Origin of the sequence: Selenomonas bovis DSM 23594, assembly GCF_000381005.1 — a bacterium.
GTDB lineage: Bacteria > Bacillota > Negativicutes > Selenomonadales > Selenomonadaceae > Selenomonas_C > Selenomonas_C bovis.
In genome coordinates, this window is the sequence record NZ_KB908381.1 from 1 (window position 1) to 57,671 (window position 57,671).

Annotated in this window: 43 protein-coding genes and 1 other annotated feature (1 of these 44 running past the window's edge); of the genes, 9 read left to right on the top strand and 34 right to left on the bottom strand. The window is 54.3% G+C overall.

Annotated elements, in window-relative coordinates; all coding sequences use genetic code 11:
• The first annotated feature begins 91 nt into the window (after nt 1-91).
• Entirely contained in the window at nt 92-538 is a 447-nt protein-coding gene (locus tag F599_RS0102645) for a DUF4231 domain-containing protein (protein WP_019541980.1), read from the top strand.
• Here F599_RS0102645 and F599_RS0102650 read toward each other — a convergent pair.
• A complete protein-coding gene (locus F599_RS0102650) occupies nt 517-711 on the bottom strand; it encodes a hypothetical protein (protein WP_019541981.1) in 195 nt (64 codons plus the stop codon). The two genes, F599_RS0102645 and F599_RS0102650, sit on opposite strands and share 22 nt — an antisense overlap.
• Nucleotides 712-806: 95 nt before the next feature.
• Here F599_RS0102650 and F599_RS0102655 point away from each other — a divergent pair, with 95 nt between their 5' ends.
• Entirely contained in the window at nt 807-1,202 is a 396-nt protein-coding gene (locus tag F599_RS0102655) for a TIR domain-containing protein (protein WP_019541982.1), read from the top strand.
• Between the two features lie 246 nt (nt 1,203-1,448).
• Entirely contained in the window at nt 1,449-2,480 is a 1,032-nt protein-coding gene (locus tag F599_RS0102660) for a tyrosine-type recombinase/integrase (RefSeq protein WP_019541983.1), read from the top strand.
• Between the two features lie 164 nt (nt 2,481-2,644).
• Here F599_RS0102660 and rpsI read toward each other — a convergent pair whose 3' ends face one another.
• The 7 genes from rpsI to ispE form a co-directional block, all read right to left on the bottom strand.
• Nucleotides 2,645-3,037: a 30S ribosomal protein S9 gene (rpsI, locus tag F599_RS0102665; RefSeq protein WP_019541984.1), complete on the bottom strand. Its 393-nt coding sequence runs from the start codon at nt 3,035-3,037 to the stop codon at nt 2,645-2,647.
• 24 nt (nt 3,038-3,061) lie between these two features.
• Entirely contained in the window at nt 3,062-3,502 is a 441-nt protein-coding gene (rplM, locus tag F599_RS0102670; RefSeq protein WP_019541985.1) for a 50S ribosomal protein L13, read from the bottom strand.
• Between the two features lie 215 nt (nt 3,503-3,717).
• Nucleotides 3,718-4,437, bottom strand: a complete 720-nt coding sequence (locus tag F599_RS0102675) for a Crp/Fnr family transcriptional regulator (protein WP_019541986.1) — start codon at nt 4,435-4,437, stop codon at nt 3,718-3,720.
• A 147-nt stretch (nt 4,438-4,584) separates the two neighbouring features.
• Nucleotides 4,585-5,532 (bottom strand): ribose-phosphate diphosphokinase, encoded by a 948-nt coding sequence (locus F599_RS0102680; RefSeq protein ID WP_026327759.1) that lies wholly within the window; start codon nt 5,530-5,532, stop codon nt 4,585-4,587.
• Between the two features lie 90 nt (nt 5,533-5,622).
• The gene (gene glmU, locus F599_RS0102685; protein WP_026327760.1) at nt 5,623-6,990 is read right to left on the bottom strand and encodes a bifunctional UDP-N-acetylglucosamine diphosphorylase/glucosamine-1-phosphate N-acetyltransferase GlmU; all 1,368 of its coding nucleotides are present in this window, start codon (nt 6,988-6,990) and stop codon (nt 5,623-5,625) included.
• Between the two features lie 26 nt (nt 6,991-7,016).
• A complete protein-coding gene (locus F599_RS0102690; protein WP_026327761.1) occupies nt 7,017-7,733 on the bottom strand; it encodes a GntR family transcriptional regulator in 717 nt (238 codons plus the stop codon).
• Nucleotides 7,734-7,746: 13 nt separating this feature from the next.
• Entirely contained in the window at nt 7,747-8,613 is an 867-nt protein-coding gene (ispE, locus tag F599_RS0102695) for a 4-(cytidine 5'-diphospho)-2-C-methyl-D-erythritol kinase (protein ID WP_019541990.1), read from the bottom strand.
• A gap of 143 nt (nt 8,614-8,756) precedes the next feature.
• On the opposite strand from ispE, the gene F599_RS14690 reads away from it, so the two are divergent.
• A complete protein-coding gene (locus F599_RS14690) occupies nt 8,757-9,962 on the top strand; it encodes an HAD family hydrolase (protein ID WP_169337804.1) in 1,206 nt (401 codons plus the stop codon).
• A 31-nt stretch (nt 9,963-9,993) separates the two neighbouring features.
• Here F599_RS14690 and F599_RS0102705 read toward each other — a convergent pair whose 3' ends face one another.
• From F599_RS0102705 to F599_RS0102715, 3 genes are all read right to left on the bottom strand, one after another.
• Entirely contained in the window at nt 9,994-11,703 is a 1,710-nt protein-coding gene (locus F599_RS0102705; protein ID WP_019541992.1) for a phosphoethanolamine transferase family protein, read from the bottom strand.
• A 166-nt stretch (nt 11,704-11,869) separates the two neighbouring features.
• Nucleotides 11,870-12,028: a rubredoxin gene (gene rd, locus F599_RS0102710; protein ID WP_019541993.1), complete on the bottom strand. Its 159-nt coding sequence runs from the start codon at nt 12,026-12,028 to the stop codon at nt 11,870-11,872.
• 19 nt (nt 12,029-12,047) lie between these two features.
• Nucleotides 12,048-13,259 carry an oxygen-binding di-iron domain-containing protein gene (locus F599_RS0102715; protein ID WP_019541994.1) on the bottom strand — a complete coding sequence of 404 codons (1,212 nt, stop codon included), beginning with the start codon at nt 13,257-13,259 and terminating at the stop codon, nt 12,048-12,050.
• Nucleotides 13,260-13,454: 195 nt separating this feature from the next.
• Here F599_RS0102715 and F599_RS0102720 point away from each other — a divergent pair, with 195 nt between their 5' ends.
• From F599_RS0102720 to F599_RS0102730, 3 genes are all read left to right on the top strand, one after another.
• Complete coding sequence (locus F599_RS0102720) at nt 13,455-14,162, top strand: hypothetical protein (protein WP_019541995.1); 708 nt, start codon at nt 13,455-13,457, stop codon at nt 14,160-14,162.
• Nucleotides 14,163-14,252: 90 nt separating this feature from the next.
• Nucleotides 14,253-14,467 (top strand) — a binding site (T-box leader).
• Between the two features lie 55 nt (nt 14,468-14,522).
• The gene (locus tag F599_RS0102725; RefSeq protein ID WP_019541996.1) at nt 14,523-15,002 is read left to right on the top strand and encodes an Lrp/AsnC family transcriptional regulator; all 480 of its coding nucleotides are present in this window, start codon (nt 14,523-14,525) and stop codon (nt 15,000-15,002) included.
• On the top strand, nt 15,002-16,189 hold the full coding sequence (locus F599_RS0102730) for a pyridoxal phosphate-dependent aminotransferase (protein WP_019541997.1): 1,188 nt from the start codon (nt 15,002-15,004) through the stop codon (nt 16,187-16,189). The genes F599_RS0102725 and F599_RS0102730 overlap by 1 nt, the downstream gene beginning before the upstream one ends.
• Nucleotides 16,190-16,450: 261 nt before the next feature.
• Here F599_RS0102730 and uvrB read toward each other — a convergent pair whose 3' ends face one another.
• From uvrB to ilvN, 23 genes are all read right to left on the bottom strand, one after another.
• Nucleotides 16,451-18,499, bottom strand: coding sequence for an excinuclease ABC subunit UvrB (uvrB, locus tag F599_RS0102735; protein WP_026327762.1), 2,049 nt, complete (start codon nt 18,497-18,499; stop codon nt 16,451-16,453).
• Nucleotides 18,500-18,655: 156 nt separating this feature from the next.
• Nucleotides 18,656-19,969: an ATP-binding protein gene (locus F599_RS0102740; protein WP_019541999.1), complete on the bottom strand. Its 1,314-nt coding sequence runs from the start codon at nt 19,967-19,969 to the stop codon at nt 18,656-18,658.
• 20 nt (nt 19,970-19,989) lie between these two features.
• A complete protein-coding gene (locus tag F599_RS0102745) occupies nt 19,990-20,274 on the bottom strand; it encodes a hypothetical protein (RefSeq protein ID WP_019542000.1) in 285 nt (94 codons plus the stop codon).
• A gap of 89 nt (nt 20,275-20,363) precedes the next feature.
• A complete protein-coding gene (gene addA / locus F599_RS0102750) occupies nt 20,364-24,083 on the bottom strand; it encodes a helicase-exonuclease AddAB subunit AddA (protein WP_019542001.1) in 3,720 nt (1,239 codons plus the stop codon).
• Complete coding sequence (gene addB, locus F599_RS0102755; protein WP_019542002.1) at nt 24,070-27,591, bottom strand: helicase-exonuclease AddAB subunit AddB; 3,522 nt, start codon at nt 27,589-27,591, stop codon at nt 24,070-24,072. Before addB ends, addA begins: the two co-directional genes overlap by 14 nt.
• 177 nt (nt 27,592-27,768) lie before the next feature.
• Complete coding sequence (locus tag F599_RS0102760) at nt 27,769-31,617, bottom strand: PolC-type DNA polymerase III (RefSeq protein ID WP_033368993.1); 3,849 nt, start codon at nt 31,615-31,617, stop codon at nt 27,769-27,771.
• 92 nt (nt 31,618-31,709) lie between these two features.
• Complete coding sequence (locus tag F599_RS13455; protein ID WP_019542005.1) at nt 31,710-32,360, bottom strand: lytic transglycosylase domain-containing protein; 651 nt, start codon at nt 32,358-32,360, stop codon at nt 31,710-31,712.
• A 75-nt stretch (nt 32,361-32,435) separates the two neighbouring features.
• On the bottom strand, nt 32,436-33,026 hold the full coding sequence (gene coaE / locus F599_RS15975) for a dephospho-CoA kinase (RefSeq protein ID WP_019542006.1): 591 nt from the start codon (nt 33,024-33,026) through the stop codon (nt 32,436-32,438).
• A gap of 15 nt (nt 33,027-33,041) precedes the next feature.
• Complete coding sequence (mutM, locus tag F599_RS15980; protein ID WP_019542007.1) at nt 33,042-33,866, bottom strand: DNA-formamidopyrimidine glycosylase; 825 nt, start codon at nt 33,864-33,866, stop codon at nt 33,042-33,044.
• Nucleotides 33,867-33,870: 4 nt separating this feature from the next.
• Nucleotides 33,871-36,474: a DNA polymerase I gene (gene polA / locus F599_RS0102780; RefSeq protein WP_019542008.1), complete on the bottom strand. Its 2,604-nt coding sequence runs from the start codon at nt 36,472-36,474 to the stop codon at nt 33,871-33,873.
• Nucleotides 36,475-36,588: 114 nt separating this feature from the next.
• Nucleotides 36,589-37,845, bottom strand: coding sequence for a L,D-transpeptidase family protein (locus F599_RS0102785; RefSeq protein ID WP_071592833.1), 1,257 nt, complete (start codon nt 37,843-37,845; stop codon nt 36,589-36,591).
• A gap of 103 nt (nt 37,846-37,948) precedes the next feature.
• Nucleotides 37,949-38,821 (bottom strand): NAD(P)/FAD-dependent oxidoreductase, encoded by an 873-nt coding sequence (locus tag F599_RS0102790; protein WP_019542010.1) that lies wholly within the window; start codon nt 38,819-38,821, stop codon nt 37,949-37,951.
• A gap of 108 nt (nt 38,822-38,929) precedes the next feature.
• Entirely contained in the window at nt 38,930-41,233 is a 2,304-nt protein-coding gene (pcrA, locus tag F599_RS0102795; protein WP_019542011.1) for a DNA helicase PcrA, read from the bottom strand.
• 89 nt (nt 41,234-41,322) lie between these two features.
• Complete coding sequence (locus F599_RS0102800) at nt 41,323-42,975, bottom strand: putative manganese-dependent inorganic diphosphatase (protein WP_019542012.1); 1,653 nt, start codon at nt 42,973-42,975, stop codon at nt 41,323-41,325.
• A 99-nt stretch (nt 42,976-43,074) separates the two neighbouring features.
• Entirely contained in the window at nt 43,075-43,995 is a 921-nt protein-coding gene (gene ftsY, locus F599_RS0102805; RefSeq protein WP_019542013.1) for a signal recognition particle-docking protein FtsY, read from the bottom strand.
• Between the two features lie 46 nt (nt 43,996-44,041).
• On the bottom strand, nt 44,042-47,593 hold the full coding sequence (gene smc, locus F599_RS0102810; RefSeq protein WP_019542014.1) for a chromosome segregation protein SMC: 3,552 nt from the start codon (nt 47,591-47,593) through the stop codon (nt 44,042-44,044).
• A gap of 25 nt (nt 47,594-47,618) precedes the next feature.
• Nucleotides 47,619-48,527: a LysR family transcriptional regulator gene (locus F599_RS0102815; RefSeq protein ID WP_019542015.1), complete on the bottom strand. Its 909-nt coding sequence runs from the start codon at nt 48,525-48,527 to the stop codon at nt 47,619-47,621.
• A 312-nt stretch (nt 48,528-48,839) separates the two neighbouring features.
• Nucleotides 48,840-50,501: a biosynthetic-type acetolactate synthase large subunit gene (gene ilvB / locus F599_RS0102820; RefSeq protein WP_019542016.1), complete on the bottom strand. Its 1,662-nt coding sequence runs from the start codon at nt 50,499-50,501 to the stop codon at nt 48,840-48,842.
• A gap of 326 nt (nt 50,502-50,827) precedes the next feature.
• Nucleotides 50,828-51,895 carry a 3-isopropylmalate dehydrogenase gene (gene leuB, locus F599_RS0102825; RefSeq protein ID WP_019542017.1) on the bottom strand — a complete coding sequence of 356 codons (1,068 nt, stop codon included), beginning with the start codon at nt 51,893-51,895 and terminating at the stop codon, nt 50,828-50,830.
• Nucleotides 51,896-51,910: 15 nt separating this feature from the next.
• Complete coding sequence (locus F599_RS0102830; protein WP_019542018.1) at nt 51,911-52,399, bottom strand: 3-isopropylmalate dehydratase small subunit; 489 nt, start codon at nt 52,397-52,399, stop codon at nt 51,911-51,913.
• A gap of 1 nt (nt 52,400) precedes the next feature.
• On the bottom strand, nt 52,401-53,663 hold the full coding sequence (gene leuC, locus F599_RS0102835; RefSeq protein WP_019542019.1) for a 3-isopropylmalate dehydratase large subunit: 1,263 nt from the start codon (nt 53,661-53,663) through the stop codon (nt 52,401-52,403).
• A gap of 250 nt (nt 53,664-53,913) precedes the next feature.
• Entirely contained in the window at nt 53,914-54,930 is a 1,017-nt protein-coding gene (ilvC, locus tag F599_RS0102840; RefSeq protein WP_019542020.1) for a ketol-acid reductoisomerase, read from the bottom strand.
• Nucleotides 54,911-55,441, bottom strand: a complete 531-nt coding sequence (gene ilvN / locus F599_RS0102845) for an acetolactate synthase small subunit (RefSeq protein WP_026327764.1) — start codon at nt 55,439-55,441, stop codon at nt 54,911-54,913. The genes ilvC and ilvN overlap by 20 nt, the downstream gene beginning before the upstream one ends.
• A 404-nt stretch (nt 55,442-55,845) precedes the next feature.
• Here ilvN and mutY point away from each other — a divergent pair, with 404 nt between their 5' ends.
• Both mutY and F599_RS0102855 read left to right on the top strand, forming a co-directional pair.
• Nucleotides 55,846-56,943: an A/G-specific adenine glycosylase gene (mutY, locus tag F599_RS0102850; RefSeq protein WP_019542022.1), complete on the top strand. Its 1,098-nt coding sequence runs from the start codon at nt 55,846-55,848 to the stop codon at nt 56,941-56,943.
• Nucleotides 56,944-57,109: 166 nt separating this feature from the next.
• On the top strand, nt 57,110-57,671 hold the 5' portion of the coding sequence (locus F599_RS0102855; protein ID WP_019542023.1) for a methyl-accepting chemotaxis protein. Its footprint extends 1,496 nt past the window's final position; 562 of the gene's 2,058 nt are visible here — the first part of the coding sequence; the start codon lies at nt 57,110-57,112; the stop codon falls past the right edge of the window.

Here is a 57,671-nt window from a genome sequence, read left to right on the forward strand (position 1 = left end):
GCTCAAGGGGATCGCGTGAGGCGGAATGGTACGACGTGGTACGACGTGGTACAAAAAAGCCGCCCGCAGGCGGCCAGGAAAGGAAGCCTAAATGTCACCTGACGAATATATCAGAAATCGCTTGGACGAACAGCAAAAATGGTTCAGCTGCAAAAGTACGGAAAACCAGCGCGAATATAAGCGTTTGCGGCGCTTAGAAACCGCATGCGTCCTCCTGCTTCCGGTTCTCGGAATGCTGCCGATTGCAGATCCTTGGCGCGACATTATACTCGTGTTACTCAGTGCCATAGCATCCTATCTCCGTTTCTTTGCTGGCCTGGACTCATGTCACGACTTATGGTTGCAGTATCGGGCAGCCAGCGAGGCCTTGAAGCGTGAAAAACTCCTGTACGAAACGCGCACAGGAGTTTACAGAGGAGATGACAGGGACACTGTTTTAGTGATGCGCGTCGAGAGCATCATTGCTTCCGTCAATGGAGATTGGATCCAGATCAAGCAAGACGAACCTCCGACACCTCATTCATCGACAGGTTCGTAGGTCTTGGCAAAAATATCCGGCTTGCAAGGATACTGCTCTCCTTTTACGCCGGTTATAATGTAATCCCCCACCGACGCATGATGGTCGCCTTCCAGTGTGTGGATAATCATCTCTCGGTCTGTCTGATAGGCCTCAACCACAACAGGCTTCTTCCGGTATTTCCTTACTTTCATCTCGCCCCACCTCTTTCACCGTGCTAAGTCGCGATAAAATGCCACTTCTTGCTATTTCATGTATATATTGTATCACAAGGGAAAGGATGATAGATATGCCTCGTACTTATAATCTTTTCATCAGCCATGCTTGGCAATACAACGATGACTACTCTACAGTTGTAAGGTGGCTATCACAAAGCTCTCTGGACTATCGGAATTACAGTGTACCTCAGCACGATCCACTTGATGTAAGGACAAATGCAGGACTAGAGAATGCGTTGACCAATCAGATAAGGCCCGCCAGTATCGTTATCATCATCGCGGGGATGTACGATGCCTACAGTAAGTGGATTGACTATGAGATTGACGAAGCTAATCGCATGGGAAAGACCATCATCGGCATCCGTCCCTGGGGACAGCAGCGCATTCCCTTGAAAGTCCAACAAGCCGCCACGGAGATGGTGGGCTGGAACTCGTCCTCTCTCATAGATGCTATCATGAGATATTAAGTCAGCGACATGCTCAAAAGTAGCCATTTTGGCGGCGCCGCCAAAATGCAAACAAAAATAGCCGCCCGCAGGCGGCACGATTTGCAGCAGCCGTTGACAAGACGGCCCTGAGTTGCCTCGTACGAGGCAGCTGGATAAGAAGGTGGTTGTCGGCCACCCCGCGCCGGACGCCCGTAGGCGTGCCGAGGCTTGTGGTTTCAGTATAACATATTCCCGTGGGACGCGCCACGGAGAAAGGAGCACATCATGAGACTGCCAAACGGATACGGTTCGATTACGAAACTCTCTGGCAAGCGCCGCAAGCCCTATGCCGTCAAAGTAACGAAAGAATGGACGGATGACGGGAAGCAAGTGCAGAAGTATCTTGGTTACTACGAAAGCCGGGCAAAAGCTATCAAAGCCCTTGCCGACTACAACGAGCACCCCTACGACATTGACGCTACCGCGGCCACCTTTGCCACCCTCTATGAGAAATGGAGCAAGCTCACATACACGGATCACGGCGAACCCGTTCCGAATACCTACATTGCCGCCTACAAGCGCCTCCCGCGCCTGCACGATATGCCGTTCGTCGACATCCGCGCCCGCCACATACAAGGCGAGCTTGACGCCTGCGAGCTTGGATACAGCACGCAGAAGATGATGAAGACCCTCTGCAACAAGCTCTTCGCGCTTGCCATCGACTGCGAGATCGTAACGGTCAACTATGCGAAGAACGTGAAGCTGCCGCCGAATGAGGTAAGCCGCAAGCACCAGCCATTCGATGACGACGAACTCGCGATCCTCTGGCGGCATACCGACGACTTTTCCGCCTGCCTTGCGCTCGTCCTCTGCTACACCGGGTTCCGTCCGACAGAGCTCCTGCGCATCAGAAAAGAAAACGTCCACCTCGACGACCGCGTCATGTTCGGTGGTATGAAAACAGCGGCTGGCAAAAACCGTGCCGTCCCCATCGCCAAGAAGATATTTCCAATCATCGAGCGCTGGATGCAGACGGGCGGCGAGTATCTCGTCATGGACCCACGCGACGGAAAGCCTGTCCTGACCTACGACCGCCTGCGCGGTCGCATCTGGGAACCGTCGGATCCTCTCAAGCTCCTCCCGCGCCAGCACCTCCCGCACGATGGCCGCCACACCTGCGCCACCCGCCTAGACGATGCAGGCGTCAACATCAAGGTCACGCAGCTCATCCTCGGCCATCGCGCCTCCGACATCACACGCAAGGTCTACACGCACAAAACCTACGCTCAACTAATCGAAGCCATTGACCAAATATAGCGGCTCTCTTTTGTAACTTGTGTGTAACTTTTATGTAACTTGTGCGCCGGTTTTGATACGCTATTTGATACACTGAGACGTCTTTCCAAAAATAAAGAGAACTGAAAAAGCCCGCCAGCATTGAGCTGACGGGCTTTTTGTAACTTGCATTGATACTCTTGGCTTTAACGCTTCGAGAACTGAGATGCTTTGCGAGCTTTCTTGAGGCCGTACTTACGACGCTCTTTCTCGCGCGGATCGCGCGTAACGAAGCCGGCTTTCTTGAGAGCCGGACGAAGCTCTGCGTCCATTTCCATGAGCGCACGCGTGATGCCGTGGCGGATGGCGCCTGCCTGCCCCGTCACGCCGCCGCCTGCAACATTGGCAATGACATCGTACTTATCAACCGTCTCCGTGAGGTTGAGCGGTTGACGAACGATGAGCTCGAGTGTCTTGAGACCGAAATACTCTTCCATATCACGACCGTTGATCGTGACCTTCCCCTCGCCTGGAACCAGACGAACACGGGCAACGGACGATTTTCTGCGGCCGGTGCCGTAGTAGCTGACTTGTGCCATGTAGTATGTTCCTCCCTTTCCAGATTAGCGGATGTTGAGCTCGAGTTTCTCGGGCTTCTGTGCTGCATGCGGATGCTCCGGGCCAGCATAGACGCTGAGCTTGCGGTACATCTGCGCGCCGAGGCGGTTATGCGGAAGCATGCCTTTGATGGCATGCTCGAGGACACGCGTCGGGAACCGATCGAGCATCTGGCCCGCCGGCGTGAACGTCGTGCCGCCCTGATAACCAGAATGACGGAAATACGTCTTATCGATGAGCTTCTTGCCCGTGAACTTTACTTTCTCTGCATTGATGACAATGACATAATCACCCGTATCCACATGCGGAGTATACGTCGGTTTATTTTTACCGCGAAGAACTTTTGCGACTTCGGCTGCGAGGCGGCCGACCGTCTGGCCTTCAGCGTCTACAACATACCATTTGCGTTCGATATTGGATGCATTTGCCATAAACGTTGTCTTCATGCGATTTCCCCCCTAGATGTAAAATCAATGTTCAGCATTATGATGACCGAAACAGGCTTCCGGGGCTAATGGAAACGCTCGTTCATGACATCACATAGAAATATTTTACAGAGAAGGCGATGCGAAGTCAAGCTTTTTTCACAAAAAGGTGAAAAAATTTTCAGGGGGGGCGTGTATGTGACGGAAACATGTTCTAATCATCGCCGTACGCGTTCTCATCCATCAATCGTTCCTTTTCCACCTGCACTGAGCTGCCGCGTGTTGTGCGCGACAGCTGCCAGTCCTTGCAGGTCGAGGATGGTCAGATGTCCCCGCCCCGGCTTTACGAGTTTTTCCTGCGCGAAATATTTTACAAGGCGGCTCACGACCTCGCGGGCGCTACCCATATAGCGCGCAATCTGCTCATGCGTGAGATGGATTTCCAAGCTACCAGCCTTTTTCGTCTCTTCGAGAAGAAAAATTGCGAGACGTCGATCTGCGGAGAGAAATAAAATCTGCTGCATGCGCCAAAGCATCTCCGAAAGACGGCGTGCGGCCATTTCATAGGCATAGGCCTTGACATAGATATTTTCTTGTAGTAATCGGTTAAACACTGAGGCTTCTGTTCTCAGGACATCCGTATCCGCGACCGCCTCTATGGAAACCGGGAACGTGACCGCGTCCAATGTACAAGCGGCAGAGAGAATACCGACATCGCCGGGGAACAGGCGGTAGAGCGTCACATCACGGCCGTCTTCAGAGAGCGTGTAGACACGGAGCTGTCCTTCCTTGACGAGCAGGATGCCCAGGCAATCGCCGGGGTCGCGGTGAAGCTGCGCGCCGCGTACGAAACGAACTGGGTGCGTGCCGGCGTTGACGAGCGACTTCTCCTTGTTCGTCAGTTGTTTCCAAAAGCTGAATGTGCGGATGTAGAGGTCTGTGGCTTCCCCTTGCATGGCAATCCTCCTCTGCTCTGTCTCATATACTAGGATACTGCAATATATGCGGCGCGCAGCGCCTCACGAAGGGCGCTTACGCATATTTTTGTGAACAGGTGCAAAAAAGCCTCCCCGCGCGGGAAGGCGAAAAACAATCAATATATCTCAGCGGAAGAGCTGGCTGACGCTCCGATGGCTCTGGATGCGGATGATGACGTCTGCAATCGGTTCAGCGAGGGAGAGAACGACGATCTTGTCACTGGCCTTCTCTGGTGGCAGCGGAATCGTATCCGTGATGATGAGTTTCTCGATGGGCGAATCATTGATGCGCTGCACCGCAGGGTCAGAGAGGATCGCATGGGAGCAGGAGGCGAAGATTCTCTTTGCGCCACGTTTCTGGAGCGCGCGCGCACCTTCGCAGAGCGAGCCCGCCGTATCGACGATATCGTCGATGATGACAGCGGTCTTGCCCTCGACATCACCAATGAGGTTCATGACTTCAGCACAGCCCGGCTTCGGACGGCGTTTCTCGATGATGGCGATCGGCGCCTGCAGATGATCCGCGAGGATGCGCGCGCGCGTGACACCACCGAGATCCGGCGAGACGACAACGACATCCTCGAGCTTCTGGGCACGGAAATAGTTGGCAATGGTCGGCGCAGCAGCCAGATGATCCACAGGGATATCAAAGAAGCCCTGAATCTGGCCTGCGTGCAGGTCGACGGTCACGACACGCGTCACGCCAGCCGTCGTCATGAGGTTGGCAACCAGCTTGGCGGAAATCGGCTCACGGCCGCGCGTTTTGCGATCCTGGCGCGCGTATGCATAGTATGGCACAACCGCCGTGATGCTATGCGCCGAGGCGCGCTTGCAGGCATCCGCCATGATGAGAAGCTCCATGAGATTGTCGTTGACTGGATACGACGTCGGCTGGATGATAAAAATATCCTTGCCGCGAATGCTCTCGCTGATCATGACCTGGGTTTCGCCATTGTTGAAATGACCGACATAAGCATCGCAAAGATTGACGCCGATGCGATCCGCAATCTTGTTGGCGAGCTCAGGGTTCGCATTGCCGGCCAGGATGACCAAATTTCCAGTGTCTAAAGCCATTTTGTTAAACTCCTCCAATTCTAGGGAACATGCGAATGCCGTTGTTTCCCCATTCAGAAAACGAATGATTACCTCGTAATGAGTTTATCATTATCTTTTGCGTTTGTCCACCCAGCCGGTGATATTCTTCTGGCGCGCACGCGCGACGGCCAGCGTGTCCTTCGGCACGGTCTGCGTGATGGTCGAGCCAGCTGCAATGTAGGCACCATCCTCTACGGTGACGGGGGCGACGAGGTTCGAGTTGCAGCCGACGAAAGCATTGTTACCAATTTTGGTACGGAATTTCTTTTTGCCGTCATAGTTGACTGTGATTGTACCGCAGCCCATATTGACGTTCTCTCCCATGTCGCAGTCGCCGATATAAGAAAGATGCGGCAATTTCGATCCCTTGCCGATGGTGGAGTTCTTGACCTCGATGAAGTTGTCAATCTTCACGCCCTCGCAGATATGTGTACCAGGACGCAGGTGAACGAACTGTCCAAGCTTCACATGGTCGTCGACGACGGCATCATGGGCATAGAGGAACTGTCCCGTGACATCGTTGCCGATCTTCGTATTCTGGATACGGACGGAAGGCCCGATCTCGCAGTTCTCGCCGATGACCGTGCCGCTCTCGAGGTACGTCATGGGATAGAGTACGGTATCGCGTCCTACCTCGACGTCTGCGTCGACAAACGTCGTCGCGGGGTCGATGATGGAGACGCCTGCGGCCATGAGTTCCTCATTCTTGCGCTGGCGCAGAATGTGCTCTGCCTTGGCAAGCTGGGCACGGCTGTTGACGCCCAGCGTCTCCTCAAAATCATCCGCGGCGACAGCCCAGATGCGCTCGCCCTGCTTCTTCAGGATGCCGAGGACGTCTGGCAGATAGTACTCGCCCTGCGCGTTATCGTTCGTGACCTTCTCGAGTGCGGCAAAGAGTGCCTGTGCGTCGAAACAATAAATGCCAGAGTTGACTTCCTTGACGGCGCGCTCTGCCTCTGTCGCATCTTTGTGCTCAACGATTTTCTCGACGGAGCCGTCTGTCTGACGGATGATGCGACCGTAGCCTGTGGCGTCTGGCATGACAGCTGTCAGGACGGTTGCCTTTGCTTGGGCCGCGATATGCTCGTCATAGAGTTTTCTCAGGAGCGCGCCCGTAAGCAAGGGTGTATCACCGCAGAGCACCATGATGGTCCCCTGCGTATCTTTCAGGAGCGGAGCCGTCATCTTGACCGCGTGGCCTGTGCCGAGCTGTTCCGTCTGCGTCACAAACTCAGCCTGGTCGGCCAGCGCCTCGCGCACCTGGTCGCCACCAAAGCCCGTCACGACGATCTGGCGCGTTGCACCGGCCGCCTTGGCTGCTGCCAGCACATGCGCCACCATCGCTTTGCCGCCAGCCTTGTGCAGAACTTTCGGCAGGGTGGATTTCATGCGCGTCCCCTTCCCCGCCGCAAGAATCACTGTTACTAAATCCGACATATAGGATCCTCCTTCTATTATGGAAGTTACTTGGCTGCTTTCCTGGCCCGCTTCGTCTTTTCATTTTTCTTGTTGGCATCCACGGCTTTGAGCAGCGTCTTTTCTGACATCTCCATATGATGTTCCGCCGCTTTCTTCGCACGCTTCACGTCGCCTTCCGCAATGGCCTCCACGATTTCTCGATGTTCCTCCAGCGTCGTCTCCAGGCGTCCCGGATAGGACATAGACAGCGTGCGAAAACGCGTGAGCTGCTCACGCAGGTTGGAAATGATGCCGACGAGACGGCTGTTGCGCGCCGCGCGATAGAGCAGATCGTGGAACTCGATATCCGTCTCGACAATCTTATCCATGTTGCCCTCTTCGACATAGCCGCCGATCATCACGAGCAGACGCTGCAGGCTCTCAAGCTCCTCATCGGTAATGCGTTCCGCCGCCAGGCCGTTGGAGAGCGACTCCAGTGCCGTGCGAATCTCGAAAATCTCATTGATGTCACGGATGGACATGCTCGCGACATACGTGCCGCGCCGCGGCATCATGATAACATAGCCCTCGAGCTCTAGCTTGCGGATGGCCTCGCGGACAGGCGTACGGCTCACGCCGAGTTCCTCAGCGAGCTGGATCTCCATGAGGCGCTCACCTGGTTTCAACACGCCGCGTCGAATGGCATCTCGCAAGGATTCACAGACGACTTCTCTTAGCGGCTGGTAGCTGTCCAGCTTGATCGGTGATAGCTTCTTTTCCATAGCAGAGAATCCCTCATTTCCTCATAGATTTTGCCGTCTTCGTAACGAATACGTCCACAGCCGGAAGCTGTCGAAGTGCCTCGGCAATGTGCTGCGCATGCGCGCCATCCTCTGCAATGCCAAAGACGGTCGGGCCGCTGCCAGACATGAGGCTCGCGCGTGCGCCGTACTGCAGCATTTTCTCTTTTAATTCTGAGATAATGCCATACTTTTTCATAGTAACACTTTCAAGGACGTTAGACAATAAGGAAGCAATCCTTTTGTCATCTTTGTCTATGATGGCGCGTTTCATCTGATCGGTTTGCGGGTGACTCTTTGCAGGTGCAGCGTCATAACTCTTGTACGCCCAAGCGGTAGAGACAGAAACGTGTGGCTTGGCGAGGACGATGTCTGCTGTCGGCATATCTGGCAGGCGCTCGAGCTTCTCCCCACGGCCAGTGGCGAGCATTGTTCCGCCCAGCAGCGTGAAGGGAATATCAGAGCCGAGTTTCGCGCCGAGCGCGCAGAGTTCCTCATCGGAGGCCCCCAGGGCGAACAGCTGGTTCATGCCGCGCAGGACAGCAGCCGCATCAGCACTGCCGCCGGCAAGACCAGCGGCGACAGGAATCCGCTTGGTCAGCTGAATCTCTACGCCATCCTTGATGCCATACGTCTGGCGCATGAGCTCAGCTGCACGCCACGCGAGATTGGATGCGTCCGCGGCGAGCCAGGGAACATCAATGGCAAGATGAATGTAGCTGTCCTTAGCCACCTGGAGTATCAGGGTATCCGAAAGTGCTACGGACTGCATCACCATCGCGACCTCGTGGAAGCCATCCTCCCTTTTTCCGAGTATGTCAAGTGTCAGGTTGATTTTTGCCAAGCCTTGTATTGTCTGCAAAGTCACCACTCCCTCATCATCATGATTCCCTTCCCAATTTTAGCAATTTTTCTTTTGTACGACAAGTTTCCCTTGCTGACAACCAGATTCTGTACGATAATTGTGATGATATGGGTTGCCAGGAAAAAATGGGAGGGATTCTCTTGGGAAATTCTATTTCCAGTCGGCAACAACTGATTGCCGCTATTGTACTCGCGCTCCTGTTCGGCTTTTATCATGGCATGACGGGAACGATTGTGCGCGGAGGACTCGTATTTTGTTCCACGCTTCTTGTCTGTCTCCCCCTACCTGGAATGCTTGCGACGTGGCTGGCGCAAAAACGCGTCCTACAGCAGGCGGAGTCGCTGGGTGCCGCATTACTACGGCCGCAGCGGTTGGTAGTGCTCGCGGAGACGGACACGCTGCTATTCCCCTATCGGGGTGTTCTGACGCAGGGAGAGCCGCACATTGCCGCGCTCATGCCTGAGGGGATGTCGCAGGCTGGTCTGCTCGCGCTCGCTGCCGCCGCCGAGCGCGATGCGACACATCCTATCGGCTGCGCCATCTATGCGACGGCAATGGAACGATGCCTGCGTCTGCCGCGCGTCTCCGCGCAGGCAGAGCAGGCACATCACGGCGCGGAGGCACTCTGCACCGGAGATACAGTCCGGGTGGGAGCAATCGACTGGCTTAGAGCGGAAGGCGTGCATTTCAGTGCTGAACTCCTGACGACAGCGGATCAGATGTATTGCCGCGGCGAAAGTGTTGTCGCGTTGAGCATGGGCAAACGCGCCCGAGGTTTGATTGCACTCAGCTATGACATGTCGGATAGCGTGCGTGCGGTGCTTGCTGAGCTAGCGCGCGCGGATATGACACCCATATTGTTCACCTCATCGGCACAGAAATTCGCGCACGCCCTAGCAAAGCAGCTCGGTATCAGCACCGCCTATGGCAATCTATCAGCGAAAAAATGTGCGCGGGAGACACAATTCCTCCAGTCGCGCGGTCACATTGTCGCGCTGCTGGACATGGCGGCCAACCCTAGCCAGATCCCCCCAGGAACGGCAGACGTCCATTTGGTCATATCATCCTCGCAGTCCGCAGAGACGGGCAAAGATACGGCGTCAGACGTAGCTGACATTGCAATTCCCTCCATCGCGGCATTGCCCCCGCTGCTCGCACTCAGCAGGCGGATGTCAGTTGCCTGCAACCATAGCCACAGTATCGCGTTTTTCGGCGCACTGATTTTCCTCCTCTCAGCTACAATCTTTTTTCCGTGGTTCGATGGAAGTTTTATGTCGCCGCATATTGCTGTCACCTGCCTGCTTTTCCTCGTACTGCTCGCCCTTCTTCCCATAAGAAGAATATAAAAATAGGTCTGTATCCGCAAAGATTCTCCAATTATTTCATCGCGTGATCGTAATCCATACCTTGGATGATACGCGTACGATGTACCTTGAATTCTGCATTTACCAGACTTTTCGACGCATCGTATTCCGGAGTGCGGATATTGAGAAGATCGAGCAGGGTATGAATCATATCATCTGTCATATATGGTCGTTGCACGGCGGCACAGATCTGCTGCCATTTTTCCGGATGGGTAGTGCGCCAGGCCGGTGAGCCATAGATGATCAGGGGAACCTCCAGCATGTAGCGGTTCGGATGTTCCTCAACATGGCCTGACATGTTGGAATCATTGTCATAGACGGCTTCGCCATGATCCGGCAGATAGACGACGAGCGCATTCTTATCCGCGAATTTCTCGATGAGAGAGCTCACGATGTAGTCATTGTAATAAATCGCATTGGCGTACTGCGCGATTTCCGTGCGTTTGGCCTCGCTATAGCTATTTTCCGGAGCTGCGAGATCGTCTTTCAGGAATTTCGTGAAAAGATACGGGTAACGGAAATAATAGAGGCCGTGTCCGCCCATGAGATGAATGACGTAGAAATCTTTCCCGGAGCCATGTGCGATTGCATCGTCCACCAGCGGGAACAGCGCTTCATCCAAGGTGGTATTCTCCTCATGCGATTCCCGCATGCGCGTGAAGACTTTCGTTGTCGAGCGGTTGGCGAAGATTTGCGCTACATTCCCCCAGATGCCGGAACTTTCCTGATTTGATATCCAATGTGTTGCATAACCGGCTCTGTTCATGACATCGATGAGGTTGTTGGTCTCGTACCACGGCTGCCCCGCGGCCACGCTTTCCTCATCTGCAAAGGTGAAGAGTTTCCGCAGCACGGCGACGGTCGCTCCCTCAGGGCTGATGACATCGCGAAAAACTGCAATTTTCCCCTCCGCAGCCATTGCATCGAGATTGGGCGTATTTTTCAGCGGATAGCCGTAGAGGTGCATACGTCCTCTGGCTGTCGCTTCTCCGAGGATGAAGACGACTTGAGGCGTGTCACTGTCATTTTCTGTGATTTCCACTCGGTTTTCCATGGAGTCTGCAAGTTTTTGATAGGCCTTGATATTCTCTACAGAGACAGCCGTCGCTTGCCCCACGCTGACAAGCGGGATGTCAAGAGTGCCGCTCAAGATGAAGTTCATGTAGTGTTTGAGCAGTAATGTTCCTGCCAGTACGCCGAAAATAGATACAGCGAGGAAGATGCGGTTCCGCCCGCGACGGCTTGGCCAGGCCAGGCGCTTTTGGAACAACCACCCCCATCCCAGTGCAAGCAGGAGGAAGAAAGTACTGACAGCCAGCAGGCTGCGCCAACCGAAATACATGGAGAGGAACTCTCCTGCTTCCTGCGGATTCGTCTGCAGGATGGCGGTAATGATGCCTGCGCCAACCAATGTCTGATATGTCGTGATAGCGAAAATTTCCAGGCCGGCCAATGCCGCTGATACTATGACGGACAGTCCGAGCAGCAACTGGCGCAGACGGTGGCAAGGCACACAAGCGAGCAGTACGACATAGACGCAGGCACCGAAAAACAGGAAGGCACCGTCCAGTAACAGGACGGGAATCTGTGTATCTTGATACTGCGTGAGATTCTGCCAGACAATCGTGAAATAATTCATGAGAAACAGCAAGATGATCCAGCCGATATGCGTTTCCGTCAGATATTCCGCCGCAGCCAGCAGTGATAAGACTCTTTTCTTCAATGGAAGTGCCTCTTTCTCTTTTCATTCTATGTGTTCTGAAACGTTGGATATCACTGAGGCAGTCATAAAAATGCAGCTTCCCCCATGGGAAAGCTGCATTTTCACGCGCATCCATATCCGTTGGCAGAGTCGCCTTGCATCGGGTGCGCTGACGTCTAGTTCAGACTCACTCTTTTTCAAACATTTCCTTGCCGACGCCACAAACCGGGCAGACCCAGTCGTCCGGCAAATCTTCGAATGCCGTGCCCGGTGCGATGCCGTTATCCGGATCGCCGACAGCGGGATCATACACATAGCCGCAAGGGCCGCATACATACTTGTCCATAATGGTACCTCCTACAATATTACGCTTTATCTGCCGCTGGAGTCTCCTCCAGCAGCGCCTTCACCAACTCTGGAATCTTGGCAAAATCATCTTTACAGGGATTCCAGAGAGATTTTACATGTTCATCAATAACTGCGAAACCGGCATCTTGCAAGCTCTCCTGAAGGACTTTGACACCCTCGCCGCTCCAACCATAACAGCCGAAGGCTGCAGCACGTTTTTTCTTGAACTTCAGAGATTTCAAGAAGGCCAGCCAGCCTGTCACACTCGCAAGCACGCCATTGATATAGGTCGGTGAGCCCACAGCGATAGCGCGGGACTTGAAGACCTCCGTCATCACTTCGTTCTTGTCACTCTTGGCAATGTTGTATACCTTGACGACGGTCGCAGGGCTCTGACGTTTTATCTCTTCGGCGATGGCATGCGCAATCGCTTCTGTGCCGTTCCACATCGTATCGTAGGCAATCGTGACCTGATCCTCCTGATAGGCCTTTGCCCATTCATCGTACTTCTCTACGATGGTGAATGGTCTTTCGCGCCAGATCGCGCCGTGCGATGGCGCAATCATTTCGATGGGAAGTTGCAGTGCCGCAATCTCCTCGAGCTTGCGGGGGATGAGCGCCGCAAACGGATTGAGAATATTGACAAAATACTTGAGCGCCTCATGCCAGAGGATCCCCTGTTCCGCTTTGTCTGCAAAGAGCTCGCTCGTCGCGTAGTGCTGCCCGAACGCATCCATAGAGAACAGGATGTTGTCTCCCGTGAGGAATGTCGCCATGGAATCCGGCCAGTGGAGCATCCGCATCTCGACGAATTGGAGCTTCTTGCCATTGCCGATGGGGAGTTCATCTCCCGTTTTGACAACATGGAAATTCCAGCCGCGTTTCCCGTACTGTCCCTCGAGGCTCTTGACAGCCATCGCCGTGCAATAAAGCGGCGTTCCGGGGATTTCTTCAAGCAAATCTGCAAGTGCGCCGGAATGATCTGTCTCGCCGTGGTTCACGACGATGGCGTCGATTTTTTTGAGATCGATTTCCCGCTTGAGATTCTCAATGAAATCGAAGCGGTGCGGCGCCCAGACCGTATCGACGAGGATGGTCTTTTCCTCTTCAATCAGATAAGCGTTCTGGCTGGAACCGTGAAAGATCGAATAGTCGTCCCCGTGAAAGTTCTCAAGTTCCCAGTCGAGATAGCCTACCCAGCTCACGTTGCCTTTCACATGTCTCTTCATCTATTTTCCCCCTCATCCCGTACCGGTTCTGCCAAGGGAGCAAAAAACGGCAACGAGATATCCCGATATAATTCCTTCGGAATATTTTATTCGACATCTCAGGTGCAGATTCCTGCCCCATTATGCTATAATGAAATGAAAATATTATGGGAGTACCGAATGAATCGATATTTCCTCAAACATGGAGGTCAGAGTATGACACAGGAAGCATTTCACAAGCTCGTGCATCTTGTCATGGCTTCACCGGCAAAACCGCCGGAGAAGCTTTTCCTCGGCGGTATGGATGATTGGCATGCGCGGGCAAGGCTAGCGCATTTTCTCGCTATGCCCGCGGTCGGCAAGACAGAGGAGGCACTCGAACTCTTCCACTCCGTTGTCGAGGCGGATGTGGATGAAGAAAACGCTGAGGATGTCGAGGAGAAGGTCTTTGCGCTCCAGAAGCTTTCTGATCTTGAGCGCAAGCAGGACAATGCGGCAGAGGATGCCCTGCGTCATATCGATGCGGCCATCGAGCTTGCAGAGAGCACGGACTTTCTCTATAAATATATTCTGCGCGGCGAGCTTTGGGGCGATCGCTGGAATATCATGCATCAGCTCAAAATGAGCAAAGAAGCCGAGGAGGAAGTCGATGAGCGCATCGAAGCCTATAAGGATATCCCCGTCTCACATGTCAGCTATCTTTACTACGGGTACCGCTTCAAGGCCATGTTGGCCGCAGAGCGCGGAGTGACACTCGTGGCCAAGGATTACATGCACATGGCGCTTCATTCGATGGAGATCCCACCGCAGTATGAGGCGGGACTCGAAAAGGCTTTTTCCGCCACGCATGACAATGCATCTTGGATCCTCAACGAAGTCGATCGCGCGACACCGAATCCTGATACCGTACATTGGGATATCTGATCAATCACTGTTTCATATAGTGGTTCCCGGTGCAAACGAGAAAAAACACTTGCAAGAGCGCTATGCCTATGGTATAGTGTATTCAATATCGCATCAGCGATGATGAGAAGAGTAAAGCGAATGTGTAGCTGGCAGAGAGAATGCGGTTGGTGAAAGCATTCAGAACCGTCGCTTGAAAGCTGACTCAGAGCTGCAGGGAGGTATATCCCCTGCCGTTGGCCGCGTTAAGGCATTGAGTGGCCGGACGTATCTTCGTGTTCGGCTGACAAAGGTGGTACCACGGGAAACAGAGCCTCGTCCTTTTTCGGACGAGGCTTTTCTTTTTCTTGTCAGGTGGTCAAGCAGAATGGAGGAAATGGCATGCGTGAACTTTTAGAGCTTTTAGAGCACGATGCGCGTCGCCCGGTCAGTGAGATCGCGCCCATGCTCGGCAAGAGCGAATATGAGGTTGAGCAGGATATCAAGCGTCTGGAGAAGGACAAGGTGATTCTCTCCTACAACACGCTCATCAACTGGGAAAAGTTCGGCGACAACATGGTGACAGCCATCATCGAGGTGAATCTCATGCCGCAGCGCGAGGTCGGTTTCGATGCGATTGCGGAACGTATCTATCGATTCGATGAGGTCCGCACTGTCTACCTCATGAGCGGCAGTTTCGACCTCATGGTCATCATTGAAGGAAAATCTCTGAAAGATGTCGCGAATTTTGTCTCGACGCGCCTCTCCACCATCGAGGGCGTCACGCAAACGCGCAGCCATTTCATCCTCAAGCCGTACAAGAAAGACGGCGTCATCATCAACGATGAGGAACGTGACCGCAGATTGGTGGTGTCGCCCTGATGAAGACGGAAAAAGTTTTCCAGGATCGCCTCTCTCCTGCGGTTCGATCCATCAAGCCGTCCGGTATCCGCAAGTTTTTCGATATTGCCGCCAAGATGGAAGATGTCATCTCACTCGGTGTCGGCGAACCAGATTTCGTCACGCCGTGGCCGATTCGCGAGAGCTGCGTCTATGGTTTGGAGCAAGGATATACTTCCTATACCGCCAACCGCGGGCTACCGGAGCTGCGCGAGGAGATTGCTCGCCGCTATGCCGATGTTTATGAAACGCATTACGATGCGGCGACGGACATCCTCGTGACAGTCGGTGTCAGTGAGGCGCTCGACCTCGCGATGCGCGCGCTTCTCGCGCCTGGGGATGAGGTACTCATTCCGGAGCCATGTTATGTCTCCTATCAGGCCTGCACGATTCTCGCTGGCGGCGTTCCCGTCGCCGTGCCCGCCAAGCAAGAGAATGAATTCCGCATCACACCCGCCGAGCTCGAGGAGCACGTGACACCACGGACGAAGGTCTTGCTCATTGGTTATCCGAACAATCCGACGGGTGCGATCATGACGCGCGAAGACTTGCTGGCGATTGCAGATTTTGCGCAGAAGCATGACCTTATCGTAATCTCAGATGAAATCTACGGCGACCTTACTTATGGCGGCGAAGCGCATATCTGCTTCTCCTCCCTGCCCCGCATGCAGGAGCGCACGTTGCTGCTCAACGGTTTTTCCAAAGCGTATGCCATGACAGGCTGGCGCATCGGCTATGCACTCGGCGCACCGGAAATCATCGCCGCCATGACGAAAATCCATCAGTATACGATGCTCTGCGCTCCCATCACGGCACAGCTCGCAGCCATCGAGGCGTTGCGTCACGGTGAAAAGTATATGAAAAAAATGGTCGCGGAATACGATCGCCGTCGTCGGCTCATTTACGAGGGCTTTATGAAGATGGGACTGAACTGCTTCGAACCGAAAGGCGCTTTCTATATTTTCCCCGATATCACGAGTACAGGCTACACGAGTGAGGAGTTCGCGGAGAAACTTCTTGAGGCTGAGCATGTGGCGCTCGTTCCAGGTAGTGCGTTCGGCAACTGCGGCGAGGGGCATGTCCGTTGTTCCTACGCGACGTCGGTTGATAAGATTTCCGAAGCGCTCGCGCGCATCGAGAATTTCGTCCGCCACCACAAGAAAGCGTAACATCATCATTGCTTCTCCCCCCACATTATTCTGTGGGAAAACAGTGTCTAAGAGGCCAGGCTGCATCATGAGAAATGCAGTCTGGCCTCTTTTTAGGGAAGCGCCGATGAAATGAGGTGTTGACTGCGTTGATCCGCTGCATCTCGCTAGGAAACAAACCAAGGGCGTAGCAGCCAAAACATTTCATCGCGTTTTGTGCTGAGGATTGTCGAGGGCGATGAGTGGACCGTACAGATACGCAAAGGCGGGATGCCAGATGAATCAGTACGGTCTCGATGATTTCCTTTGTGCAGGCAATGTGCCGTCTAACTCCAGAATCATATCGCGTAATTCAGCTGCGCGCTCGAATTCCAGTGCGCGCGATGCCTGCTGCATTTCGCGTGTCAGCGTCTTGACGAGCGTCTCTTTGTCTTTCTTCGTGAGCTTCTTTTTCCCTTTTCCCGTGCCATAGTTTGCGCTCTTTTCCGCGACGAGTGTCGTTTCGATGAGCGGCTTGATGGGCTTGACGATAGTCTTCGGCGTGATATGATGCGCGCGGTTGTATTCCTCCTGTATGGTACGGCGACGCTGCGTTTCCTCGATGGCGCGTTGCATGGAGTCTGTGATGCGGTCCGCGTACATGATGACATGTCCATTGGCATTGCGCGCCGCGCGGCCGATGATCTGAATCAGCGAAGTATCCGAGCGCAGGAAACCCTCTTTATCGGCATCGAGGATTGCGATGAGCGATACTTCCGGCATATCCAGTCCCTCTCTGAGCAGATTGATGCCGACGAGTACATCGAATTCCCCCGCGCGCAGATCATGAATGATTTCCGCGCGTTCGATGGTCGCGATATCCGAGTGGAGGTAGCGCACCTTGATGCCGACCTCTTTCAGATAGTCGGTGAGGTTTTCCGCCATGCGTTTCGTGAGAGTTGTCACGAGTACGCGCTCCTGCCGCTCGATGCGTTTTTTGATTTCTCCGAGCAGGTCGTCAATCTGTCCCTCGAGCGGACGTACCTCGATTTCCGGGTCGAGCAATCCCGTCGGGCGGATGATTTGCTGCGCAACCTGTTGAGCATGCGCGAGTTCATACTTTCCAGGCGTTGCAGAGACGAAGATGATCTGGTTGATGCGCGCTGCGAATTCCTCAAAGGTAAGTGGGCGGTTATCAAAGGCCGAAGGCAGACGAAAACCGTTTTCGACAAGTGATACTTTGCGACTGCGGTCGCCTGCATACATCGCATGGAGCTGTGGTAGCGTCACATGACTCTCATCCATGACAATGAGGAAATCTTCCGGAAAATAATCGAGCAGCGTATAAGGCGCCTCTCCCGCTTTGCGATGCGCGAGATGGCGGGAATAGTTTTCGATGCCGGAGCAGTACCCCATTTCCTGCATCATCTCCAGATCGTAATTCGTTCGCTGTTCAAGGCGCTGCGCTTCGAGTAATTTGCCCTCTTTTCGGAATTTTGCGAGTTGCTCCGCGAGCTCGGCGCGGATGGTATCCATCGCGAGCTTCCTGTCCTCTTCCGGTGTTACATAATGCGATGCCGGGAAGACCATCGAATGTGTGCGCTCGCCATAAATCTCTCCTGTCGTGACGTCGAACTCGACGATACGGTCGATCTCATCGCCGAACATTTCAATGCGCACGGCACGGTTATTGTAGCCTGCAGGGAACACCTCGATGACATCGCCCCGCACGCGGAACTTACCGCGCTCGAACGCGATATCGTTGCGTTCGTATTGAATGGAGACGAGCTTCTTGAGGATGGCGTCGCGCGGCACCTCCTGCCCTTTGTGCAGGGAGAGCACCATCTCATGATAGCTCTCCGGCGAGCCCAGGCCATAGATACAGGAGACGGAAGCAACGATGATGCAGTCACGCCGCTCGAAGAGAGAGCAGGTAGCACTATGGCGGAGTTCATCAATCTCATCGTTGATGGACGCATCCTTGGCGATGTAGGTATCGGTCGAAGGAATATATGCTTCCGGTTGATAGAAATCGTAATAGCTTACAAAGTAGCCGACATAATTATGCGGAAAGAACGTTTTGAACTCGCTGGCAAGCTGGGCAGCCAGCGTCTTGTTATGTGCAATCACGAGCGTTGGCTTCTGCACTTTTTCAATGACCTTTGCAATCGTATACGTCTTGCCAGTGCCGGTCGCGCCGAGCAACACCTGCGTGTCCATGCCGTTTTCCACGCCGGCAGCAAGTTCCTCGATGGCCTCTGGCTGATCCCCCATCGGTGCAAATGGAGACACGACTTCGAAGGGTCGTTGCTCATTGAATTGTGTGGTATTGAGTTTTGGCACCATTGCCATCCGGATTCCCCCTTTTTCTCGTGAATTCATCATATCATATACGAAAGAAAAAGGCCACTCGCTAAGCGAGCGACCTGTTCCATATTTCCTGACGTTTCCATTATCCCTGAAGCACGATACAATACAGTGCGCAGGCGCACTGTTTGACTTGAGCAATCATGCTTCCTTTTCGCTCAGCAAATAGTTGATGTATTGCTGCGCCGTCCGGCCAGAAACACCGGCATGCCCCATTTCCCACTGCACTGCGCCGGTCTGAAGCTCGTCATTGGTGAGTTTGATTTCCGGATGGCGGCGTGCCAATTTCTTGACCATATCGTAATACTCTTGGCGGCTGGGACGGAAATAGCCGATGGAAAGACCGAAACGAGCGGAAAGCGAGAGCTTCTCCTGCACGGTATCGTTCTGATGCATATCGTCGCTGACATGATCCGGTCGGTCATTCCAGCTTTCGCGGATGAGATGACGCCGGTTGCTTGTCGCATAGATGAGGACGTTGTCGGGCTTCACTTCGAGACCGCCTTCGATGACTGCCTTGAGGTATTTATATTCAATCTCGAAATCCTCGAAGGAAAGATCATCCATATAGATGATGAATTTATAGTTGCGGTTTTTCACTTGGGCGATGATGCGCTGGAGATACGCGAACTCGTGCTTGTAGACTTCAATCATGCGTAGGCCACGGTCATAATATTGGTTCAGGATCGCCTTGATGCTCGTCGACTTGCCTGTGCCGGCGTCACCATAGAGCAGCACATTGTTGGCCTTACGACCCTCGACGAAGGCTTCTGTATTGTCAATAAGGCGCTTCTTCTGACTCTCGTAGCCGATGAGGTCGCTGAGTCTCATATCTCCCGTCGTCGTGATGGCTTCGAGCAATTCCCCTGTCGTCTCGTGGTTGGGAGAGATGCGGAATGCCTTGTTGAGTCCGAACATGCCGACACCGTAGCGGCCGTAGAAGTCCGTAACGATGGAGAACATCTCTTCTCCGTCGGTTGCCTGTTCGATAGCGCGACTGAGCTCCTGCACTTTTTCGCTCACGCTTTTGTTGTAAATTTGCTCCTTTTTTTCCACGGCATGATAGTTTTCGATGATGTGGAAACAGTTAAGCCCCAGTGCTTTTTCCAACGGCATGAAATCATAGTCGAGCAGTTTGCGGAATACGTCCATGTCGTTCTTTGCGAACGCTTGCACACTGCCCTCGCTCGCGCCGTGTTTTTCGCAGACGAGCGTAAAGGGTGTCTCCGTCATTGCGAGCAGGAACGCGAGATAGTTATGCCAGAGGTTGCCGTTGAATCCGTAGCGCGTCGCAAGATCGAGCAGGCGGTTGATCTGTGTCAGGACACGACCAGCGAGTACATCTGGGCTTTTCTTCCCTTTCTTGAGCGCGCGGCAGATATCGGCAAGCTGGAACAGGATGCTTTCCTGACCGACTTTGCGGTAGATGATGAGTTTTGAAACAAGACGATACATAGTATATCTCCCTCGAGGCATCAGTGGCAAAGGAGCGCTTCGACCTGGCCGTAGCGCAGATATTGGCTGGCATCGCAGGGGTTATCCCCAAAGACAGCTTCCTGCACTTTCGGAAGGTTGTCCTTATCAATCTGGATGCGACCCGCTTCCAGCTCTTTGCTGATTTTTTCCCACAGCTTTTTTTTCGAGGCAATCGTGTCCTTGAATACTTCATTGTTATAAAAAATATTCATCGAGGCGCGCGATTTTGTCTCATCGCAATTAAAAAATACATAAACTTTTTTTGGTGTTTTCTTCGTTGCCATAGTCATATCCCCTCTTCATGACAAATTGTGTGTGAAAGATAAATGTCTTTCTCTACATCACATATTATAGGCTTCTTGATAATAAATTGTCAAAGGGTAAGCAGAGAACCGTCATGCAGCATATAGAGACAACGCTCTGCGACCGGTTGTCCAAGGATGGCAGCAACGGCCTCGCTGTACAGATCTAGCTGGAGCGCGTAGCGTGAGCGTATGATTTCCGGACGCGTATCGCTGTCCGTCTTGTAATCGACGAGAATGAGACGCCCTTCCTCGGTTTCAAATAATAAATCGATGATGCCCTGCACGAGCAGTTCGGCAGACGCTTCTGCTGCGGGGTAAAAGCGGCATGCCGGCAGCAGGCGGCTGAACGGTAGCTCCCGATAGATACGGCGCGCATGGCGGAGCTCGTTGCCGAGCGGAGAAGCGAAGAATTTTGCGATATCTGCCACACGGACCGCAGGCACATCCTCAGGAGAAATCAGTTCGCGTTCTGCCATGAAGGCAAGCTGGGAGCGAATGCCTTGTTCGCTGCAATCACCGTGTACATCGAGATACTGCATGACGCTGTGCATGAGACTGCCAAACTCCGTGCCCGTCAGACCAGCCGATTCGCGAAGGAAGCGCGGACGCTTCCACGGTGTGCGTTTCTCCTGAGTCAGGAAGATGCGGCCTTCCTCGCGCGCCTCTTGCTCGGCGAACCGCTGTTTGAGTTCGCTGACAGAGAGTTTCGCCGGTATCTTTTCCAGTCCGTGATCAGCGTAGGTCCAGGAAAGCAGTGTCTCTACGGCTGCACGTTGCCGACTTTCCGGAAGCGGCTTGCCGCCGCGAACTGTCGCGAGAACGTCGTCCTCTGGCGCCTGCGTCTGCTGACTCGTTGGCAGCGCCGTCGACGGTACACAGGATACCCGCCATGCCGCGCTTTCTTGCAGATCGCTGAATGCTGGTAAGACAGCTGGCAGGCCTGCCAGCTGCCGCAGCTCTGTACATGCCGGATGGTGCATGAGCGCCGTACCCACCCAATCGAGGAAGGAATTCGCGTCGAGCGGGATATAGCCGGGGAGGGCCACCTCTTTGCGCATTGCCGCGCGTCCCCATACGGATGCGCGGTGTGCGAGTGCCGTCTCGTCTTTTACGCTGCCGACGAGGATAAGGCGCTCGCGCGCGCGTGTGAGCGCGACATAGAGCAGGCGCAGCTCCTCCGCTTTGCTCTCCTGTACGATTCTGGCAGCAACGGCATGGCGCGCGAATGTCGCATAGCGCACGGCGAGCTCCGCGTTCACGGCATAAGGCCCCAGGCCGAGTTCCCTGTGCATCAGAACCTTTTCCCGACTGTCGCGGAGGTTGAACTGGCCGCCGAGATTCGCTACGAATACGAGGGGAAATTCCAGTCCCTTGCTCCCATGAATGGTCATGATGCGCACGACATCCTCGCTCTCCCCCAGCGTGCGCGCCGCCGCGAGATCCGTATCCATCGCGCGCATCCGTTCGACGAAGCGCAGGAACCGGAACAGGCCGCGGAAATTCGTCTGTTCGTATTCCGCTGCACGATCGACGAGCATGCGCAGGTTCGCCTGCTTGAGCAAGCCGCCGGGCAGTCCGCCTACATAGTCATAGTAACCCGTCTCGTGGTAGAGCTGCCAGATGAGTTCCGGCACGCTGAGCGCCTGCGCCAGTGCGCGCCAGTGCGACAGACGCCCAAGGAATGCCTCTGCCTTTTTCTGCAGCGAAGGCGAGAGCTTCTTTTCTGGATTCGCAGCCGTCAGCAGGGCTGTGAAGATATCGCCTTCCGGCTCTGCGAGGCGTAAGGAAGCCATCTCGGAAAGGGAGAAAGCGCCAATCGGTGAAAGCAGTACGGCCGCGAGCGGGATATCCTGCCGGGCGTTGTCGAGGATGGAGAGCAGCGACAGCATGCAGCGGACTTCCTGTGCCTCGAAGTAGCCCGCATCGCTCGCGGCATACGCGGGAATACCGTGTGCGCGCAGGACCTCGAGTACTTGCTCTGCCTTGCCTGTCACGCTGCGCATGAGGATCACGATATCGCGGTAGGAAATCGGATGGTAGGCCTCATCCTCCTTGTGGTAGACGAGTGTCCCCGCAGCGATAAATGCCTGGATGCGCTGCGCAATATAGGATGCCTCACGCTCCAAAGAAGAGGATGCTTCTGCTTCTCCGCCATCCTGCGTGTCCGCATCATCTTCCGCAGCCGCGCGGTTAGCCTGATACAGCAGAGCGAGCTCCTGTGGTCCCTCGAGCGTCGGCCCCTCCGCCTCAGGATATATTAGCCCGGGATGGAGCGCGGCAGCATCGTCGTAGGCGAGCTCCATCGTGTCCGGCACCATGACCTGCGCGAAGATGTAATTGATGGCCGCAAGGACCGCCGGCCGACTGCGAAAATTCTGTGAAAGATCGATGCGTGCGCAGGTTTCCTTTTGCTCGGGATACGTCTGATATTTCCGTAGGAAGAGCGTCGGATCGGCAAGTCGGAACCGATAGATGCTCTGCTTGACATCGCCGACGACGAAGAGATTCGGTGGCTCCTGCCGCGTGACGAGAGAGACGATCGCCTCCTGTACGCCGTTGGTGTCCTGGTACTCATCGACGAGCACTTCATGGTACTTTTCCTGCAGCGCGCGCGCGATGGCAGACGGCGGCAGTGCATCGTCCGTCCGCGAGGCTTCGTGGTCGATGAGGACAGCCAATGCGAAATGCTCGAGATCGCTGAAGTCTGCCAGCGCCCTTTCCTTCTTGGCTTGCTGATACGCCGCATGGAATGTCAGTGTGAGCCGCACAAGCTCCCGCATATCGGGGGCCGCGCGGCGCAGGTCGTCCATGAGCTCCGCCTCGGTCTCCTGGAAATACTTGGCGCTCAGGTTGGTGATGACCGTCTTGAGGTCCTTGCGCAACTCTTGCAGGTGTTTTTTCACCGTGTCATCTAGTTGACGATCCGTCGGCAAGCGGGAAAACGAACATGTAGAGAAAGCATCGCTGAGTATTTGCCAGCTTTTTGCCGCGAGAGCCTGCATCAGGGAGTGTACCAGCACGCGATCCTCACGGAATGTCTCAAGGTAAGCGTCAGCACCGGCTGCTTCTGCCTCCTGCATCATATTATCGACCACAGCCGATGCCTTTTCGAGTGTGCGGGCGATTTCGCTCCGTATTACCGGATACCAGACCGTAGACGTGAGCTGCGTGCCGTCCGGCAAATCGAATGCCTCGGCTTGCTTTTGCAGCCAGGCATCGGGAAATGGCTGAGAGAGTGAGAAGAGGAAGAGCTGCTCGACCAGAGCGTGAAGCGCGGCATCACCGTGGTCATCGCCGTAGTCAGAGACGAACTGAAGGAATTCCGGAGTCCCCTGCTCATAGGATGCGTCAAAAAGATCAGCCATGACATCCTGGCGCAGTAATGCAAGCTCCTGCTGCCCACCGAGGCGGAACTGTGGGTCGAGGTCGATGGCCTCGAAATGACGCCTGAGTACTTGCAGACAGAATTTATGCATGGTGGAGATGGAAGCCCCCGTCAGGAGAACAAGCTGCCGCTCGATGCGTGCGGCCTCCTCGGGCGTTCGCGCCTTTTCGAGCGCCTTTTCGAGCGCCTTTTCCACGCGTTGGCGCATCTCGCGGGCGGCCGCATCCGTAAACGTCATGACAAGAAGCTCGTCGACATCGCACGCTCCGCTGAGAATAAGCGAGAGGATGCGCTCGACGAGTACGGCCGTCTTGCCGGATCCCGCCGCAGCTGCGACGAGGATATTTTTATCGCGCGTCTCGATGGCCGCGCGCTGTGCCTTGGTCCACTCAGGCATCTTCATGCACTCCCTTCTGTCCTTGTTCCTCCATCCATTCCATCGTATCGATGATGTCCTCATCGCCAAGCGCATTGAGGCGCCGGTAACTGCAGCCAGAAAGCTGCGGATCGAACCCGCACAGACTGCCATAGGGGCAATAGGTGCACGGCGTCTTGTCGCCGAGCAGATAGGGATGCGGTGCAACCGCCCCGGCAAGGATTTGTTCTCCTATTTTTTCCAGCATGATGCCGACATAGGAGAGCAGGACGGAAAACTCCTCCTGTGTCTTGACCTTGGGACGATCGCTCTTGTAAATATCCCCATTCTTGCCGAGCCGGACACGCAGGAAGCGCCCTGTGCCGTCAATGGCGCGAATGACCTCCGGATCCGCGAGCACCCAGCCTGGCATCTTGAGCTCCTTGTCGAAATGCTGCCGGATCTGTTCCGGCGTCGCCTTCTGATCTGTCTCCCACCACTTATATTTCAAGAAGCAATACAGCATCCCCGCCGGCAGGCGCTCACCGTCCCCGCTGCGCTGCAGGAGATTCCTTGCGACAAGGAGATAGGTGAGCAGCTGCAGCTTCAAACCATAGTATACTTCAAGCAGATTGATGCCCATCTCTCCCGTCTTGTAATCGACGATGAGGAAATATCTGCCGTCTTCATCGAAGTCGATGCGGTCGATCTGCCCGCTGATTTCCAGCTGGACACCCCGGGGTAATTCATAGGTAAGTGGCGGCATAGCACCTGTTCCATGGCCGAACGCACGTTCAAACGCCACGGGATGGAATTTGCTCGCTTGATCCATGGAGATGAGGCGCAGGAGAGAACGTTGTGCGGTCAGGCCGATACGGGATAGCAGATGCTCGTAGCCTTTCGTGCTCAACAAAAGTTCATTCTGCAGGCGTGGTGCCAGTGCGCTGAGCGTTGACTGCACCATGGACTTCCCCTCTTCTGCGCTGAGATCTCGCCAGCTGCGTCCGGCCGCCTTCAGCTGTTCCCCGCAGCTGCGCAGGCAGCTGTGCAGGAGCGTACCGAAATCAAAGGCATGCAAGCCCTGTTCCCGCCGCTCTTCGAGTCGCAGACCATAATGCGCGAAATGACGGAATGGGCAAGCGGCAAATTCCTCGAAGCGCGTGACGCTGCCGCGCAGGCGGTGCTTGCGTGCGAAAAGAGCCAGGGCCATGGTTGCGGGGACATTTTCCTCAGGCGGAGCGGCAAAGAGGCCGGCGAGTGCCAGAGAGAGCGGCGCTGCAAGTTCAGGCTGCTCACGCGCCCAGTTGTATACATCGCGCCAATAGGGAGACAGGATGCCGCGCTCTCTCGCGCCCCGCAGTGCGGCTGCGAGTCCCGTGACAGATTTGCGACCATCAGCCAGCCTCAGCTCCGCATAGCGGCTGAGCCCGCTGTCGTCTGTCTCATCAAGTTCAAGGCTCTCGAGTGGCAATGAGAGGAAGTCTGCATCTGGCAGAAGCCTCCGCAGGCGGTCGACATAAGTGGACGGCGCCAGGCCGCTGCCGGCGGCATCCGCGAGCGCATACGAAATCCAGAGGTGCTCGCGCGCTTCTGTGAAGCCACGGTAGAGAAGGAATTTCTCTGATAACGTCCCATCGAGGCCTCCCGAAGCAATTTCCAGGCCCGCCTCTGTGAGGTGCTGCCTGTCCGCGTCGGTAAAAAGGCCTTTCTCACGGCTGCGGCGCGGCATAACGCCCTCATTGGCACCGACAATGTAGATTGCCTGCACGTTCATGAGGCTGTTCTGATCGAACGAGGCAACGGTCACATAATCGAGTCCCGGCGGGATGATCGACATCTCCAGAGCGTCCAGCCCTTCACCGAGAATCGCCTCATAATCGCGCCGATTGCTCTTTCCGCCTGTATCGGCTTCCACGAGCTGGTCGAGGAGCTCGAGCAAGTCAGCCCATATCTGACGATGTTCCGCGGCCGCTGCGAGGCGCTCCTCCTGTTCGTTCTGCTCTGTGAGTTGTTCGAGGCGCTCCGGTACAGCGAGCTCCTCGAGCAGCGCATAGATTGCTACCGTATAGTCACGTACGGTCGAGCCCGCCTGCAGGGCAGCGGCAAAATGCAGGAGCGGCAGAGCTGCCTGACGGCGGAATGCATCAATCTCAGCGAGTGCCTGCTGTTCCCTTGGCAAGAGGTCTTCCTCTGCGTTGTCGAGAGATCTGCGTCGGTACCAGTGCCACGGCTCGGCCATCGACCAACGCTTCGCACCGCGGATGCCGAATTCCAGCACATAATTTTCCAGCCGGTCTACCTGCTCGTTGGTGAGTGGGAAAAAACCGGTGCGGAGGCAGCGGAACACCGGCTCGTACCGCCAGCCGCGCACAGCCTCGAAGGCCGAGCGCACGAGCTCCGCCAGTGGGTGATGGACGGTCTCGCGCGTCCCGTCGATGAAGAAGGGAATGTGCCTGTCCTCGAGTACCAGTTTGAGCAGCCTATCGTAGGCATCTTCTTCCCGCACGAGAATGCCGATATCGCGGAAGCGATAGCCGTGATCGCGCGCGAGGCGCAGGATATCTGCGGCAACGGCCTCGACTTCGATGCGGCGGTTCGCCGCTTCCACGAGTATGACACCTTCAGGCGCAACGGCGGCAGGGAGGACAGGAGACTCGAAGAGTCTCCTCTCGATAGCCGCCAGTGCGGGCCGCTCGAAGCGTCCACCGTCCGCCGGTGCCTGCCGGAACGATACCGTAACCTCCGCGCCACAGGCTTTTGCCTCATCGCGCAGCTGCAACATGGTGCGCCAGGAGCGATGAAAGAGCCCCGTCTCGCTGAGGTTTTCTCTGCTTTTCAAGTCAGGCGCCAGTGGCAGCGTCACATGGACGGTACAGCCGATCTGGAGGAGTCCCGTGAGCACTTGGCGTTCCTGCGGATTGAAGAAGATAAAGCCATCCACCCAGATTTCTGCACCACACAAAAACGTAGAACGAGGAAGCTTCTCGATGAGCAGCCGCATCATGTCTTCCGCATCATCATAACGCCCCTGCATGGCCTGTTGAAATGATCGTTCGAGAAAAGCAAGGTCGCGCAGCTTTCCAGCCAACCCTTCCTGCTTTGTGCCGAAGGTACCGGCAGTCTCCTCTAATGCTTCTGGAGTGAGGCCATAACTCTTGAGCTCCTTAATGGCATCAGACAGCGACGCGCTGAAGCCTCGTTGTGCCGCAGCACGTCGAAAAAAGGAAAGCGTATCACCATGGTCTTTGAGAATGCGCCGCAGGATGAGACGTCGGCCCACCTCCGTGATCCGGGGGCGCAGCAAACCGCCGGCATCGAGCAATACTTGGCGCGCGAAACGGCGGAAGCCGAACACATAGGCGCGCAGGAATCCCCTGCCCTCTCCTGCACGCTGTGCGAGTTGCCGCTCCATCTGATACGTCATATGTTCCGGCAGCAGCAGAATGCATGCCGGTCCAAGTGGCGCTTCCTGCAGGCGGTCGGCAATGGCGGAGAGGCAGTATTCCGTCTTGCCACTGCCTGCGCGGCCGGCGATGAATTTGAGTTTTCCCGTCATAATATCCTCCCTTGTTTGTCCGTTCTCAAAAGCAGTCTTGAATTTACATCAAATGCTCCCCTCTTATCCCGCTAGCATGCGGAACATCTGCATAAATCAAGGATACATCATTTCATCAGTGCGTTCTAAAAGAAACCCCCTGAACCTCTAGAAAGAAATTCAGGGGACGCATGCGGTTCACATGCTGAAGAGTTCGAGCTGATCGCTCTCGCTCATGCCGTCGAGACAGCCGTGATCACGCAGGATTTCGATACAGGTCTTGGAAATGCCTGTGCGCGTACGGAGGTTTTCCACCGACGTGAAGATACCATCGCGGCGCGCCTCTACAATGCTCTGCGCAGCCTTGGTTCCCATGCCCGCAAGGCTGGCGATGGGCGGCAGCAGAGATGTTTCGTGGATGATGAATTTCTCAGCCGAGGAAGTATAGAGATCTACATGCTCGCAGCTGTAACCGCGCAGGTACATCTCCCAGGCGAGCTGCAGGACGATGAGCGTCGCATTCTGCTTTGCATCGAGCTTGCCCTTTTCCTTGGCCACCTGATCGAGATCACTGATGCAGCGTGCCACGTAATCCTTGCCGCGCGCGACAACATTGGCATCAAACTCAGCCGCGCGTATGGAAAAATACGCAGCGTAGTACGCAAGCGGATAATGCACTTTGCAGAATGCGATGCGATACGCCATCATGACGTATGCCGTAGCATGCGCGCGCGGGAAAAGATACTTGATTTTCTGGCAAGAAGCAATGAACCACTCCGGTATGCCGCCCTTGCGCAACGTCTCGACAACATCTGGTGCGATGCCTTTTCCCTTGCGAACCTTCTCCATCGTCTTGAAGGAAAGAAGCGGGTCGATGCCTTGATGGATGAGATACATCATGATATCGTCACGCGCGGAAATCGCATTTTTGATAGTGCATTGACCGCCGCGGATGAGATCCTGCGCATTCCCCAGCCATACATCCGTGCCATGAGAAAAACCGGAAATACGCACGAGATCTGAGAACACATCTGGATGCGTATCGTCAATCATCTGTCGTGTAAAAGGTGTACGGAATTCTGGAATACCGAAAGTGCCGCTTGTAGCGCCCAGCTCCTCCGGCGTAAGGCCGAGCGCCGCCGTCGAATTGAACAGCGACATCGTCGCCGGGTCATCAAAGGGGATGGTCTTCGGGTCGCGATGTGTGAGATCCTCGAGCATCTTGATGACTGTCGGATCATCGTGACCGAGAATATCGAGCTTGACAAGGCGGCTGCTGATGGAATGGTAATCGAAATGCGTCGTAATCGTACCGCAGTTCATATCATTTGCCGGATGCTGGATCGGTGTGAAGAAATGCACATCCATGTTGCGCGGCACGACCATGATGCCCGCAGGATGCTGGCCTGTCGTCGCCTTGACGCCCATGCAGCCGTGAGCAAGATGATCGATATAGGAGATATGTTTTTTCTCTCCCTTTTCCTCGAAGAATTTCTTCACGTAGCCGAAGGCCGTCTTATCCGCAACCGTCTGGATGGAGCCTGCGCGATAAACATTATCCTTGCCGAAAAGGATTTCCGTATACTTATGGGCGACTGGCTGATAGGTGCCAGAGAAGTTCAAGTCAATATCTGGTACTTTGTCGCCGTCGAAACCGAGGAAGACCGCAAAGGGGATATCATGCCCATCCTTCAGAAGCGGCGTACCGCAGACAGGGCAGACCTTGTCCGGCAGGTCATAGCCGCAGCCGTAGGAACCGTCTGTAATGAACTTGCTATACTGGCAATGTGGGCAACGCCAATGCGGCGGCAGCGGATTGACCTCTGTGATGCCGGTCATCGTCGCGATGAAGGATGAGCCGACGGAGCCGCGCGAGCCGACGAGATAGCCGTCGTCGTTGGACTTCTTGACGAGGCGCTGTGCAATCAGATACAGGACGGAGAAGCCATGGCCGATGATGGGCTTGAGTTCCTGCTCCAGGCGGTCCTCGACAATCTTGGGCAGATTTTCACCGTAGAGATATTTTGCTTTGCGGTAGGACATGCTGCGGATTTCTTCATCCGCGCCGGGAATCTGCGGCGAATAGAGATCGTCTGGAATCGGCTTGAAGCGCTCGATGCTGTCACTGATCTTACGCGGATTGGTCACGACAGCCTCATACGCCAGTTCCTCGCCGAGATAAGAGAACTCTTCCAGCATCTCTTCCGTCGTCCGCAGATAGAGCGGCGGCTGCAGCTCCGCATCATCAAACCCCTTGCCCTTCATGAGGATGGCGCGGTAGATGCTGTCCTCCGGATTGAGGAAATGCACATCGCATGTCGCGACGAGCGGCTTGCCGAGTTTCTTCGCAATCTCAGCGACCTTGAGATTGATGGCGCGCAGGTCATCATCTGTCTTGATTTCAGGGAAATTATCGCTGCGCTTCAGGAAATCATTGTTGTGGATGGGCTGGATCTCAAGGTAATCGTAGAACGAGGCAATCTTCATGAGCTGCTCATCCGACTGATGTTCCTCGATTGCACGGATGAGTTCGCCAGCTTCACAAGCCGAGCCGATGATCAAGCCTTCGCGGAACTCTTCAATCATCGTGCGCGGCAGACGTGGTTGCCGGTGGAAGAATTTCAGATGTGCGAGAGAAACAAGCTGGTAAAGGTTGCGCAGGCCGATGGGCGTCTTCGCCAAGAAAATAATATGATTGGCGCGTTTCTGCTCATAGTCTTCGCCGACGAGATACCCCTCCATGCCGTAAATAACCTTGAGATCCGTCTTGCAGTCCTTGAGCGCCTTGGCTGCGTCTGGGAATGCCTGGACTACGCCATGATCCGTCACAGCAACGGCAGGCCAACCCCAGCGGTCTGCTGTCTTTATGAGGTCTTTGACCGACACGACAGCATCCATCGCACTCATCGTCGTATGAGCATGCAGCTCAACGCGCTTGACCTCGGCGTGATCTTCGCGCAACTTGACTTCCTTTTTCGCCAGGCTGTCCAGTGCGAGCACATATTCGTTCAGATACGTGTCGAAACGAATCGAGCCGCGCACGCGGACGCACATGCCATCTTTCAGCTGCGCTGTTACCTTCTCGAACTCCTCTGGATCAGCGTTTTTTCCACGGCCTGGCTTGAAGAATTTCTTGCAGGCGATGCCGTTCGTTGCATCTGTAAGACAGAACGAGAGCATCTTCGTCCCCGTCTTGAATTCCGTGGTGCGGATGCCGGATCCGGCACCCTCGCCAATCCAGCCTTCGAGGATGACGTTTTTCTCCTCGCCCTCGATTTCATCAATGGTCTTGACTGCTCCTGCGACGCCGCGGCCGAAGACAAGATTCCCTGCTGCAGGCATGACGACCGGTGTTCCATACGCAGCTGCCTTTCCGGTAGTGGAACGAGCTGCCGCTGTGGTTCTCTTTGCCTTCGTAGGTGCAGACTGCTTTTTTTGTTGCGCGGCACGCGCTACGTTCTCCGCATGGCGCTCCTGCCGCAGCGCCGAAAGATATGCCGGAGTATTCTTTGTTCTGCCCACGGGAACAGGGGGAGCCTCTTCCGCCGCCAGGCAGGTAACTTCACAGGAAAATCCCAAAAGTCCCTTGATGTTTTTCTGTAGTTGCGCGGCAACATCATGGGCACGGAAAATCTCACCACTGAGCTCTCCGCCTACCTCGAGCACGAGCCTGCTACCATCGATGTTCAGTTGAGCTTGGCGCAGAAGCGAAAGCACCGCAGGGTTGCCCTCTGCCGTGCGCGACGCAAGTTCCTCCCATGCCTTTTTAATACCTTTTTCCATATCGATGACGTCCTGATAGAACGTTACGCCGGAAATCTGGCAGTTGCCAGAAATATGCTGCGAGATACGAAAGAGAAGCTCTTCTCTCAGCAATTCCTGTGTCTGAAGGAGAATCTCCCAGCTATTGTCTCGCGGATCGATTTCCACATGCATGATACGGCATGTCTTGAGCAGCAGTTTCTCTTCCCTGCTCAACTGCATGCCTCGGACAAGCTCCCAGAACATATTATTCTTTTTGGGTACGATGCAATATTTCTTCTGCATGGGCGATGGCTCCTCCTGCCGTGCGGTTTGGAAAAGAAATCATGTAGCCACGGTTAAAATTGCAATACAGGGGGCATGTATGCTGCATTCTGTCAGCGGTTCTCTATAGACGCTGTCAGAACTCCCGTGGACGATCTTTCGTAGAGGTCTTCATATTTTTTCTGATATTTCAGTACGCGCAGGACGTATTCCCGCGTTTCTGCGTAGGGAATTTTCTCGACATCAGAAAAATCCTGCCGCCAGCCGTACAATCTCATCCAAGACTGTACATTACCACGGCCGGCGTTATACGCCGCAAGCGCGAGAATATCATTACCGTCAAACTCTTTCTGCAGCACAGCAAGATACCAAATGCCGTAACGGATATTCACCTCGGGATCTGAGAGGTTCACGACAGAATATCGTTGATCTCCCATCTGGCCGGCAATCCACTCCGCAGTATCCGGCATGAGCTGCATGAGGCCGACGGCGCCGCGATGTGATTGCACATCTGCACGGAAACGGCTCTCTGCCTGGATAACACCGGCGGCAAGGCTGCTGTCAACACCGTAGATATCCGCATAGTGCTCCACTGTCTCCCGATACGGATAGGGATAAAGGTAGTCCTTCTGCACCCATTCCGTTTGTGAAAGGAAATAAACGCCAAAACAACACAGGAATAAAAAGATGCCGCAAGCAAGGGAAATCCCCTTGCGCTTTTCCTGGTTCCTCTTTTGCTGCATGTGCTGTGCAAATCCTGACATGGAGCAGTGTTCCTCCTTTCCTGCGTGGTGCTGATTCTATGAGATACCATGGCGTTCTCCGCTTGCTAACAGCAATCAGACAGGACGACGAAAAGCCTCCTGTACCTTCTTTTCCAGCTGAGCCTCAGAACCGCGATTATCGATGACTACATCCGCGCGGCGCATCTTTTCTTCTTGTGACAGTTGCGATTCCATACGGCTGAGCGCTTCCTCTTCTGTGTAATGATTGCGTGCCATCAGACGCCGGAGCTGGATGTCACGCGGCAGCACTACGACCCAGGTCTCGTCCGCCAATCGCTCCCAGCCAGCCTCGAAGAGCAGCGGCGCATCGAGTACGACGGTCTGAACATCTGATGTACGCAGCGCTGCCAAGCGCCGCTGCACCTCCCGGTATAATAAGGGATGTGATACATCATCCAGCCATCGCCGCTCGTCTTCATCGGCGAATACGATGTCTCCTATCTTGCGGCGATCCAGAGTGCCTTCTGGTGTGAGGATTCCCGCGCCCCAATGTGTGATGTATGCTTCATAGAGCGGGGCTCCTGGTTCTGCCAGTTCGTGGGCAATCGCATCCGCATCGATGGCGACGGCCCCCATAGACTGCAGGATGCGAGATACTGTGCTCTTGCCGCTAGCGATGCCTCCCGTAAGACCGATGATGCGCATGGTAATTTCCTCCCGTCATTTCTGGCATATAGGACAGAAACGCGTTCCCCTTCCGCTAAGCTTGATTTTCTCAATCTCTGTGCCGCACACGTCACAGGCAGTTCCCTCGCGTTCATAAACGTGCAGATGCTCCTGATGGTGCCCTTGCCCGCCATCTGCGTTCTGGTAATCGCGGAACGTCGTGCCGCCGTCTGTAATTCCTTCCCGAAGCACCTGTCGCACGGCCTGGTGCAAACGCGACCATTCTTCAACTGTGAGCGTATCCACACGACGTGCAGGATGAATACCGGCGACGAACAGCGCCTCATCTGCGTAGATATTGCCAATGCCCGCGATGTTTTCCTGCTGGAGCAGGAATGCTTTGACAAAGGTTCGCCTCCCCTGCGCTTTTTGCCTGAGGCCTTCTGCTGTGAACGCATCGGAAAGTGGCTCCGGTCCGAGGGAAGCCAGACCGGTAATCCTGTATAGGTCATGGCGCGGCAGCAAATAGAGCGCGCCAAAGGTCCGTATATCGCCGAAGACGAGCACCGCCCCTGAAGCGAGCAAGAAAACGACACGCGCATAGCAGTCACGCACCTCTCCATCCGGCGCGTAAACGATACGTCCTGTCATGCGCAGATGAATCACCAGCATCATGCTGTGCGTAAGCGCAAGAAGGAGATACTTGCCCCTACGCTGCACTTCTTTGATGGTACATCCTCGTATCTGTGCACGAAATTCTGGCGCTGACGGGAAATGAATCTGACGTGGCAGACGGATATCGACATCTTCGATGGTTTCGCTAAGAATATGGCGCGAAAGACCGCGCCGGATGATCTCCACCTCTGGCAGTTCTGGCATCCTCTTATTTCGCCTCCGCCCAGTTTTTTCCTGTCTTCACTTCAATGAGCAACGGAACCGACAGCTGTACGACATGTTCCATCGCCTCACGTAAAATCTCCGTAACCTCTGCAACTTCTGCTGCCGGCACTTCGAGCACGAGCTCGTCATGCACCTGGAGGAGTATGCGGCTCTTGGCACCAGCGTCCTGCAGTGCTTTGTCCGCACGAATCATAGCGAGCTTAATGATATCTGCGGCCGTTCCCTGGATCGGGGTATTCATCGCCATGCGCTCCGCAAGTGTGCGTTGGTTGAAGTTGTGGCTCTTGATGGCTGGTAGTTCTCGTCTGCGCCCGAAGAGCGTCGTCACGGCGCCGGTTGCGTGCGCTTCTTCTACCATCTTGTCAAGGAATGTCTTCACTCCCGGATAACGGGTGAAATATTCCTCGATATAGCCTGCCGCCTCCTTCCGCGAAATATGCAGATCCCGTGAAAGCCCGTAATCGCTGATGCCATAAACGATGCCGAAATTAACAGCCTTCGCCCTGCGACGAAGTTCCGGTGTTACATCTTCTAGTGGGAGATGGAATACCTCCGCTGCCGTTCGCGCGTGAATGTCTTGGCCTCTGCGGAACGCATCGATAAAGCTCTCATCCCCTGACATGTGCGCCAGCAGGCGGAGCTCGATCTGAGAATAATCCGCGGATAAGAGGTAGTCGAACCCTTCTCCGGGCTCGAAAAGCGCGCGGATCTGTCTACCTTCCTCCGTGCGTACGGGAATATTCTGCAGGTTCGGATCTGAGCTTGAGAGCCGCCCTGTCGCTGTCACCGTCTGATTGAAACTCGTATGCACCCGTCCAGACTCGGGGCGGATGAGATCGCCGATTGCATCGAGATAGGTAGACTTCAGCTTCGTCCAAAGACGATAAGAAAGCACCTGTTCGATGATAGGATGCTGGAATTTGAGTGCTTCCAAAACCTCGGCATTTGTTGAATAACCCGTTTTCGTCTTTTTGACAGGTGGCAGGCCCAGACGCTCGAACAGAATCTCCCCAAGCTGTTTTGTGGACTTGATATTGAATGATGTCCCGGCCAGCGTGTAGATGTCCTGCTGGATTTCGTCAATGCGATTTCCTACCTCTTCTGCCTTTTCCGCGAGGTGCTGACGATTGACGAATACACCTGTCTGTTCCATGCGCACCAACACTGGTACCAATGGCCATTCTACGGTATCATAGAGCTGCCAGAGGGAAAGCAATCTTAGTTTTTCCATCAGGGGATCGTGCAAGCGCAGCAAGCCCTTCGCCTTGAATGCATCATCCATGTCCTCCGGCAACGCGGTCTCTGGAAAGAACTCAGTAAGCAGCGATGCCACACTGTAGCTAGATATCTCAGGATGCAGGAGATATTCTGCGAGCTTTGCATCCAATATCTTTCCACGGAACTGTATCCCTGCATGTCCGTAAGATTTCAAGTCGAAAAGGATGACTTCTGGCGCAGCCTCTACCACATCAAGAACATGCGACAGCACTCCAGCTTGGGCGTCAACAAAAAACACACCTTCCGCACAGGCAACGACCAGAGAGACAGGCGATAGAAATGGTGCGCGCCCTTGGAACTGTGCGGAAACAGCGAGATAGTCAGCCCGCTTCATCGTGTCTAGCGCCTCGGGGGTTATGGGCAGGATCTCGACCGTCTTTGCGGCCTCTGTTGTTTCGGAGACGCCATACTCCGGCAGTGACTTTTCTCTGGAATCGAGATTGAATACCTTGCCCGCACGCGAGAGAATGGCCGTAAGGCCGTAACGCTGACAAAAGGATGTCAGCTTCTCGCTGTCCGGCGTAGCAACCGCATCGTCAAGGGACAATGTCAGATCCGGTACTTGACAATTAATGGTCGCGAGCACCTTGGACAGGCACGCTTGTTCCTCGTAGGTCGTCAACCGTTCCTGGAGTTTCTTGCCGGAAACCTCTTCTTTGTGTGCAAAGACGTTTTCCAGAGAGCCGTACGCCACCAAGAGCTTCGTCGCTGTTTTCGGTCCTACGCCAGGTACGCCCGGAATATTGTCCGACGTATCCCCCATCAGCCCCTTCAAATCAATCAAACGGATTGGCGGTAATTGATATTCCTCCGTAAATGTAGCTTCATCATAGACAGCCAACTGAGAAATGCCCTTCTTTGTCAGCATCACGCGCAGATTGGGGCGAACCAGCTGGAGTGCATCGCGGTCGCCAGTGACGACCAGCGCATCCAATCCAGCTCCGGCTGCCTGCGTCGCGAGCGTGCCGATGATATCATCAGCTTCGTAGCCTGCGCGCTCAATGAACGGTATGCCAAGCGCTGCGGCAAAATCGTGGAGCAATGGAATCTGCCCCAAAAGCTCAGCCGGAGTCTTGTCACGCGTGCCTTTATAGTCGGGATAAAGTTCCGTGCGGAATGTCTTTTTCCCTTTGTCAAAAGCGATGATTAGATAATCAGGATGCCAGTCTTCCCAAAGCTTCAGGAGCATATTGGCAAAGCCAAAAATCGCATTCGTATACTCTCCCGTCGGTGCGGTCAATGGCGGCAAGGCAAAAAAAGCACGGAAAAGAAGACTGCTTCCATCGAGAATGACAAATCGTTTTTGCAAAGCGTTCCCTCCTCATTTTGGGCAGATCTACTCTACGGAAGCACGGACAGCATTGCGTCTAAGCATTGCGTCTAAGCTTCGCGCAGCAGTGCTTGACACCCATTCGGCTCGTGATCATGCATCAGCCTGCTCACTTCTCGCTCCATCAGTCGGCTGCGTAACCATGGACGGATGCTGCTCAGGCTGTGCGGAATCTGTCGCTCTTTCTGTGCTTCCCGTCGTCACTGACGTTGCAATGGTTGCCTCGGACGGTTCTGCTTTTCCTGCAGAAGTCTTCTGATAGGCGAAACCGTCTTTCCCGGATTGGCCGCCGTCCAAATGATAAAGCGTCGCCACATCATCGGCATTGCAATACAGAACGTCTTTCTTGTCATAGCCGATGGCCTTGCCATACGTACTTGTGAGAACCTGGGCTGCAGCATCCCAGCCGAGATTGACACCTGCGGCGTCAGCAAGATCGATGGCAGGGAGATAGGTGATGCCATCCTGGATGACAGCCTTGTTCTTCATTTTCTTGCCGTCAACGGTGATATTATAAACCTTGCCGATATAAGTAGGTTCTCCATCTGATGCGTCGATTTTCTTTTGAATGTCTTCATCACTGATGAAATTTTGCACACCAAAGCCTGCGAGCCAGCGCGTTACCTCCGCAACATCAAGCGGCTGCCTGTCGTAGCCGTCCGGATAAATATAGAAAGCGACCGTGTCGTCCGGCGTTTTCTCGACGACGATGCGATTATAGGTGATTTCTACCGGTGTGCCGATTTTCACGAGCTCGAACAGTGCTTCGACATCCTTTTCATTCATACGGATGCAGCCATTGGAGACATAATGACCGATAGACTCCGGCTTGTTCGTACCGTGAATGCCATAGTTTCCCTGAATCTCCATCCAGCGATATCCGAGCGGATTGCTCTCACCGGACGCAATGGAGTTTTCAGGATTCTCAGGATCTGTCCACGTCGGATTGACATCCTTCGAACGAATGGAGAAATAACCTACAGGTGTCGGAGTGCCCGGTTTTCCAGGCCCGATGGGATAAAGGCGGATTTTTTTCGTACCCTCGTAAAGTGCCAAGGAGCGACTAGCCAGGTTGATCATGATGCGGCGGCTGTTGAGAGCCGCTTCATCTGTCTTGCCAGCAACAGATGCCTTGTCCGTGTTTCCAGATTCTACGGCGGGTTGTTCTGTCGCCGCCTGCGGTTTGTTCGTCTCACTTGCCTTCGTTGTTTTCTCGGCAGGTACTGCAGTGACCACATCTCCTTGCGTTACAGTAACGACGGGAGATACTTCTTCTGCAGCCCAAACAGGTGTGCTAGCAGCCATTAGGGCTACACTTAAAACTCCAGCTGAAAAATTTTTCCACATCATAAAAAACTCTTTTCTATACCATAATTAGAACATTGCTTTCCTGATTATCCTACCATTTCAAGCGGGAATTTACAAGGAAGCAAAACACAGGTTACAAGTCGTATCATGATTTAGAACGCAGATAATTTACAGCGGACAGACCTGCTTTTGCTCCTTCGTAGACAGCCTTTGCAACTTGAAGGAGGCCGCCGGTACAGTCACCTGCCGCGAAGATGCCCGGCACATTCGTCGCCATATTTTCATCCACTTTGACGCTGCGGCCCTCGAGCTGTATGCCCATCTTCTTCGCTAGTACAACGCTTCCAGCAGTACCGATGGCGATGAATACGCCATCCAGCGGCAGTTCCGCACCATCCTCGAAGACGACGCTTTCCACATGTTCTGTCCCTTTTATCGATGAGAGCTTACTTGTATGGACCGTCATCCCCTGAGGGAACTGTGCCGTTTCCTCAGCACCATTTGTCAGGATATGAAGTTCGGAGACATGGGGAGCAAGAACTTCCGCTTCATGCAGAGCATACGCGCCAGCACCGATGACGCCGACACGCTTCTTGCGGTAGAAGAATGCATCGCAGATGGCACAGTAGCTTACCCCCTTGCCTTCCAGTTCCGCGATGCCGGGAATCTGCACGCTCTTCCGAGAAGCCCCTGCCGCAAGGATTACACTGGGCGCAGAAAGCTCGAAATCTTTGCCCGCCACAGTGTAGCCGTCAAATGTATCATTGAAGCCGAGCTGCATGACCTCGCCGCTTTGCAGCGTGATGCCGAGGCGACGCGCTCCCTCGATGCCACGGCGTTCCAATTCTGCGCCAGTTACCGGTTCAGGAAAGCCATAATAGTTTTCAATGCGTTCCGCCTTGGCAAGCGCGCCCTGCCCTTTCGTGACTACCGTCACAGAGGCACCGCCGCGGCGCGCGTAAAGCGCAGCCGATATGCCTGCAGGACCAGAGCCAATCACGATGATTTTCTTTTCCATTTTGCTCATCCTCCCCTACTTGATAACATTATAGAAGGAAATCCACCTATCCCCTTTAGCTTAGATATTTCCATAGTTTCCTTCTGTGAGCATCTCACACGATGATGCCTATACTTTTTCAATCGGCGCGTATTTCTGCATGAGTCCTTTTACGCCTTGATTTGGGAAAGCAATTTTGAGTTCGACCTCCTCGCCCTCTCCCTTGACGGAAACGACGGTACCCACGCCCCATTTCCCATGCTTCGCCTTGTCGCCGACATGCCAGGAAATGTTGGTATCAGGACGGATCACGTCGCCGCTTTTCGGTACCGTATTCCGTGCGGAAAGCTCGCGCATAGCCTCGAGGGCAGATTTTGGCTTGCCAACAAAATGAGTGCCGCTGCCAAATTGCGCAGAGGAGGGGCGAAAGGTCATAACGCCTTGACGCTGCTGTGCCCCGTAGGAACTTGCCGACGCAAAACCATAGGCATTGCGGCGCGGCACAAGTTCTTCCAAACATTCTTTGGGAATCTCCGCGAGAAAACGGGAGGCCGGATTTGCATTGGCGCGGCCATAGAGCGTCCGTTTCGCCGCATGTGTCAGGTAGAGCTTGCGTTCTGCACGTGTAATGCCCACATAGCAGGCACGGCGCTCTTCTTCCATTTGGTCGTCATCCATCAGCGCGCGGCTATGCGGGAAGATCCCCTCCTCCATGCCGGTGATGAAGACAATGGGAAACTCCAGGCCCTTGGCTGCATGCAACGTCATGAGAGTAACGCGGTCATCCGCAAAATCAGCATGATCCACATCGGAGACGAGTGAGAGCTGCGCGAGGAAATTCTCGAGCGTAGGCTGTTCTTCCTTTTCCATGAATTCCTTGGCCATACCGATGAATTCCTTGAGATTTTCCAGGCGTTCCTTGCTCTCTGGCTTCTTGTCATTCTCCAGTTCTGCCTGATAGCCCGATTCCTGCATAACGTGCGAGATCAGATCATTCATCGAGAGATTTGACTGGATGGCCATGATATTGAAAATAAAGGAAGTAAAAAGCTCCAGAGGACGTTTGACGCGACTTGTGATACCGGGAATTGCCGCCAAGACATCCTGATTGGAAATCACATCAAAGAGTGTCAGATCATTTGCCGCTGCGTATTCCATGAGCTTCGAGAGAGATGTCTGGCCGATGCCCCGTTTCGGCACGTTGATGATGCGCAGCAAGCTGACATTGTCCAATGGATTGAATATAACACGCAGATAAGCGACGATATCCTTGATTTCCTTGCGGTCATAGAATTTCAGCCCGCCGACCATCGTATACGGTATATGTGCCGACATGAGCCCTTCCTCTAAGATGCGTGACTGGGCATTCGTCCGATAGAGGATTGCCATGTCACCATAGCTCGCCTGGAAGATGTCCTTCTGCTTCATGATGGTTGTCGCTACGAAATGTGCTTCATCCTTTTCGTCCATCGCCTGATAGGATGTGATTTTCTCTCCCTGCGGATTTTCTGTCCAAAGCGCTTTTTTCTTGCGCTGGACATTGTGCTCGATTACCGCATTCGCTGCTGCGAGGATGGTCTTTGTCGAACGGTAATTCTGTTCCAGTTTGATGGTCGTCGCATCCGGGTAATCCTGCTCGAAATCCATAATGTTACGGATATCGGCACCACGCCAACCATAGATGGATTGATCTGCATCGCCAACAACGCAGAGATTATGATGAGCGCCGGCCAAAATTTTCGTGAGCTGATACTGCGCGCCGTTCGTATCTTGGTACTCATCTACAAGAATATATTGGAAGCGACGCTGGTATTTCTGCCGGATATCCTCTTGTTCCTCCAGCAGCCGCACGGAAACCATGAGCAAGTCGTCAAAATCAAGCGCGTTGCTTTCCCGCAGTCGCTGTGCATAGAGCTCGTAGACTTCGGCGACCTTTTCCTGGAAAAATCCATCCGCCAGTTTCTTGAATGTATGCGGCCCCTGCAGCTGGTTTTTCGCGTTGGAAATCGCATGCAGGATATTATTGGGCGCATACTGTTTCTCGTCGAGATTGAGTTTTTTCAGGCAATCCTTGATGACAGCCTGACTGTCACTCGTATCATAGATGACGAAGTTCCGACGGTAGAGTTCCGTCGCCTCGATTTCTCGGCGCAGGAACCTAGCACAGAAGGAATGAAATGTGCTGAGCCATACCTCTTTGGCGTTTTCGCCAATCATGCGGTCTACACGATCGCGCATCTCTGCTGCCGCCTTGTTCGTGAATGTGATTGCAAGGATGCGATAGGGCGGAACGCCCTGCGCCAACAAGTTCGCGATGCGGCAGGTGAGCACCTTCGTTTTACCTGAACCGGCACCTGCCATGATGAGCAGCGGCCCCTCTGTATGCGCGACGGCTTCTCTTTGCGCAGGGTTGAGTCCACTAAAAATATCCAAGATTTCCTCCTCGTTTGCTCGTGATGAAATGCGGTAAAAAGCCGCCCCTAGCGCACCAGGGGCGGCGGATGAAATACAATGATGGATGCTTACTCTTTTTCCTTGATGCGCTTCACCGCTTCGGAAAGCGGTGGCACGATCTGCTTCTTGCGGCTCATGACGCCGGGGAGGTAGACATGCGTACCGCTGGCATCCTTCTTGAAAGCCTCGCCGATCAACGTCTTGGGCGAACCTGCGTACAAGAGATACGTCGCCTCTTCCAGGATGTCCGTGACCATCACGAGACTCATATCGAAACCTTCTTTCTCGCAGATGGTCGTCATCGCCTCAATGAGCTGTGGCTCCAGTCCGAGGACTTCCTTCGTATCCATGACGGAAATCTGGCTGATGAGCAAATGGTAATCGCCCATCTGGAATTCCTTGGAGTCATTCTTCGCAATCTCCATCGGGGTCATATCGCCGATGCCAGAGCCAGCCTTGAGCATTGCCATGCCGTACTCCTTGAGGTCGACACCCGCGATTTCCGCCAGGCGCTCCGCAGTCTTCTTATCGTACGGCGTGCACGTCGGGGATTTGAAGAGCACCGTATCTGAAAGAATGGCTGAGAGGAGCAGGCCCGCTACCGGTGCGGGGATGTCGACATCCTGCTGCCAGTGCATGTTGGCAACGATGGTCGCCGTGCAGCCCACTGGCTCCGCATGCGTGAAGATTGGCTCGCTCGTCTGGATACCGCCGAGACGGTGATGGTCGATGACCTCGACAATCTTGGCTTCCTCGATGCCCTCGACGGCCTGGCCGCGTTCATTATGATCGACGAGGATTACGCGGTCACGCTCCGGCATCGTGAGCTCATCACGGCTCACAAGACCGACGAGACGACCGTTCTCGATGACAGGATAATTGCGGTAATGCGTCTCTTCCATGGTGCCTTTGATGTCAGAGAGCAGGTCCATCGGCTTGAAGCAAACAGGGTTCTCATGCATGATGCGGCGGACCGGCACACACTGGTTGATGAGACGTGCCGTCGTATACGTATCATATGGCGTGGACAACACGAACATGTGACGCGCTTCCGCGGCCTCGATGACATCAGCAGACACGCGGCCGTTCCCTGTGATGATGAGGACGGAGATGCCCTGCTCCACGCAGTCGATGATGGTCTCATCGTGGCGGTCGCCGATCAAGACGATATCATTCTCCTTGATGCCCGCTTTGATCGTCTTGAGCGAGCCTGCCGCAATCCGTACATCGCCTTGGATGAAGTCGCTTTCGATACCGTCGACGAGTACCTTGGCATCGATAGCGGCAATGATATCACGATACCGCACGCGCATGTCAGAAAGGTTCGCCATGCCAAGCTCCTGGAAATAGCGTTTGGCCAGATCGGACACTGTCACGATGCCCACGAGAATGCCCTTGCTGTCCGTCACGGGAACAGAACGCAGATCATGATCGCGCATGATTTCGCCCAGCTGTCGCAATGTATCATGCTGCTTGACAACGATCTTGCAGTCGAGCAGCACATCTTTGACGCGAGGATAGAGATCCGACAGGAGCAGCGGCTGCTGCATATGGAAATACTCGAGCGCATATTTTGTCTCTGCATTCACCTTTCCCGCCCGCGCCGCGACGACGTTCTCGCCGAGCGCCTGCTTGAGATGCGCATAACCGATGGCAGAACAGATCGAGTCTGTATCCGGATTTCGATGGCCAATGATATAAATGGGTTTCGTATTCTTCATCCTGAAAAATCCTCCCTCTGACAAACAGCAGTTTCATTTATTATAATAAAAATTCTCGTAAGCGTCTACCCTTCTGAGGGAGAGAAATCGCCCGCTTCTTCATTTTCCGAGCAAAGCCCTCGCAAAATCTTCCGCGACGAATGGACGCAGATCCTCTACGCCCTCACCAACACCGATCCACTTTACCGGCATAGACAGCTGGCTCTTGATGCCTATGACCACACCGCCTTTTGCCGTGCCATCGAGCTTCGTGAGTACGACGCCAGTAATCGGCGCAACCTTGGTGAAGAGCTCTGCTTGATGGATGGCATTCTGCCCCGTCGTCGCATCGAGGACGAGCAATGTCTCATGCGGAGCCTCAGGGATTTCCCTCTTGATGACGCGGTTGATTTTCTCCAACTCCTGCATGAGGTTGGATTTCGTCTGCAGACGGCCTGCCGTATCGACAATGAGGACATCGACGCCGCGAGCCTTTGCTGCATTGACAGCGTCGAATGCGACAGCTGCCGGATCAGATCCCTCCTCATGCTTGATAACCTGTGCCCCTGTGCGTTCGCCCCAGACTTCGAGCTGATCGATGGCGGCCGCGCGGAAAGTATCCGCTGCCGCAAGCATGACACTCTTTCCCTGCGCCTTGTAATAAGCAGACAACTTGCCGATGGTTGTCGTCTTGCCTGCGCCGTTGACGCCGATGACGAGAAGCACCGTCGGCCCAGCAGCTGCCACGCGCGTCTTGTCCTGTTCTTCCCCTGCCGTGAGGATGTCGCTGATTTCCTGCGCCAGGAACGGTTTCAGATCCTCGGGGGCATTGATTTTTTTCTGCTTGATTCCCTGGCGCACAACTTTCATGAGCCGTTCCGTCGTAGGTACGCCGACATCGGCCATGAGCAGGGTTTCCTCCAGTTCGTCGAGAAAATCATCGTCGATATCCGCGTAGCCGATGACCAGTTTCTCAATACGGTTGGTGAGATTCTCCCTCGTCTTGTTAAGTCCTTTTTTCAGTTTATCAAAAAATCCCATGGCTTATGACCTCCTGAATCGTTACATATTATATTGTCAACCATCTTCAGACTTCATCAAGTTTTACGGATAATACCTGCGAGACACCTGCACCGTCCGTTGTCACGCCATACATCGTATCAGCAGATTCCATCGTTCCCTTGCGGTGTGTCACAACGATAAACTGCGTAGCGTGAGAAAGTTCTCTGAGATATTGGCCGAACCGCGCGACGTTCGCTTCATCAAGTGGTGCGTCGATTTCATCGAGCACAGAAAACGGCGACGGTTTATACGTCAGAAATGCAAAAAGCAAAGCGATAACTGTAAGTGCGCGCTCTCCACCTGATAACGCCGAAAGCCCCTGCCGTTTCTTATGCGGCAGCGTCACGAGAATGTCAATGCCTGCGTGCAGGATATCCTCCCCATCATCGAGAAGCTTCAAATCTGCCTGTCCGCCGCCAAAAAGCTTGACAAAGCTCTGCTGGAAATAACCCTGTATCTTGGTAAATGCCGACTGGAACTGCTTTGTCATCACATCATCCATTTCCTGCATAAGTGCGGAAAGATCCGCCTTTGCAGCATCGAGATCCTGTGCTTGCCGCTGCATGAAATCAAGCCGCTTACATTGTTCCTCATATTCCTTGATGGCCTCAGGATTCACTGGGCCGAGAGTTTCTATCTTCCCCTTGAGTTCCTGCAGACGTGTTTTCACCTCTGCTGCAGGCAGCTGCAGACGCTGCGCCGCTGCAAGCTCCGGTGTCAGCCCATACATAGATAGCAGCTTCTGCGTGCAATCCTCCAGAGCATAATCGATTTTTGACAGCTGCAAGTCCAGTTGATGCTCCATTTCCTGAAGTTCCCGCTGCCGGGAAGCCAGCTTCTTAAGCACCTGATCAGCAGACTGTGCTTCCTCAAGCAAGCGCATCTTTTCCGCGTAGCAGTCATCCTTCTTCTGTCGGAGTTGTTTCCTTTCCTCGCGCAAGCATTCCTGCTGCATTGTGAGTTTGTCTATACTGGCCTGATTCTCCTTATCTCCATCCTGCAGGCGAGCAAGTTCTCCCTGTATCTTCTCGAGTGCCTGTTGCTTCTGCTTTATGCGGCGTTTTACATCCTGCAAGCGAACTGTATCCTGTTCGCAGGTTGCAGAAAGCACGGCCAGTTGTTTTTCATACGCGAAAATCTGCTGCTTCAGAGCGTCAACATCTTCTGAGATATCCGCCGCTTCTTCCCTCTTTTCCTCCGTCTCCTTTGCATGCGCTGCGAGTTTTTCCTCTGCTTGTCGTACACGAGATTTCTGCAGAGAAAGCGTCTCCTGTGCTTTGGCAAAGGATTGCTGCAGCAAGGCATATTGCTCTGCTGATTCCCGGTAGCTACGCTCCTCTTCCTGTAATGCAGCCTGTTCGGTTGTCAAAGCGGTTTTCAGTTCTGCCTGGTGGACAAGATGTGCTTGCTGCGCCTCCACAAGATGTGCCTGCGACTGTTCGGCCGTCAGACAGAGCGCTTCCTGCTCCTCCAGATGCGTCCCGACTTTCTTCTCTCTGTCTTGCAGATCCTCTATCTGCTTGCAGCAAAATGCCAATTCGCTACGCCGTCCTAGGAAGCTCGCATCCCGATGAAAGCGGCCACCGCCGGAGATGGATCCGCCCGGATGTAGCAACTCGCCTTCCAAAGTCACGATGCGTTGGCGCCGACCTGTATCGTTGGCAATGGCGAGCGCGTGGTCAAGCGTATCGACCACCAGCGTTCGTCCGAGCAAGAACTCTGCAACGCGACGATACTTCTCTTCTATGCGGATGAGGTTGCTGGCAAAACCAAGCACGCCCTTCTTCGCCAGAAGAGAAGACGCATCCACAGGCTGTCGCACGACGAGCGAAGTCAACGGCAGGAAAGTGACTCTGCCGAGGCGTCGGCGCTTCAGAAATGCTATGGCCGCCTTGGCCGTTTCGATATCTTCTATGACCACATGCTGCTGGCTTCCAGCGAGCGCCACCTCTATCGCTGTCACATATTTCCCCGGTACTTCGAGCAGTTCAGCAACAGCACCGCAAATCCCTTCATGCCACGGTTCTTCGTTGCGCAGGACAGAGCGCACCGCCATACCGAATCCCTCATACGCTTGCTGCATTCGCTCAAGCAATTTACGACGACTCATCAGCTCTTTCAACTGTACGCACAAGTCTTGATGCTGCCTGCGCGCTTTGAAAAGCGCCTCTTTCCTTTCGCGGCTGACTGTAATCGCGAGCTGGAGCTTGTTCTCGAACTGCGTTGCTTCCTGCTCAGATTGCGTGAGCTGCTCCTGGAGGTGTTCTGTCTTTCTTTTGGCATCTGCGATACGTGTTTCCTGATCCTGCTGCTTTTTTCCCTGCTCACACTGCCCCTGTGCATGGAATTCCACGGCCGTCTTCATGACAGCAAGCTCTTTGCTACACGTCAAGCTGTGAGCGCGCTGTTCTTCCTCCTGTGCCAGAGCTACAGCTAACGCGTCCTCTGCGTCTCTGAGCGCAGACTCTGTCAGGGTGAATTCTTCTTTCTTTTCTTTGAGGTTATCTTGCAACAGAGACATGTCATGTGCCTGCCCCGCAAGACTTTCAGAAATTCGTTGTGCTACTTGCTTCGTTGCCTGCAGTTCCTCTTTCGTCTCCGCTGCCTGCTCTGTCAAGCGTGTGCGTGCCGCATCCTCGCTGGACTGCCGCTCTCTGCGCACGGCAAGTTCTGCTTGGAGGTATTCCACCTTTTCCTGCAAATCCTGTTCCTGACGGGCATATTTCTGCAAGGAAGCCTCTTTCTTCACTATTTGCAGCTTCGTTTTTTCGCGAGCAGTTTCCTTTTCCTTGATTGACGCGGCCAGTGCTGCCTGTTTATCTCTCACAGCACCTTTTTTTTCCTGTTTCTCTGTGCGTGCGGTGGTGAGGTCATCATAATTCTCACTCAAGCTGGAAATCTCACACTGACGGTATTCGCCAGACAGTCTGTCAAACAGGCGTGTCTTCTCCGCTTGTTTTGCCAGTGGTACAAGCTGCGCATCGATTTCCTGCATGATATCCTGTACGCGCACGAGATTTTTCTCCGTGGATTCCATTTTGCGAAGTGCCTCGCCCTTCCGCGTCTTGTACTTCGTGATACCTGCTGTTTCCTCGAAAAAAGCACGCCGCTCCTCCGGACGGCTGTTCAAGATGTGATCCATGCTATTCTGCCCGATGATGCTCATGCCCTCATGGCCGATTCCCGTATCCGCAAAGAGCTGATACACGTCTTTGATGCGGCAGCGCGCATGATTGATATAGGATTCACTTTCACCGCTGCGAAAAAGTCGCCGCGTCACGACAACCTCCTGGTACGCAATGGGCAGTGTTCCATCAGAATTATCAAAAACGAGAGATACCTCGGCCACATTGAGCGCCTTACGCGCACTGCTTCCCGAAAAAATGATATCCTCAGCTTTCGCCGCACGCAGATTTCGTGTATTTTGTTCACCAAGAACCCAGCGGATGGCATCTGTGATATTGCTTTTTCCACTGCCATTAGGGCCAACAATCGCCGTAATGCCGCGATGAAAAACAATTTCTGTCTTTTCAGCAAACGATTTGAATCCATAGGCTTCCAGGCGCTTCAGCTGCATATTCTCTTGTCAGTCCCCTTTTTATTTATTTTTGTCGAAAATGTTTCTTGAAATCCGGCATGGCCGTATATGTCCGCATGAAATCCATAAAGCGATTATCGATGGATGAAAACGTCTTATGGGTTCCCCAGTACAGAGAAATATTGAGCGGGATCTTCGGTTCAATCTCCCTGCGATAGAAAATCTTCTCATTCTTCGTGACGAAATTCGGCAGGACAGAAATTCCCGTCCCATTTGCCACAAGTTGCTTGATCGTCTTCAGCTGCGATGTGCAAAGTACGATGTCTGGCGTAAAGCCATGCTGCGTGCAATTATCGAAAACAGTACGATATTGAAAAGTATGCGGCTGCTGCATGATGAACTTTTCCTTGCGCAGCCTCGTGAACGGAACAACCATAAGCTCTTTCAGCGGATGTTTGGGAGGCAGGCACAGACACATCTCGTCCTTCATGATGAGGAATTCATTCGTGCCACATTCCTCCGGGCTGCAGAGAACAACACCAAAATCAAGTTCTCCTAAATCTGCCTGTTCTCGTACCTCCAGAGAGTCATTGAATTCTTGCACATCCAACGTGATATCAGGATACGCCGCCCGGAATTTCGTAAAAAAATCCGGGAACAAATAGCCTTCCACCATAGGTGGAATTCCAAACCGGATGGTGCCGCGCGCCTCGCTGTGAAATCTCTGCATGTCCTGATATGCTGACTGCACATCACGCATGATGCGCTGTGCATGAATCAGGAAAGTACGGCCCTCTTCTGTGAGAGTAACATGTTTCTGGCTGCGATCGATCAGCGTGAGCTTCAGTTCTCCCTCTAAGGATTTGATGGCCTTCGTTACCGATGGCTGCGAAACATGCAGGACCTCTGCTGTCCGCGTGAAGTTCTCGAGCTCGCTGATGGTGACAAAATATTCTAATTGCCGAAATTCCATACAGGCATCTCCTCATATCATTTCATTCAGCTCATTCAGTTCTAAAGGAATCACTGATTCCATATCGTTTAGCAATAGCATGACTTTTATTTCTCTGATAACGAATGTGTAATCAGGAGCATGCATATATCTCTGAGAACATTCTATCATAGGCAATAGTTATATTCCAGTCAAGTGCGGGAATTTAAGGAATCACTGATTCATTCGGCACTTCCTTGAAAGGAGTGAACGACGTAAAAAGAACGGTATCCTGAACGAATCAGTTACTCAAAAAAGAAGCCCTCGTTTTCACGAAGGCTTTCATGGCTATTTTTATTTGAAATCTACGAACTGATCAAGGGTCGCACCGCCTTTTGTCATTGGTTCCACAAAACTGCGGTGGACGTTCATGACGATGACGCGCGGCCCATCGGCCGCCATGGCATCTGCAAAAGCTTCAGCAAATTCTTCCTGTGTCGAAACCGTCTCCGCCGAGATGCCGAAGCAACCAGCGTACGCCGCATAATCCATGGGATAGTCAAACTCGCAGGCGATGTACCTTTCATCGTAATTTACCTTCTGCAGTTGGCGGATCATGCCAAGGCTCGTGTTGTTGACAATGATGGAGATGATGGGCAGATGCAGGCGGGCAATCGTATAATATTCGTTGCCTGTCATCTTGATGCCGCCGTCACCAGCGACATGGATGACCCTTCTAGTTTTACCGTAGAAAAGTTGCGCGCCCATCGCCGCAGGGAGTCCGAACCCCATCGTACCTAGGCCCCCGGAGGTCAACCATGTGCGTGGTTCCTCGATAGAGAGATGCAGCGCGGCCCACATCTGATGCTGCCCCACATCGGTGGCAAAGGCAAAGGGCTTCCCCTTTGTCGCTTTGGCAATCGTATGCATGGCCCAGGGAACGGTCAGCCGCGTCACCTGATAGTCGTAATCATATGTATCCTGCCAGGTTCTGATCTGCTGCCACCATTGCGTGCGCTCTTCTCCCGGATCCTTCTGCATGAGCAGAGAAAGGATTGTCTTCATATCGCCGGCCAGCCCCAGGGAATGCGCTACATTCTTATCGATTTCCGCTGGATCGATATCGATATGGATAAATTTCGTACCCTCGGTATACTTATCGAGGTTGCCCGTCTGGCGATCGCCGAAGCGGCTGCCGATGGCGATTACAAGATCTGCAGCGGCGATGGCATGATTGGCAGCCTTCTTGCCATGCATGCCGGCGAAACCAAGGGACTGTGGATGAGAGCGCGGAATGGCCCCCAGCCCCATCAGCGTATGCGCCACTGGCAGGTGATAACGCTCAACGAACGCCTGCACCTCTCGAGAAGCGCCAGCGGAAATGACGCCGCCGCCTACAATGACGACAGGACGCTTTGCCGCAGCAACCTCTCGCGCCGCCTCCGCTACGCAGATCAGAAAATCGGCATCCGGTTTGCCCGGCGCTTTTTCTGCAGGTTCTTCTCTCCGGTAATCAACCTCCGCGAAGAAAAGGTCCTTGGGAATATCTATGAGCACAGGCCCGGGGCGGCCGTGGCGCGCAATGCGGAATGCCTCGCGCACGGACGCCACCAGGTCTTCCGGGCGCTTCACTTTGAAGTTGTGCTTCGTGACTGGCATGGTCACGTCAAGAATATCTGTCTCCTGGAATGCGTCACGCCCCAAAGATTTCGTATCCACCTGTCCCGTGATGGCGACAACAGGAATGGAATCCATGAACGCTGTCGCGAGTCCAGTGACCAAGTTGGTGGCACCGGGCCCTGAAGTTGCGATACAGACGCCTACTTTCCCTGAGGCCCGGGCATAGCCATCAGCGGCATGTGCCGCGTTCTGCTCGTGCGTGACCAGGATCTGCCGGATATCCTTGGCGTCATAAAGCGCATTATAAAGCGGCAAAATCATGCCGCCCGGATAGCCGAAAATGAGATCCGTCTTCTGCTCACGCAGGCATTCGAGGACGGCTTGCGCTCCTTTCATTGAATCACCCCTGACTCTTTAGGAAATCACTGATTAATTCGACACTCCGCCTTCACACGTCTTCACTGTCCTCCCGTCACCCTGAATCCTCCGTACAAAACGCGATGGAGCGTTTTGCCGCTACGCCTCCGGTTTATCTCCTAAGAAGATACAGCGCATCCGCATAAATCCGGAGCACCTCACGAATCAGCGCTTCCTTAGAAATTCTGCTAGAAACCGTGGGATTCCTTACCCCGTCGAAGAGGATGGTTCCTCTCGGGACACTGAGCAAGACCAGAGAAGAGCTCCTGCACGCAGAGACGCGGCCGCTCCCACATCACAGTTCATCAGATGCGCTCGCAGATGACATCTGCCATTTCATCCGTGCTCACGCGCTGGAAGCCATCCTTATAGAGATCGGCTGTGCGATAGCCGTCCGCAAGGGCCTGATCGACAGCGGCCTCGATTGCCTTTGCCGCCGCCTCTTCATGCAGAGAGTAACGCAGCAGCATGGCAGCGGAGAGAACGGTTCCCATGGGATTGGCAATCCCCTTGCCCGCGATATCCGGCGCGCTGCCGTGAATCGGCTCGTAGAGACTCGTATCCGTACCGATGGATGCCGAAGGCAGCATACCGATGGAACCACCGACCACAGCGGCCTCATCGGAGAGAATGTCGCCGAAAAGGTTTCCTGTCACAATCACGTCGAACTGCGCGGGGCGGATGGCGAGCTGCATCGCGCAGTTATCCACATAGAGATTGTTGAGCGCGACTTCCGGATATCCTTTGGCCACCTCCGCCGTCGTACGGCGCCACAGGCGAGAGGTTGCAAGCACGTTCGCCTTATCGACGGACGTGACCTTGCCGCGGCGCAGCTTCGCCGTTTCAAAGGCGAGCTTCGTGATGCGTTCGACCTCCGGCACGGAATAGTTCTCGAGATCCCAGGCGCGCTCGCTGCCCTTGTACTGCTCGGACTCGCATTTGTCACCGAAATAGATTCCGCCGATGAGCTCACGCACGATGACGAGATCGACCCCCTTGGCGAGTTCTGGCTTGAGCGGTGAATACTCGACCAACGCATCCGCTACTTTCACAGGGCGCAGATTCGCGTAGAGTCCGAGCTGCTTGCGCAGGCCGAGGATGGCTTTTTCCGGGCGCAGCGATGGCTCAACGCCATCCCATTTGTCGCCGCCGACAGCGCCGAAGAGCACACCATCCGACGCCTTGCACGCCGCGACGGTATCGGCGGGCAGCGGCGTACCGAATTTGTCGTAGGCCGTACCGCCGGCATCCTTATAGGTATAGGAAAGCCCCAGCTGGAACTTCTCGTCTGTTTTTTTCAAGACCTTGACGGCAGCATCCGTGATTTCCTTGCCGATGCCGTCGCCGGGAATGACTGTGATTTTATATGCCATTGCTCTGCCTCCTTCTCATGCGTTCTGCTTCACATACGCCACGAGACCGCCAGCCTTCGCGATATCCTGGATGAATCCAGGCAGCGGATGCGCATGGAAGGTATCCCCTGTCGTCAGATCCTGGATGACGCCCGTTGCGACATCGACGCTGAGCTCGTCGCCTGCCTTGATTTTCTCCACATCATCGCCGATCTCGAGCAGCGGCAGGCCGATGTTGATACCATTGCGATAGAAGATGCGCGCGAAGCTCGCCGCAATGACCACAGGAACACCGGATGCCTTGATGGCGACCGGCGCGTGCTCGCGAGAGGAACCGCAGCCAAAATTGCGGCCGCCGACCATGATATCACCCTGCTTCACATTCCCGGCGAAGCTTTCGTCAATGTCAACCATGCAGTGCTTCGCGAGCTCCTGCGGGTCGAATGTATTCAGATAACGCGCAGGGATGATGACATCCGTATCGATATTGTCCCCGTAGCGCCAGACTTTTCCCTGTAATGCCATATCACTCTACCTCCTCCGGCACGGCGATGCGTCCCAAAATCGCGCTGGCCGCCGCTGTCTGCGGGCCTGCCAGATAGACCTCGCTGTCCACATGTCCCATGCGGCCGCGGAAATTGCGGTTCGTCGTCGAGACGCACTTCTCTCCGGCTGTCATGATGCCCATATAGCCGCCGAGGCATGGGCCGCAGGTCGGCGTCGAGACAGCGCAGCCCGCATCGATGAACGTATCGATATAGCCCTTGTGCATCGCTTCCTTGTAGACCGCCTGACTGCCCGGAATCACGATGCAGCGCACGCGCGGATGCACGACATGCCCCTCGAAAATCTTCGCGGCGATGGCGAGATCCTCAAGACGCCCATTCGTGCAGGAGCCGATGACAACCTGATCGATGGCGATGGGCTCCTCAATGTCCTTGACCGGCTTCGTGTTGCCCGGCAAATGCGGGAACGCTACCACCGGCGTCAAAGCGCTGAGATCGATTTCCACCGTCCGCGCATAGACGGCATCTGCATCCGCCTCCACCGGCTCATACGGCTTTTTCACGCGTCCCTTGACATACGCCTCCGTGATGGCGTCATAGGGGAAGATACCATTTTTCGCGCCCGCCTCGATGGCCATATTCGCAATCGTCAGCCTGTCTGTCATCGAGAGCTCCGCTACGCCCTCGCCCGTGAACTCCAACGACTGATAGAGCGCGCCATCCACGCCGATCTTGCCGATGAGCGTGAGGATGACATCCTTGCCCGTGATGTTCGCTGGCTTTTTCCCTGTCAGGTGGACATTGATGGCCTCCGGCACTTTGAACCAAGCCTTGCCCGTCGCCATCGCCATGCCGAGATCCGTCGAGCCGACACCTGTCGAGAAGCCGTTCACCGCACCATAGGTGCAGGTGTGCGAGTCCGCGCCGATCGTCAGCATGCCCGGACCGACAAGCCCCTTCTCCGGCAGGATGACATGCTCGATGCCCACGCGTCCCTGCTCGAAATAGTTGACAATCTTATGCTTGTGCGCAAAATCGCGAACAATTTTCGCAAGACCTGCGCTCTTGATATCTTTTGCCGGCTGGAAATGATCCGGCACGAGCGCGATCTTCTCGGGATCGAAGACCGGACGACCGATTTCTTCGAATTTCGCAATCGACGGCGGCGCCGTGATATCATTCGCCAGCACCATATCGAGATGGCACGTAATCAGCTGCCCCGGATGGACCTCAGGCAGTCCTGCATGCTTTGCGAGAATCTTCTCGCTCATATTCATGCCCATACGTTCTCCTACCTTTCTCTTGGGGATCATATGCGGCGTCACTTTGCGTGACCCATACACGCATGCCGTTCCCCTCCTTATCGAAAACACGCTATTTATTATACCATATCAGGTACGATTTTCCGAGAGTTCAAAAGGTCCGCGGGATATACTGCCTCCCACGGACCTTTTTTATCACCCGGCGGGTGCCGCCTCTCCTGCTAGGCAGGCCAAGGCGATATGAAACTTCAAATGAGAAACGAGATAGGACTCAGTCCTTCGAGAGATCAGCGCCGTCACGCAGCCACGGCATCATCGCACGAAGCTCCTTGCCGACCTTCTCGATCGGATGCTCTGCATGGAGCTGACGCTGCATGAGGAAGTTCACACGGCCAGCAGCACGGTTCTCGAGGAGCCAGTTGCGAGCGAACGTGCCATCCTGGATCTCCTTGAGGACTTTCTTCATCTCTTTCTTCGTTTCTTCCGTGATGATGCGCGGGCCGACCATGTAGTCGCCGTACTCCGCCGTATCAGAAATGGACTTGCGCATCTTCGTGAAGCCACCCTCATAGCAGAGGTCAACGATCAGCTTCATCTCATGGAAGCACTCGAAGTACGCCATCTCCGGCGGGTAACCAGCCTCGACAAGGACCTCGAAGCCCGTCTGCATCAGCTGGCAGACGCCGCCGCAGAGGACAGCCTGCTCGCCGAAGAGATCCTCTTCCGTCTCATCGCGGAACGTCGTCTGCAGAACACCGGAACGCGTAGCGCCGAGGCCTTTAGCATAAGCGAGCGCAATGTCGAAGCACTTGCCGGACGCATCCTGATAAACAGCGAAGACAGCCGGCACGCCAGAACCCTCTGTGAAGGTACGGCGAACGAGATGGCCTGGGCCTTTCGGGGCAACCATGAATACATCGACGTTGGCCGGCGGCACAATCTGCTTGAAATGAATATTGAAGCCATGAGCGAAAGCGAGAGCACTGCCCGGCTTGAGGTTCGGAGCAATCTCCGTCTTATAGACGTCGGCCTGCTTCTCATCCGGAATCAGGATCATCGTGATATCAGCCTGCTTGACTGCTTCAGCCGTCGGCAAAACCTTGAGGCCGTGTTCCTCAGCGACCTTCTTGGACTTGGAACCCTCATAAAGACCGACGACGACATTCACGCCGCTGTCCTTGAGGCACAGCGCATGGGCATGGCCCTGGCTGCCATAACCGATGACGGCGACCGTCTTGTCCTTCAAGATTTCCCAATTTACATCCTGATCATAGTAAGTTTTTGCCATAGTACTCTCTCTCCTCACAATGTTCATAAATCGTATGTTCTCCGCGTTCAAGCGCGATGAGGCCTGTGCGAATGACCTCGCTGATTCCATAGGGCTTGAGGAGCCTCAGAAAGGCCGTGACCTTGTCATCGTCTCCTGTGATCTCGAAAATCAGCGTCGTCGGCTGCACATCGACGACATGTGCCCGGAAGAGCTCTGCCATCTTCAGTACATCGAGGCGATTCGTATCATCCGCACGCACCTTGATGAGCGTCATCCCGCGGCATACAGCAACCTCAGAATCGAGCCGTTCCACGCCTCTGACCACCGGCATCTTCTCGAGCTGCTTGATCATCTGCTCGATGAGATTCTCATCCCCATGCACCACGATCGTGATGCGGGAGAACTCCGGCGACTCTGTGACGCCGACAGAAAGACTGTCGATGTTGAACTCTCGTCTGGAAAACATGCTTACAACCCGGACAAGCACGCCTGTCTGATTCTCAACAAACACGGATAACACATGCTTCATGTCCATATTGCGCCTCCCTTTGCGATTTTTATCTGTAAGGTTGTAAACGTTGTATACATTATTACGCTTTTCCGCCTCGTTTGTCAACAGGAAATCGAAAAAAAATCATGCCGTATAACGTTTTCTTTTTCCACTCATCTTTGTTCCCTATTATGGGTTGTTCAACGCACAAACCTTCAACAATGTGTGCCACCCTGAAAGTATTTCCAGCCAATCATGTCGCGCAAAGGCCTGTGCACTTGGGCATCTACATACTAAGCTCCACGCACAAACGTCCACTTTGTGGACATTGTGCGCCCGTCCTTGCAGTAAATTCAGCCAATCGCGCTGCGCCTGCGGCTTGCGCTCTTGGGGATTTACATAGTAGAATGTATGTTACTTCAGAAAATACGAGGCGATACACCATGTCCGACCATAAGCCAGAGGAGAATCATCTGCCAAATACAGCCATTCTCTCCTCCGTTTCCGAGCCCCTGCTTCGCTGGTACAAAAACCGCGCGCGTGTCCTCCCCTGGCGTGAGGAGCCATCCGCATACCGTGTCTGGATCTCCGAAATCATGCTGCAGCAAACGCGAGTCGCTGCCGTGATTGCTTACTTCGAGCGATTCCTCTCAGCACTCCCGGATGTTGCTTCCCTTGCCGCTGTTTCTGATGACCAGCTCATGAAACTCTGGCAAGGACTCGGTTATTACAACCGCGCACGCAATCTGAAGAAAGCCGCACAAATCGTTGTGAATGAATACCACGGGCAGATTCCCCTGGAGTTTCACGAACTCTTGAAACTGCCCGGCATCGGTCGTTACACTGCAGCCGCCATCAGTTCCATTGCCGGAGGCGCACCCTTCCCCGCTGTGGACGGCAATGTGCTGCGCGTCGTCACGCGCCTCACGCTTTGCCGCGAAGATATCCTCAAGGATCGTACAAAACGTCATATAGAGGAAACTCTGCGTCCGCTCTATACAAAAGGCCCTCTTTCCTCTATGCTCAACCAGGCCTGGATGGAGCTTGGCGCTACGGTCTGCATCCCGAACGGCGCACCGCACTGTGCACACTGCCCGCTCGCACGCTTCTGCCTCGCCCATGACAATGACTGCACGGCTGAATTCCCCATCAAGCAAGCGAAAAAGAAACGACGCCGGGAGCAGCTGACCGTACTACTCCTCCGCCGAGGCGACAAGATCGCGCTGCGGCAGCGCAGCAGTAAAGGGCTGCTCGCCGGACTTTATGAGCTTCCGCATCTTCCTGGTCATTTACGAGTGAAAGAAATCTTCTCTGCGCTTGCCGCGCGCGGCTTCTCCGTGGCAGAAGTCCGCGCTCTGCCTCCCGCACATCATGTGTTCACACATATCGAATGGGATATGACTGGCTTTCAAGTAACACTGAGAGCTAAGATGTCAAACGACCAGCAGATTTCCAATCACCTCATCTGGGCCTCGATGGAAGACATCCTTCATCGCTACAGCATCCCTGCGGCATTTCAATATTTCCTGCACGATTTATGACACACCCCCTCCTAACAGAAGCACAGAAAACGACACCCCAGCCATAACATCTTGTCCATGTATACCAGGAAGAACTGATTACAAAGAAGGAATTTTATTTCATGCGTAGAATATGGTTACCTTGGAAGAAACTAGGGAATATTTGAAAGAAAGGGATGTGTTGTCTATGCTATCTTTATTTCATGACCATAAGGCACCAACCATCGTCACACATGCGGAAGCTGCAGCCGCTGCGCCCGCAGCGAAACAAGAGGAGTCACTCGATATCCGCACGTCTTACCTGCAACGCCATGAGCTTGATGCCGCGCACTTGCAGCCGCTCTTCGCGCTGCCGGATGGAGTCGCGCTCGTGCTCGGCTTTGTCTCACCGGATCTTTCCCTCGACGACGTAGCCACCAGCATCAAGCACGAGCTCCCCTCTGATGCCAAGCTGATTCTGATGACGACAGCGGGAGAGCTCTGCCACACAGAGAAAGCGCCGCTCTATCAGCCCGCCACGGAAAACCGCGCGGCTGTTTTGCTCGAATCATTTTCGAAGCGCATGATCGAGCAAGTCTACACCATGAACATTCCCTTGCCCAATGAAGATCTCCGCTCTGGCGAGGTCACGACGACAATTGCCGATCGCGTAGAAGCCATCAAAAAGGAACTCGCGCGTTTCGAGCCACCGTTCCGCATCAGCGTCAACCACACGTTCGCGCTTGTCTATATCGACGGTGTATCGAATT

What these genes read in the sequence shown, in the direction of transcription:
- F599_RS0102645 (WP_019541980.1), top strand. Translation starts at nt 92, where the DNA reads ATGTCACCTGACGAATATATCAGAAATCGCTTGGACGAACAGCAAAAA.
- F599_RS0102650 (WP_019541981.1), bottom strand. Translation starts at nt 711, where the DNA reads ATGAAAGTAAGGAAATACCGGAAGAAGCCTGTTGTGGTTGAGGCCTAT.
- F599_RS0102655 (WP_019541982.1), top strand. Translation starts at nt 807, where the DNA reads ATGCCTCGTACTTATAATCTTTTCATCAGCCATGCTTGGCAATACAAC.
- F599_RS0102660 (WP_019541983.1), top strand. Translation starts at nt 1,449, where the DNA reads ATGAGACTGCCAAACGGATACGGTTCGATTACGAAACTCTCTGGCAAG.
- rpsI (WP_019541984.1), bottom strand. Translation starts at nt 3,037, where the DNA reads ATGGCACAAGTCAGCTACTACGGCACCGGCCGCAGAAAATCGTCCGTT.
- rplM (WP_019541985.1), bottom strand. Translation starts at nt 3,502, where the DNA reads ATGAAGACAACGTTTATGGCAAATGCATCCAATATCGAACGCAAATGG.
- F599_RS0102675 (WP_019541986.1), bottom strand. Translation starts at nt 4,437, where the DNA reads ATGCAAGGGGAAGCCACAGACCTCTACATCCGCACATTCAGCTTTTGG.
- F599_RS0102680 (WP_026327759.1), bottom strand. Translation starts at nt 5,532, where the DNA reads ATGGCTTTAGACACTGGAAATTTGGTCATCCTGGCCGGCAATGCGAAC.
- glmU (WP_026327760.1), bottom strand. Translation starts at nt 6,990, where the DNA reads ATGTCGGATTTAGTAACAGTGATTCTTGCGGCGGGGAAGGGGACGCGC.
- F599_RS0102690 (WP_026327761.1), bottom strand. Translation starts at nt 7,733, where the DNA reads ATGGAAAAGAAGCTATCACCGATCAAGCTGGACAGCTACCAGCCGCTA.
- rd (WP_019541993.1), bottom strand. Translation starts at nt 12,028, where the DNA reads ATGGACAAGTATGTATGCGGCCCTTGCGGCTATGTGTATGATCCCGCT.
- F599_RS0102715 (WP_019541994.1), bottom strand. Translation starts at nt 13,259, where the DNA reads ATGAAGAGACATGTGAAAGGCAACGTGAGCTGGGTAGGCTATCTCGAC.
- F599_RS0102720 (WP_019541995.1), top strand. Translation starts at nt 13,455, where the DNA reads ATGACACAGGAAGCATTTCACAAGCTCGTGCATCTTGTCATGGCTTCA.
- F599_RS0102725 (WP_019541996.1), top strand. Translation starts at nt 14,523, where the DNA reads ATGCGTGAACTTTTAGAGCTTTTAGAGCACGATGCGCGTCGCCCGGTC.
- F599_RS0102730 (WP_019541997.1), top strand. Translation starts at nt 15,002, where the DNA reads ATGAAGACGGAAAAAGTTTTCCAGGATCGCCTCTCTCCTGCGGTTCGA.
- uvrB (WP_026327762.1), bottom strand. Translation starts at nt 18,499, where the DNA reads ATGGCAATGGTGCCAAAACTCAATACCACACAATTCAATGAGCAACGA.
- F599_RS0102740 (WP_019541999.1), bottom strand. Translation starts at nt 19,969, where the DNA reads ATGTATCGTCTTGTTTCAAAACTCATCATCTACCGCAAAGTCGGTCAG.
- F599_RS0102745 (WP_019542000.1), bottom strand. Translation starts at nt 20,274, where the DNA reads ATGGCAACGAAGAAAACACCAAAAAAAGTTTATGTATTTTTTAATTGC.
- addA (WP_019542001.1), bottom strand. Translation starts at nt 24,083, where the DNA reads ATGAAGATGCCTGAGTGGACCAAGGCACAGCGCGCGGCCATCGAGACG.
- addB (WP_019542002.1), bottom strand. Translation starts at nt 27,591, where the DNA reads ATGACGGGAAAACTCAAATTCATCGCCGGCCGCGCAGGCAGTGGCAAG.
- F599_RS0102760 (WP_033368993.1), bottom strand. Translation starts at nt 31,617, where the DNA reads ATGCAGAAGAAATATTGCATCGTACCCAAAAAGAATAATATGTTCTGG.
- F599_RS13455 (WP_019542005.1), bottom strand. Translation starts at nt 32,360, where the DNA reads ATGTCAGGATTTGCACAGCACATGCAGCAAAAGAGGAACCAGGAAAAG.
- coaE (WP_019542006.1), bottom strand. Translation starts at nt 33,026, where the DNA reads ATGCGCATCATCGGTCTTACGGGAGGCATCGCTAGCGGCAAGAGCACA.
- mutM (WP_019542007.1), bottom strand. Translation starts at nt 33,866, where the DNA reads ATGCCAGAACTGCCAGAGGTGGAGATCATCCGGCGCGGTCTTTCGCGC.
- F599_RS0102785 (WP_071592833.1), bottom strand. Translation starts at nt 37,845, where the DNA reads ATGATGTGGAAAAATTTTTCAGCTGGAGTTTTAAGTGTAGCCCTAATG.
- F599_RS0102790 (WP_019542010.1), bottom strand. Translation starts at nt 38,821, where the DNA reads ATGGAAAAGAAAATCATCGTGATTGGCTCTGGTCCTGCAGGCATATCG.
- F599_RS0102800 (WP_019542012.1), bottom strand. Translation starts at nt 42,975, where the DNA reads ATGAAGAATACGAAACCCATTTATATCATTGGCCATCGAAATCCGGAT.
- ftsY (WP_019542013.1), bottom strand. Translation starts at nt 43,995, where the DNA reads ATGGGATTTTTTGATAAACTGAAAAAAGGACTTAACAAGACGAGGGAG.
- smc (WP_019542014.1), bottom strand. Translation starts at nt 47,593, where the DNA reads ATGCAGCTGAAGCGCCTGGAAGCCTATGGATTCAAATCGTTTGCTGAA.
- F599_RS0102815 (WP_019542015.1), bottom strand. Translation starts at nt 48,527, where the DNA reads ATGGAATTTCGGCAATTAGAATATTTTGTCACCATCAGCGAGCTCGAG.
- ilvB (WP_019542016.1), bottom strand. Translation starts at nt 50,501, where the DNA reads ATGAAAGGAGCGCAAGCCGTCCTCGAATGCCTGCGTGAGCAGAAGACG.
- leuB (WP_019542017.1), bottom strand. Translation starts at nt 51,895, where the DNA reads ATGGCATATAAAATCACAGTCATTCCCGGCGACGGCATCGGCAAGGAA.
- F599_RS0102830 (WP_019542018.1), bottom strand. Translation starts at nt 52,399, where the DNA reads ATGGCATTACAGGGAAAAGTCTGGCGCTACGGGGACAATATCGATACG.
- leuC (WP_019542019.1), bottom strand. Translation starts at nt 53,663, where the DNA reads ATGGGCATGAATATGAGCGAGAAGATTCTCGCAAAGCATGCAGGACTG.
- ilvC (WP_019542020.1), bottom strand. Translation starts at nt 54,930, where the DNA reads ATGGCAAAAACTTACTATGATCAGGATGTAAATTGGGAAATCTTGAAG.
- ilvN (WP_026327764.1), bottom strand. Translation starts at nt 55,441, where the DNA reads ATGAAGCATGTGTTATCCGTGTTTGTTGAGAATCAGACAGGCGTGCTT.
- mutY (WP_019542022.1), top strand. Translation starts at nt 55,846, where the DNA reads ATGTCCGACCATAAGCCAGAGGAGAATCATCTGCCAAATACAGCCATT.